Source organism: Methylophilus sp., assembly GCF_052437885.1.
Classification (GTDB): Bacteria; Pseudomonadota; Gammaproteobacteria; order Burkholderiales; family Methylophilaceae; genus Methylophilus.
Map to the genome: position 1 here is coordinate 55760 of NZ_JBQVPB010000008.1, position 57671 is coordinate 113430.

Genomic DNA, 57671 nt, shown 5'->3' on the forward strand with positions numbered 1-57671 from the left:
ACATGTTCGGTCTTCCAACAAGAAAACGAAATGCAGATCCAGCAATTTTTAACTTCCCATGCCGATGCGACCCGGCTGCCAGTGCAGTTTGATGCAGCCCTGTTGCCGTGCATGCAGGCGGCACCCGGGCAATTGCTGCCGGTCGCCGCCCATGACGGATTATTTTATGCGTTGTTGCAAAAGCATTAAATCCTGCTTGCTACTCGGTTTCATGCTTTTGGCTGCCTGGTCAGTGCTGGCCGGCGGTAACCATGCCCATATCAAAGTGGCAGAACTGGTGTTGCGCGATGATCTGTGGACACTGGATGCGGAAATCGATATCCAGCTAGGCCATGCGCTGGAAGAAGCGCTGAGCAAAGGCGTGACCCTGACCTTTTTATACGAGTTCCAGATCGTCAAACCGCTCAAATACTGGTTTGATGATGAAGTGGTCACCGAACGCCGCCAGGTCACCCTCAATTACCATGCGCTGACCAAACAATACATCCTGCATTATCCGCAGCAGCAAAAGGTGTTCGATACCCTGAGTGATGCCAAGCAGGAACTGGCCCTGATCCACGACTGGCGTCTGGCGCCGCATGCAGTGCTCGAAAAGAACCAGTCTTATCACGCGGCATTGAAAATGCACCTGGATACCAGCAAGTTACCCAAAGCCCTGCAGGTGGATGCGATAGGCGAAAGCGACTGGGAACTGGTCACGCCTACTTTTAGCTGGTGGGTGAAAGAAACCGTGCGCTAACTTATGCGTTATGTCCTGATCCTGTCTATCATGCTGGCCGCAGGTCTCTTGTACCTGCTGTCGCTGGCCAGCGCCAATACCGCCATCAGTGGCGACTATTACATCATCCTGCTCTATATCAATGCCGGCCTGGCCGTGCTGCTGCTCGGCGTCATCGGCTATCAGCTACGCCATCTGTACCGCACCACCAAATCCAAACAGGTGGGCAGTAAACTCAATTTCAGGCTATTGGTCACCTTTGCCCTGATGGCGCTGATCCCCGGGATGATCGTCTACCTGGTGTCGGTCAATTTCCTCAGCCGCTCTATCGAATCCTGGTTCAACGTCAAGGTCGAATCGGCGCTGGATGGCGGCCTGAGCCTGGGTCAGCGTGCGCTGGACATCATGCTTTCCGAGCTGAAAGACAAGGCACAGGGCATGACGGTGTCCTTGTCGCTGCAGACCGCTAAATCCAATTATGCGCAACTGAATGACCTGCGCGAGAAAGCCGGTATCCAGGACGCGGCATTGCTGACACCGCAAGGCGCTATTCTGGCAGTGAGCAGTGCAGACCCCAGCAGTTTTCTGCCCGAGTTGCCGTCAGTGCCGCAATTGCGCCAGGCCAGGAGCGGTGTCTACGGCAAGATCGAGCCTATCGTCGGCAAAGGTCTGTACATGCGGGTGCTGGTGCCGGTAGAACCGTTAGGCATCATCGGCGAGGTGCGTATCCTGCAACTGATGCAGCCGGTGCCCAAGGCGCTGTCGAATACGGCCGAGTCTGTGCAGGATGTTTACCGCGAGTACCAGACCCTGTCATACAGCCGGCAGTCGCTGAAAGACATCTTCATGCTGACGCTGACCATGATACTGTTGCTCTCCATGCTGGGGGCGCTGATCATTGCCTTTGCACTGAGCCGGCGCATGGCGCAGCCGCTCACGGTGCTGGCGGAAGGCACGCGCCTGATCGCCAGCGGCGATTACTCGCAACAGTTACCTTCATTCGGCAAAGATGAACTCAGTGTGCTGGTGAAGTCATTCAACAGCATGACGCGCCAGCTGCAGGAAGCCAGGCTGGCTTCCGAACAAAGCCGCCAGCATGTGGAATCGGCGCGCGCTTATCTGGAAGCTATCCTGTCGCACCTGAGCTCGGGCGTGATGACCATCAATGAACGCGCCGAACTGCGGGTCTATAACCTGGCGGCTACCAATATCCTGGGCATCTCGCTGGTCGGCTTTAAAAACAAGATATTCACCGAGATCGCCGCTGAGAATATCTACCTGAGCCCATTTGTAGAAATCGTCATGCGCCATTATGATGAGACATTGCAGCTGGATCACCATGAGCGGCACCTGACCAGCCAGATCGATATCGAGAGCGAGCATGGCAAGCAGATACTGATGTTGCGCGTGACCAGGCTACCTGAAGGGGCAGGGCATGGGCTGGTGGTGGTGTTTGATGATGTGACCGTGATGGCGCAGGCGCAACGGGATGCGGCCTGGGCAGAAGTGGCCAGACGGCTGGCGCACGAGATCAAGAACCCGCTGACGCCTATCCAGCTCTCTGCCGAGCGCTTGCAGTTCAAGTTGCACGACAAGCTGGAAAGCAAGGATGCCGAGATGCTGCTGAAATCGACCGACACCATAGTCAATCAGGTGCAGGCCATGAAAAACATGGTCAATGAATTCAGCGAATACGCCAGGACCCCGGCCGCACTGTTGGTCAAACTGGATTTAAATGCTTTAATCAGGGATGTCAGCCGTTTGTACAACGGGTCTGCGCTAAAGTTGGAGCTGGTATTGCAGCAGCAGCTGCCCGAGGTGCAGGCCGATACCACCATGATGCGGCAGATACTGCATAATCTGCTGCAGAACGCGCAGGATGCCATGAGCCAGGTCGAACAGCCACAGGTGGTCATCATGACCGATAGCGACGGCGAACGTGTAAAATTGTCGGTGACAGACAATGGCGGTGGTTTCCCGACCGAGGTCATGGCCAGGGTATTTGAACCATATATCACGACCAAGGTACACGGCACCGGTTTAGGGTTGGCCATTGTGAAAAAAATGATAGAAGAGCAGCGCGGACAGATTCGTATAGACAATCTGCCACAAGGGGGGGCCAGCGTCACCATACACCTGCCCGTAGATAAACAACAACAGCGTCGGCGCGTAGAGCGCATCGTGTAAGGAAATACGGTACATGGCATCACGTAATATACTGGTGGTTGATGACGAAGTCGGCATACGCGAGTTGTTGAGCGACATCTTGCGCGATGAAGGGCATCAGGTACGCCTGGCAGAAAACGCCCAGCTGGCGCGTGAAGAAAGGCTCAAGCAGCGCCCGGACCTGGTGCTGCTCGATATCTGGATGCCGGATTGTGACGGCATCAGCCTGCTCAAGGAGTGGGCGAATGCCGGTTTGCTGACCATGCCTGTGATCATGATGTCCGGCCATGGCACGATAGATACCGCCATAGAAGCGACCCGCCTGGGTGCCTTCGATTTCCTCGAAAAACCCATCGCACTGCAAAAACTGCTGAAAACAGTGGCCGCCGCCATCAAGCATACCGAACACCTTTCCCACACCGAGATCAACCTTTCCAGTTTTGGTAAAAGTGCCGTCATCCAGGAGCTCAAGCAACGCCTGGAGCAACTTGCCCGCCACAAGAACACTTTGTTCCTGATCGGCAAAAAGGGTGGCAGTGTTGCCCTGTGTGCCAAGTTCCTGCGGCCACCAAATACCCCATGGGTATCGCTCACCGAATATGACAAGCTGGTCTCGGCACCGATGGAGATCCTGGAGCAGGCACGCGAAGGTGTAGTGTTTGTCGACGAAGTCACCCGCCTGGGCAAAACCGAGCAAAAAGGCCTGGGTCTGCTGATCGCCAAATCAGAAAAATACGGTGTGCGTGTCATCTGTGGCAGCGAGTTCGGCTTGCCGCACCTGATTGAAAAAGCCATGCTGGAGCAATCCCTGTTACAGACGCTGGCGGGGGCTGCAGTAAAAGTGCCTTGCCTGGATGAGCACAAGGAAGATATCCCTGACCTGGCCACTGCCATGGCCACCCTGATGGTGGAAGCCAGCAAGATAGATTACAAAGCGTTTGATGTGGCGGCGCTGAATGCATTGCGCAACGCCGATTGGCCCGGTGACCTCGATGAGCTGGAATCAGTAGTGCAGAACCTGCTCATGACCAGCCTGGGTGGCAGTATCACGCAAGAAGACGTACAACGCGTACTCAAGGACTTTCAGGGGCAGGTGGCAGAATCAGCCGAGCAGCATATGCCACTCAACCTCGATCAGCCCTTGCGTGAAGCCAGGGACGAGTTTGAGCGTTTTTACTTTCAGTACCATATGCGGCTGGTCAAAAACAATATGAGCCGCCTGTCTGATATCTCAGGCCTGGAACGTACCCATCTATACCGTAAACTCAAACAACTGGGTATACGCATCAAGGGTTGAGTCTTTACAGCCAATAAAAAAAGCCGGGGTTCAGCCCGGCTTTTTTATTACACAGACATCACTTGTTACGGTTATCCAGGCTGTAACCCGTCTGCGGGTAGAGGCTGAGCAACCACATGCCACCGGCGATGCCCATATAGGCAAAAAACGCATCCAGCGAAGCCTGGCTCAACACGATCGCCATAAAGGCCGCCAGCACAGCCAGCACGCGCGCACTGATCCTGGTTTTAAAACCAAGCAGCAAAGCCGAACCAAACACCAGTTGCACCAGAATCAGCAGCGGCGCGAACACGGCAGGCAGGCCTAACTGGCCGAGCATGGATTGATATTGCAGATAGCCCTCAGGCACAGAGGTAATGGCGATCAACTTCAAGATCACAATGCCAAAGAATACCAGCGCCAGAAGCACCCTGGCTGCAGCAGTTTGTAAAGGACACATCACTTTTCCTCAAATCCTGTTTTTATAAAGCGACTATCATGCCTGCCCGAGGCGGCAATTGCAATATAACTGCTGCGATCCATGTCCGGGGTGCAGTCAATAAAGGGAAATTTTCCTGATCTGGGGCATTAGACGCCGCGAAATTATCTTGATAATATTGGTAAAAAAGCTGTTCTCTATAAACCTCATCGTAAAAAGAAAAATAAACAAAATGATCATTCAATCTGTCCGTCTGCTTAAATTATCCTTTATCGCTTTTGCTGCCATGATGCTGGTGGGTTGTGCCTCCATCTATGTAGACAACGCTACCAAAGAGATCAGTTCCGCTCAATTCAAACTGCCTGAACCCAAGCACCCTGTCATGCTGGTGTTCGAATTCCAGACCAAAGGCGTCGCCAATGCCAAAGCGACTGATTACCTGAAAACGCGGGTGCTGGATCAGGTGAAAGGCAGTGGCATTTTTAGCGAAGTCTCGTTAACGCCTGTGCCTGAAAACCGGGTGCTGAGTATCACCCTCAATAATGTGCCCTTGACCGATGACGCTTTCGCTAAGGGCTTTGTCACCGGCCTGACCTTCGGCCTGGCGGGTTCGACTGCTTCTGACGGCTATATATGTACCGCGCGCTATCTGGGTGGCAATACCCAAGCGGCGATCGAGAAACAGGCGCGACATGCGATCCATGTCACCATGGGGGCCAAAGGCGCACCGGCAAATGCTACAAAAGCTGCGAATGGCGATGAAGCGGTCACCTCAATGACGCGCCAGATAATCAGCAACGTATTGAATGATCTGTCCCACGATGCCAGTTTTCAATAAACCATAACAAGCACGGGGATAAATATGAAACTGTTAAAAACATGCGGCTGGCTATTGCTGGCCTTCACTCTGCAGAGCCTGACTGGCTGTGTGTCAGTCAAAATGTCAGAACCCACACCCAGTATGGCTAACCTGGAAAAACTGCGCGCGGCGAACCTGGCCCCGGTGAAAGCAGGCAGCTTTATATTGGCACCAGGCAAGAATGCCGCCCTGGATCGTGGCGTCAGCGGTTTGCGAGGCTCTTCTGTCACCCCAGCGAATGGCAGCTTTGCACAACAGTTGCGCAGTGAATTGGTGACCGAATTAAAAGCGGCAGGTTTATACGACGAGGCGGCCGATGTAGTCATCAAAGGCGAGCTCACCAACAGCCAGGTAGATGCAGCCATAGGCACAGGCACGGCAAAACTCTCTGCCCGTTTTATTATTCAACGCGCAGAAAAAACAGTGTATGACAAAGAACTCAGCGTCAACTCCAGCTGGGAATCCTCTTTTGTCGGCGCTATCGCTATCCCTGAAGCCATCAATCAATACACCGCGCTGTACAAGCAACTCATAGGCAAACTGTTCGATGACCGTGAGTTCAAGTCTGCGTTAGCCAGGCAGAAATAGCCGGTGGCAAAGCTGGCATGCAGCCTGGTGCTGCATGCCGACATGAAACCTTAAGCATATGGACCTGCGTATACAACAGTTGACTCACCTGCACGCTGCATACGCCGAATGCCGCATGATACGGCAACGCGTGTTTATCGATGAGCAGCAGGTGCCGGTCGAGCTGGAGTGGGATGAAGCGGATAAGACTGCCATCCATCTGTTGGCCAGCGTGGATGGCCAGCCAGCGGCCTGTGCCCGTGTATTAACTGATGGCCATATCGGGCGCATGGCGGTGCTGGCGCAATGGCGGGGTAAAGGGGTTGGCGAAGCATTGCTGCAGCAGGCGGTGCAGATCTGCCGCCAGCTGAAAGTCAGCCATGCGCGCTTGTCGGCGCAAACCCATGCCATCGCTTTTTATGCGCGGGCCGGCTTTGTAGTGTGCAGTGCGCCTTATCTGGATGCGAATATCATGCATGTCGATATGCAGCTTGAACTGGTATAATTGCGGTTTAAGTTTTTCTCTCACTTCCAGACATAAAAGGAATTCTCATGTCAAAGATCGTATTAAAAGCCGGTGAAGCCACCGTATTTTCCGAAGGTAAAGATGTGACCGCGGCAATGCCGGAAATCATCATCGGCGCAGTGGATGGCCCGGTCGGTACTGCATTTGCCAACATGATGGCGCAAACCAAAGGCCATACTGCCATGTTTGCTGTGCGTGACATCAACCAGATGGTGCGCCCTGCGACTATGATGGTGCCTAAAGTCACTTTGAAAGATTCATTGAACATTGAATTGTTCGGTGGTGTGGTACAAGCGGGTGTGGCTGATGGCATCACCGATGCGGTGATCGAAGGCATCATCCCTAAAGAGCTGGTGAATGATCTGTGCATCGTGGCATTGCTGTGGATAGACCCGGGCTGTGCCAAAGAAGCCAACCTGGACAAGGCTGACTTGTACAAGAACAACTACGAAGCGATCAAGCTGGCATTGAAGCGCGCTTTGAATGACGAACCTAGCATAGACGAAATCATTGCCAACCGTCACAAGATCAAACACTGCATGTGGGAAGACAGCTGGGACCAGAAGTAATCCAGCTTTATCCTGTAAAACCCCGCAGTCGCGGGGTTTTTGTTATCCGGAGGGGGAAGTATGAAGTACCTGCTGAAACGCTACCTGGCGGTGGTTTACGAATCACTGTTGATGCTGGCGCTGGCACTGACAGTGACGGCGGTGTATTACCTGCTGCTTGGCGATGCCAGCCATGGCTGGAAAAGATTGGGATTGCAACTGCTGGTCTGGGGCAGCATGGGGGCCTATTTTGTGCGCTGCTGGACCGCCAGCGGGCAGACCCTGGCGAGCCAGACCTGGAAACTGAAAGTGGTGGATCAGCAAGGGCAGTTGCTGGGATGGCAGCAGGCTGCGCTGCGTTATGTGGTGGCCGGCGTGTTACTGTTGCCTGCCGGGCTGACCTTGTGGTGGGCTATGCTGGACCGCGAGCAGCAGTTCTTGCATGACCGCCTGCTAGGTTCGCGTATCGTGCGCGTCTAGTAGCGTCAGCCGCTAACGCCGCTCAACGTAATGCAGCATGCCCAGGCCGGCAAACAAGAACAGCACCGTAGGGCCTATGGCACTGAATAACGGTGACCAGTCGTTCAATACCCCGAGGTGAACGAACACGCGGTTCATGATCTGGTAGACCACGCCTAGCAGGATGCCGGCAAAGATCTTGGCACTGATGCCGCCAGCACGCTGCTGCAAAAAGCCGAACGGCATGGCCAGTACCACCATGACCAGGCAGGCCAGCGGGTAGATCAGCTTGGACCATAAAGCCACCTGGTAGCGGGTGCTTTTCTGGCCGTTTCTATGCAAATGCTGGATAAAGCTGTACAGGTTCCAGGCCGACATTTTTTCTGGTAGCACCAGTAATACATTGAGCAACTCTGGCCTGATCAGTGATTCCCACTGCGCCTGTTTCACAAACTTTGAAGTCACCGAGCTGTTTTGCACCGCACGCTCGTTATTGAACGAGGTTTGCGTGACGTTGAGCAGTTTCCAGTGGTCATCGGCAAAATGGCCTTTTTCGGCGTGGCTGATGCTGCGCAGGCGGAATTGCGGGTCAAAGTCGTAGATATCGATATTCACCAGGCTGCTGTCCGGCAGTACGGTGTTCACATTGACAAAGCTGCTGCCATCCTTGATCCACAAGCCGGACTTGAAGTCTTGTGCCACCACAGAGTCAGTCGCCTGTATGCGTATGCGTTGCGCCATTTTTTCGCTGAGCGGGGCGATGATCTCCCCTATCATAAAGGTGACGACGGCGAACACCAGGCCTATGCTCAGCAATATTTTGGCGATGATTTTCAGTGAGATGCCGCTGGTGCGCATGACGATGAGTTCAGAATTGCCCGCCATCGCACCCAGGGTGTAGACAATGCCCAGCAGCACTGCCACTGGTGCTACTTCATAGATGTGGCCGGGGATGCTCAGTGCGACAAAGGTCAGCATGCTGTTTACGCCGTAGTGCCCGCGCCCCAGGCTATCCAGCTCTTGCAGCAGGTCAAAGAATGAAAACATGGCGAGCAGGCCAAACAGCACCAGCATGATATTAAAGCTGATCTCGCGCCAGAAATAACGGTTGAGTATGGAGAGCTTCATCTTTATGCCGCGGCCTTGGGTCTGCGCTTGAACAGGTCCGGGATCAACGGTTTCAGATGTTTGCGTCTATGGTAGAGATACCAGCCCAGCAGCATAAAGCACAGATGCACAGGCCATAAGCCCACCCATGACGAAATCTTGCCCTGGGTGATCCAGGCCTGGAAGATACTCAGGATATTGTTATAGACGATAAAGATCAGAATGGCGAACATGATATTCAGTGAGCGACCGGCCCTGGGGTCTACAAAGCTGAGCGGGATCGCCAGCAGCACCATGACGATGGTTGAGATGGGGATGGCGAACCGCCAATGCAGTTCTGCCTGGTCAGACAGCGAGGCATCTTTCATCAGGCCCAACGTGGTCTTGCCTTGCGCGGTGCCGGCTTCGGGCGCGCTTTCCTTGGTCTCGATACGGATATCGTAGCGTTCAAACTCGGTGGTGGAAACATCCAGTGTATTCGGGATCACCTCATAGCGCCGCCCATTATGCAGCACCAGGAAATTGTCACCATTGTCGGCCTTGTAACGGCTGCCGCGATTGGCGGTGATGATGCCGGTTTTGCCATGCTGGCGCGATTGCACGAAGATATTCTTGACTTCATAGCCCAGCTTGTCAAAGCTCTCGATAAAGTAAATGCGCTCGCCGCTGCTTGATTCCTTGAACGCGCCGGGGCTGATAGACGAAAGTTCGTCGCGCTTTTTCAACTGCTCGCGGTAACCTTCTGCTTTTTCTGTCGCCCACGGCATGACAAACAGACTCAGCAGGCTGATGATGAGCACGATGGGGAAGATAAAACGCAGGATAGGCACCACCCATTGGCGCAGGCTCAAGCCGGCGTTCATCCAGATCACCATTTCCGAATCGCGGTGCCAGCGTGTCAGCGTGAGCAATACTGCCAGAAAGATCGCCAGTGACAGCATCATGGGCATCAGCTTGACCAGACTGAATGTGAGTATGGTGCCTATGGCGTCATTAGGCAGGATACCCTTGGAAACCTGGCGCACGATGTTGCCGGCGCGCTGTGCGACCACGATACCCAGAATAATCAGGAAAATGGCAGAAGATGAGGACATCAACTCTGCGGACAATGCACGTTTGAATATTTTCAATTTATATGCACCGCTTTGAAATCAGCATAAAACACTAGATAATACAATCATCGCTCAAGAAACTGGCACGAGAACACCAAAGGACAAAGATGGAATTTAGCATAAAAAGCACTGCCCCGGAAAAATTGCGTAGCGATTGTTTGCTGGTAGGCGTTTATGAAGGCCGCAAGCTGACCGATCTGGCCAAATCTGTGGATGAGATCAGTGACAAGGCGATCACGCTGGCACTTAAATCCGGTGATATGGAAGGCAAGTCAGGCAGTACTTTGCTGTTGCGCCAGTTATCCGGCATTGCTGCGAGCAGGGTGCTGCTGGTCGGCCTGGGCAAGTCTGAAGACAGTAGCCTGCGGACTTTGCGCAATGCTTTTCGTGCTGCGCTGAGAGCCTTGCCGCCAGGCGTGGGCTCACTGGCCACGGATTTTGCCAGCCTGCCGGTCAAAAAGACTGACAGTCACGCAAAAGCGGCCGCCCTGGCTGAAGTCGCGCTGGATGCAGGCTACCAGGTCAATGCTGTCAAGGAAAAGAAGGCAGAGCCCAAACCACTGCAACAGATCACCTTGCTGGTGAATAAAGACGCTGCCGATGCGGTGAATGCCGGTTTGCTGCAAGGCCAGAGCGTGGGCAATGGCGTCACGCTGGCCAAAGACCTGGGCAACCTGCCGCCGAATATCTGCACACCCAGCTACCTGGGTAAACAGGCTGAAAAACTGGCGAAAGAACATGGTTTTAAAGTAGAAGTGCTGGAAGAAGCCGAGATTGAAAAGCTGAAAATGGGCTCTTTCCTCGGTGTGACACGCGGCAGCGATGAGCCACCGCGTTTTATCGTATTGCAGCACCTCAAGGGCAAAAAATCACAAAAGCCGGTAGTGCTGGTCGGCAAAGGCATCACCTTTGATACCGGCGGCATCTCGCTGAAGCCAGGTGCCGATATGGATGAGATGAAATATGACATGTGCGGTGCCGCCAGCGTACTGGGCGTGTTTAAAGCCATAGGCGAACTGGATCTGCCACTCAATGTGATCGGCTTGATCCCCACTTGCGAGAACATGCCTAGTGGCCGTGCCACCAAGCCAGGTGATGTGCTGACCAGTATGGCCGGTCTGACCATAGAGGTGTTGAATACCGATGCCGAGGGGCGCCTGATCCTGTGTGATGCGCTGACCTATGCCGAGCGTTTTGAGCCATCTGCCGTGATCGATATTGCCACCCTGACCGGCGCTTGTGTGATCGCACTGGGCCATCACCCTAGCGGCCTGTTCGCCAATAACGATAGCCTGGCCAGAAAACTGCTGGAAGCCGGTGAAAAAGCCAGCGACAGAGCCTGGCAGATGCCGTTATGGGATGAATACCAGGGCCAGCTGGATAGCAATTTTGCCGATATGGGCAATATCGGTGGCCGTGCCGGCGGTAGCATCACCGCGGCTTGTTTCCTGTCGCGCTTTGCCAAGAAATATGACTGGGCGCACCTGGATATCGCAGGCACCGCCTGGAAATCCGGCAAGGAAAAAGGCGCCACTGGCCGCCCGGTGCCCTTGCTGGTGACCTACCTGGTGCAGCAGGCGCAGGAAAAAGCCTGATAGGCTGTCGCTAAAACGCCATGACGCGGGTGCGCTTTTATACCGATATCCCTGACCGAGCCGGCTTGATTCTGCATCTGGTGGAGCAGGCCGTCACCCGACAACGGCAGGTGACCATTTACCTGGCTTCTGCCGAGGCAGCAGAAGAACTGAGCCAGCGTTTGTGGCAGCAGGCTGCATTTATCCCCAATGTACTGGCAGATGCACCGCAGGCCGACTTGACGCCGGTGCTGCTGGCCTGGCTGCCCGAGCATATCAGGCAGGATGATATGCTGTTCAACTGCCAGGCCGAGCTGCCCAAGTTTTTCAGTCGATTCCGCCATCTGTTTGAGTTGATAGGTGCTGCCGAAGACGAGAAAACAGCGGGTCGCCAGCGCTACGCGTTTTACCGCGACCGTGGCTATGAAATTCAGCATATGAAGATGCAGACGCAATAAGCGCCTGTTTAGGGAGGTGGTATGGATATCTCAGAAATTCCGGTATTAACCAAAGTCGTGCAAAAAACCAACCCGGCCAGCGTGGACGTGGATGAGGTGATCGCCCAGGTCAAGCAGGCACTGCTGCCGGAGATCGCCGAGATCGTCGCCAGCCAGTTAGGGCAACGCGCTTTTGAACGCTCTGTGGTCGAGCAACAGGCTTTGTCCGAATATGCAGAATCTATACAGCAGGATTTATCCCGCCATGCGCAGACCCAGGTCGGCGAGAGCCTGCAATCGATAGAACAGGCGTTTCGCGAAGCCATGGGCAACGTCGGCAAGCAGCAACTGCAAACCGTGGAAGAAGATGTGGCCAGGTTGACAGCCACGCAACAGCAACTGCTGGCGACCACTGAGCAAACCATCAGGGAAGTGGCAGAAAACACTGGCAGGCAAAAACTGGAAGAAAAGCTGGCGCAACTGATAGACGACCAGCAGGCGCAGATCGCCGGCAAGGTGCAGGAGATGCAGGCGCAGCTGGAAAAGACCATGGCCGATCACATGCACCAGCTGCAGGAGAGCAGCAAGGAGACGCTGACCAGCGGTCAGGAGGCGATGGAAGCCAGGCTGGTGGAAGAATACAAGCTGACCCTGCAAACCGCTTTTGCCGAATTCACCGAGCAGCAGACAGTAGAGTTCAAACAGAAATTCAATACCGAACTGGCCTCGGTAGAAACCGAGCTGCAGACCAAAGTGCAGGGCATGGTCACCGCGCAGATGCAGGTGATAGAAGGTGAGCTCAACAAACGCCTGAAATCCAGCATTCTGGAAGTTTTGCAGGGCATCAAGTTTGTGATGCCCAGTCTCTAGCGGCTAATCCTCTTCAATTATCAGCCAGCGTCAGCACTACTGGCGTGTGATCGCTGGGGCGTTCCAGTTTGCGTGGCAGTTTGTCTATCTGGCAGCTCAGGCACAACGGTTTCAGCGCGTCACTGACCAGGATATGGTCTATGCGCATCCCCATATTGCGGCGAAAAGCCGCCATGCGGTAATCCCACCAGCTGTAATGCCCGGCTTCATCACTGAATAAACGGAAACTATCTGATAAGCCCAGCGCCAGCAACTTCTGAAAAGCCTCGCGCTCTTGCGGGCTGACCAGTACCTGGCCTTCCCAGGCCACAGGGTCATGGCAGTCGCGGTCATCAGGCGCAATGTTGTAATCCCCCAGCAGTGCCAGCTTCTCGTGCTGCTTTAACTCATCCACCACCCAGTGATGCAGCGCGTTAAACCAGTTGAGCTTGTACTGGAACTTGTCCGAATCCAGCGCCTGGCCGTTCACCACATAAGCACAGATCACCCTGACACCCTGTATGGTCGCCGCAATGATGCGCTTCTGTTCGTCCGCAAAATTGGGCAGGTCCAGCTGCACATCGTTGATCGCATGCGGGGTGATGATAGCCACGCCGTTGTAGGTTCTCTGCCCATTGTGAATAGCGTTAAAGCCGGCTTCTTTTAGCGCGGCATAAGGGAACTTGCTGTCTTCCTGCTTGGTTTCCTGCAGGCACAAGGCGTCGGGCTGGTTGGCGACCAGCCAGTCCAGTACATGCGGCAGGCGTACCGTCAGCGAGTTAACATTCCAGGTGGCCAGTTTCAACAGTGTTCTCCAGTCAGGGGTGGGGTGATGGCAAGCAAAGCTCACCATTGCACCCGCGCATTTTACACCACTCTTTTGTCATTTCCCGCCTCTGTCGCTAGTGCGGCGCATGCGTATCCGACTGGCGTTGTCTGGTTTGCATATCAGACAAATGGCGTATTTTTTAATCAGCCGCCAGCCGCTACAGTTGCTACTGGCTGATTGATCGTTCAGGAGAGCAGGATGAAGCGTGACCTTAACCGCGCAACGGGCAAACGCGCAACGTTTACTAAAGGTGAATGGGGGCTGGTGCTGGCGATCGTACTGGTAGCGATGGCGCTAAGGCCGGGCATAGTCTCCATGGGGCCGGCCTTGCCCGCCATGATAGAGGCATTCCAGCTGAGCCATGCCATGGCCTCGCTGATGACAGCGATCCCCGATCTGCTCATGGGCGCGCTGGCCTTGCCTACGCCATGGCTGGTGCGCAGGTTCGGTGTCAATAAAGTGTTGATGCTGGCACTGGGCTTGCTGAGTCTTTCTCTAGGCATGCGTGCTTATGCTGACAGCCATGTGTCGTTGATCAGCGCTACGCTGGGCGTAGGGGCCGGCATTGCCGTCGCCGGTGCCATGTTTGCCGGCATAGTCAAAGCCAGCTTTGCAGATCGCGCTGCCTTGATGATAGGCATTTATGCGACTGCCTTGTCCCTGGGTAGCACGCTCTCTGCCGGGCTCACCGGCTGGATATTGCAATCTGCCGGCTGGCGGCTGGCCATCGGTATCTGGGCAGTATCAGGCGTGATCGCCCTGTTTGCCTGGTGGCGGGTGATGCCGGCGCCTGTGACCACACGGACTGTGCCGGACACAGCGGCTATGCCAGCAGCCCGTTTGCCACTGCGTACACCAGTGGCGTGGCTGATCGCGCTGTTTTTTGCCTGTGTCAACTTTCTGTTTTACTCCATACTCACCTGGACGGCAGCCATGTACCAGGAGCAGGGCATGCCGACCGCCGAAACGGGTGCCGTGCTCGCCAGTTTCACCTTTTGTTTCATGCTGGCCAACCCGGTAGTGGGCATGCTGAGCAAACGCCTGGACAGGCGTGGCTGGTTGGCTGGCTGTAGCATAGTGTCGACCATAGGCCTGGCCGGCATGGCGACTGCAGGCGCGTGGCCATGGTTGTGGGTGCCGCTGACCGCATTTGGCCTGGGCGGCGCATTCACGCTGGCCATGACCTTGCCGCTAGACCATACCCATACGCCGGATGCAGCGAATCGCTGGAATGCCTTTGTGTTGACCATAGGTTATCTGATCGCCGCCACCGGGCCGTTTATCATGGGCCTGATGCATGACCACAGCGGGCATTTTGCCGGTGGTTTCCAGCTGCTGGTGGGTGTTTCAGCACTGATGCTGTTGTTAGCCACCATGCTCAAACCACCCGCTTAAGCCAGCCACTTCACTCTGGGTCACTGCAGCCAGCTGTGCTGCAGTGACTGTCTCTGCTCAGCGACCATCAATCGCAGCGATACCCGCACAAATCCCCGTCTATTTGGCAAATGTGATAGCCATCACTTGCGGTATAAATCAGGCTGGACTAAATTAACGGCAAGAAACGCCCAACCTGATCGCAGTGATACCCTTGTTCTAATCACCATGAAGCGCAATTCAACCCTCTCTTTATTCAGATGGCTGCTGGCTATTGTCACGCTCGCCACTGCTGCGTCTGCGCTGGCGACAGAAGAGATCACATTGCAGCTGAAATGGCGGCACCAGTTTCAGTTTGCCGGCTATTACGCTGCCCAGCAGCAAGGCTATTACAAGGAAGAAGGCTTAAACGTACATATTATTGAAGGCAGCACAGACCGCTCGCCTTTACAGCAGGTATTATCCGGCCAGGCCGATTACAGCATAGGCGATGCCGAGATCCTGGTATCACGTATCTCCGGCAAGCCAGTAGTGGCACTGGCCGCCATTATGCAACACTCTCCCGGTATTCTGCTCAGCCTGCAGGAGAGCAATATCCGCGAACCGCAAGACCTGATCGGTAAACGCATCATGATGTCGGCTGACGGCCAGGGCGTATTCCAGTTCAAGGCCATGTTGCTCAAGCATCATCTGGATATCAGGCAGATGACCATAGTCCCGCATACCTGGCGTCTGCAGGACCTGATAGAGGGGAAAGTCGATGTGATCTCGGCTTATGCCATGGATGAACCAGGGCAGTTACAGCAAATGGGCTATACGCCTTCCATCATCAGTAACCAGAATTTTGGCGTCGACTTTTATGGCGACGTGCTGTTTACCAGTGAGCGTGAACTGGCCACTCACCCTGAACGGGTAGAGGCGTTCTTGCGTGCGACCAAAAAAGGCTGGTTATATGCATTCAACCATCCCGAAGAGATGGCCGCCAGCATCGCTGGCATGCCTGGCGTCACCAGGCGCGGTATCACCACGGAAACCCTGTTGCGCGAAGCCAGGCTGATGGAACCCTATGTGCTGACCGGGCTGGTACCCTGGGGCCACATGAATGAGGAGCGCTGGCAGAACATCGCGCAAACACTGGCCGACCTAGGCCTGGTGCGCCCGGATTTTAATCTGCAAGGTTTTCTGCGCCAGGACGATATGCGTATCAAACGGCCATACATGGTATGGCTGTCGCGAGGTGTCGCCATTCTGTTAATGATACTGGGCGTCACCTTTCTGTGGAACTTGCAGATCAGGCGCCAGGTGGTGCACCGCACGCAGGCATTGCAAAGCGAGATCGACCGCCGCACCCAGGCTGAATACCTGCTGAAAGTCGCCGGCAGCGTCGCCAGGATAGGTGGCTGGATGATAGATGTAAAAACCGACACCCTGCAATGGTCGGATGAAGTCGCGGCGCTGCATGATATGCCTCCCGGCTATACCCCCACGGTGGAAGAAGGCGTGCGTATGTTTGTGCCTGAGTACCAGGCGCTGATGCAGAATGCGCTTAAAAAATGCATAGAAGAAGGTATCCCCTATGACCTGGAACTGGAAAAGATAACCGCCACTGGCCGTCGCTTCTGGGTGCGGGCCATGGGTCAGCCGGTGCGTGATGCGCAAGGCAATATTTTCAAGCTGCAGGGTTCATTGCAGGATATCACCGTGCAAAAACAGCTGGAAGCCATACGCCAGGGGCAGGCCAGGATACAGGCCATGATGCTGGCAGATGTGTCGCTGCACGAGATCCTCAATACCGTGGCGCAGCTGATAGAGCTGCAATTGCCTGGCGCCAGTTGCGCCATTTTGCTGCTGGACCAGGAAGGCTCGCATTTGCGCCATGCCGCGGTGTCCAGCCTGCCTCAGCCGTATATACAAGCCATGAATGGCATCGCATTGCAGGCCAGCCAGATCGCAGTGCTGACCCAGGGGCGTCAGATCGCCGAAGAGATAGTCAGCTACCCGTTTGGTGGTGAGCACCATACGCTGGCTACCACTTACGGCCTGCAAGCCTGCTGGAGTGCACCCATCCTGTCGCGCAGCTGGCGTGCACTGGGCGTGCTGTTGCTCTATAGAACACACAGGCACACCCCGGCAGAGGCCGAGATCGATTTTGTCGACAGTTATGCGCAGATCCTGGGGCTGGCCATCGAACGCGAACAGTCAGACGAACAGCTCAACCTGTTACGCAGCGGCATCTCACGGCTCAACGATATCGTCATGATCACCGAGGCACCACTGCAGGCGCCCATGCAGCAAAAAATCGTGTTCCTCAATGAGGCTTTCACCAAGATCACCGGCTTCTCGCTGGAACATTTAAGCGGCAGTTCGCCGTTTGATATCTTTAATGTGGCGACGCCAGGGCGTGAGCTTGAACGTATCAAGCATGCTTTTCAGCACATGTTGCCCATCACGGCCGAAGTGATCGCTGTCAACCGCGAGGGTGCAGGCGTCTCACTGGAGATGGATGCTTTACCGCTGCACGACAGAGGCGGGCGCTATACACACTGGGTGCTGGTGTTGCGGGATATCACCGAGCGCAAGCAGGCCGATGCCCAGATCCGCCAACTGGCCTATTACGACACCATGACCGGCTTGCCTAACCGCTTGCTGCTGCAAGAAAAACTGGCCGCACATCTGCGCAAAGCGGTACGCAAGAAAACCAGTGGCGCGCTGCTGTTCATTGATATCGATAACTTTAAAACACTCAATGATACGCATGGGCACGATATAGGCGATGCGCTGCTGGTCGAGGTGGCAAAACGCATCAAACAATCCGTACGCCGCCTGGATACGGTCAGCCGCCTGGGTGGTGATGAGTTCGTGGTCGTGCTTGATGGCCTCAACCGCGATCAGGTGCAAGCCGAAAAACAGGCGCGTCTGGTGTGTGAAAAAATCGTCGCCGCCTTTGAAAACCCGTTCAACCTGAATCATTACCAGCACTACACCTCGCCCAGCATAGGCGTCGCCCTGTTTGATTATGACGCCCCCAGCCTGGCCGAAGAGCTGTTACGGCGCGCCGATATGGCGATGTACAAAGCCAAAGAAGCCGGCAGGAACGGCTACCAGTTCTTTGATACGCTGATGGAAACCGAATTGTTGCAGCGCGTGGCACTGGAGGCGGATTTGCATATCGCGATCGAAGCGCAGCAGTTCCAGCTGCATTTTCAGCCGCAATATAACCAGCAACATGAGATCGTCGGCGCCGAGGCCTTGATACGCTGGCAGCACCCCGAGCGCGGCCTGATCATGCCTAGCCAGTTCATCACCATGGCCGAGAGCTCGGGCCAGATCGTGCAGATCGGCCACTGGGTATTGCAGAAAGCCTGCCAGGTATTGCTGCAGTGGTCTGCCCGGCCGCAACTGCGCTCGCTGGTGCTGTCGGTGAACGTCAGCCCCAAACAGTATCTGCAACCCGATTTCGTGCAGGAAGTGAAGCGCATGGTGACAGAGACCGGCATACACCCGGGCAGGCTCAAACTGGAACTGACCGAAAGTATGCTGGTGGACAATGTTGAAGACATCATCGCCAAAATGACCGCCCTGCGCGAAGTCGGCGTGTGTTTCTCACTCGATGATTTCGGCACCGGCTATTCTTCCCTGTCTTACCTGAAACGCTTGCCGTTCGATCAGCTGAAGATAGACCAGTCCTTTGTGCGCGACATGCTCAATGGCCATGACCACCAAAGCATAGTCAATGCCATCATCTCGCTGGGGCAAAGCCTGCAACTGGAAGTATTGGCGGAAGGGGTGGAAACCGATGCGCAATTACGCTTGCTCACCGAGCTCGGTTGCCAGGCTTTTCAGGGCTATTATTTCACCAGGCCGCTGGCGATAGAACTGTTCGAACAATGGGTGGAGCACAATACGGGCAAAGCGGCAAAAGCCAGAGCGCTGGAACAGATGCTGTAAGTGTTCGGCGCCTGCAGCAAGCAAATCATTTTTTGGAAAAAGCTGATTTTTTCCAGGTATATGTCCCGCAAGTGATCAAATACAGAATGGCAGAAAAGATGTTGAGTACTGGCACCATGCTCCTGAAAGCAAGAAAGAATGCTTTGCCGAGTGCGTGCTTTAAAGTATCAAATTCACAGTTGCGGAATTCGATCAGTGAGCCTATGGCCGAGATAAACAGCGGCACTAAATAAAAAGCAGAAAATATATGAAAGTCCATAAGCAGTTATCCATGCGGGCCGAGTCAGCTTGAATCGCGGTTTCAGGTAACTGTTATTTTAAAGACCATTCAGGTTTTTGTCTCATGTTTGCTTGGCAGACCCCAACATCTGCATGATGTTGGGGCACGATGTTGGAACATGAGCTTCAAGCGAAATCGGTTGAAACCGCCAGCTGACGCCAGTCATCCAGCTCTTTTTCGACAAAGCGATTCTTCTCTATGAGTTTATCCACGGTGTCAGAGCCTAGGGGCAAACGCAACGGCGGGTTTTCACTATCCACCAGCTTGAGGATAGCCTGCGATAACTTTGCCGGGTCACCCGGTTGTGCATGGTTTGCCGAAGCTGCAAAATCACGCATGGCACCGACAGTGTCTGCGTATTCAGGCAGGCTCAGCCTGGTAGACGCCAGCGATGTGCTATCCAGGAAATCAGTCCTGAAGAAACCGGGTTCTACGGTAGTCGCCCTGACGCCCAGCGGTTTCAGCTCGTAGGCGAGTGATTCGGTCAAGGCTTCTACAGCAAACTTGGTGGCGCAATATACCCCCCAGCCAGGGTAGGAGGCGTAGCCGCCTATCGAAGATATATTGATGATGTGGCCGCTGCGTTGCTGGCGCATATAAGGCACCACAGCGCGTATCACATTCAGCAGGCCGAACACATTGGTATTGAACAGGTCTTTGACTTCCTGGTCGCCGGATTCTTCCACTGCGCCCAGCAAACCATAGCCGGCGTTATTGACCAGAATATCTACGCGCGCAAATCGTGCAATCGACTGCCTGGCTGCTTCAAGCGCCGCCTGTTCATTGGTGACATCCAGCGGCAGTGCCAGCAGGTTGGGGTGGTCACCCAAAGCAGCGATCACCGTCTGCGGGTTGCGGGCGGTGGCAACCACCCTGTCACCGCGTGCCAATGCGTCTTTGGCGATCAATGCCCCAAACCCACGTGATGCGCCAGTAATAAACCATACTTTTGATTGTGTACTCATGCTGATCTCCACTCTGTCATGTGCTGCGAAGTGCAGTACGTGCAGGCATCATAGTGAATCTGGATTATTTAAAAAATAAACAATATAATTGTTTTATTATCAACTAAAAGTTGTTTATATGCAGATGATCAGATCATTGACCATGTTTGTTGCGGTAGCGAATGCGATGAGCTTTAGAAAGGCAGCCATCGATCAGGGCGTGTCTCCCCAAGCTGTCAGCAAGGCGGTCAGGCAACTTGAAACGCATCTGGGCCTGAAGTTGTTACATCGGTCTACCCGGCATTTGAGCCTGACAGAAGAGGGCGAGCATCTTTTTCAACATGCCAACCTGGGCATGCAGATGCTGAATGAGGCACTGCTGGGGCTGGAACAAAGCAGGCAGGGCATGGATGGCAAGATCAGGCTGGCGGCGCCACTGGCTTTTGGTAACCGGGTGCTGGTACCGCTGATAGCGCAGTTTCAGGCGCTACACCCGGACATTCATTTTGACCTGCTACTCAGCGATGAATTTGTCGATATTGTCAGCCTGAGGATAGATATCGGTTTCAGGACCGGCCTCTCCCCCGAGCGCAATGTCATCTCGCGCAAGCTGGGGGAGATTGTTTCTGTAGTGTGTGCGGCACCCGCCTATATAGAAAAGTTCGGCATGCCCAGCGATATCTATGATCTGCAAACGCATAGGTGTACCGCCTTTCTGCATCCGCAAACCGGTAAGGAATTGCCGTGGGAGATCCAGGTGAACGACGCGATCGATTATATCCATGTGCCCTCGGTGGCCAGGTTCAATAATATAGAAGCAGAGATAGAAGCGGTCAAACGCGGGCTGGGTATAGGCCAGCTCAGTGAATTCCTAATCGCACAGGAGCTGGCAAGCGGGGCGCTGGTGCCTATGCTGCCTGAAGGCAGGGTGCCCAGGCTGGGGATCTATATGTATTACGCCGAGCGTATGAAGATACCTTTGCGAGTCAGGCGATTTATTGACTTTTGCATGGATAAACAGTTGGCGTAGCTGAGGGTGGCGCACGGCCATGAAGGCCAAAAAAAAGCCTCTGAAACTTGATTCAGGGGCTTTTTTGCTGGGCGTATTTGCTTTTAAAAAATACGTAATCCTTGACGCTGATTACATTGGGTTTATAGAGAGGGATGGTAAATTCATCTGTTGAAAATACGTAATCCTTTGCAGTTTTCAGGTCCATATTACAAAAAGTTGGTTAAAAAATACGTAATCCAAACACTACAGTCAGAACAAGTGTGCTCATTGATTTCCATTCACGAGCGATTGAAATTGAATGTTGGATTACTACAAATTTTCTCCGTGTTGTTGTTTTTGAATATCATCAAATAAGCTTGATACAGTTATAAGCTCTATATCTTGCGGGACTATCCTAGCGATTGCAGCAAGTTGCTCAGAAGTAGGTAATCCATCATCAGGAGGGTATGCAAATCTACAGTCCAAATTATCAGTATTTTTCATTTATCGGATTCCGTATCACATTCTTCCAGAGAATTTGTTAGCCAATCTAAAATCCAAAACTGCTTTAGCTACACCATCTAATCCCCCGAAAAGTTTGCTGGCGTGAATATCAAACGCATTGCATCTGAATAACAATTCGCCCGCTAACCTGGCCGGTAATGTCATTTTGAAAAGTGTCGCACGCTTATTATCTTGGAAAGCCTTATCGATTAATCCCTCGAGATCATCAGCATTGAACTTGAAGTCTCTTGTATAGTGGGTATGCCCTCTATTCAAAACGAAAACACCCTTTTGGGCAGCCATGTTGAGACTATAATTTCCTGGTAACTTTACAACCTCAATATGGTCGTCTAAACAGTTCAATGCTTCCTCATCAAAAATCCAAACAGCTAGCTTACCTTTCTCTTTAAACTCTTCTGCATTCGGCATGTTAATTACTTGATTCGCTGCAAAATAGGCTGCTATAAACGAAGAGCGAGTCCAATCAAGTAGTCTTGTGGGTATTCCATGATGTTGTGCCAAGGCAAGTAATGGAATGAATTCTTGCGTCGGCCAGTCATTTGCAGAGATACCAAACCTATCAGTAAAGGCATCGAAATTCATTGCATTTCTAAAGGTAACCGATTCCGAAGGTACAGGATATCCGACTTCATCAATAAAATGAAGAAAGTCACTGAGTAGGAAATACTCAAATAATACAACCATATCTATCTGGTTGGAGTAATGAGAATTGCCTCGATATTTAGCCACGGTCGAAGCTCGTTGAGAATTGGGTGTGAGTCGCCAATTAGCGTCTCCTTGACCGCGAAGAATTGGCCTCTTAATCGACTTAAGAAAAACCCCAATCGGGTTTAAATATTCCCAGAATTCATCAAGCGTATAGGTATCAATGACTTCTAATGCCATTATTGTCTTTTCATGAGTGCAAAGTTAACTAAGCCATTTTATTATAGTGCGATAAAGTGATGCATAAGATAATTCTTCATTCTTGAGTTTCGGTTAATAAATTTAAATACCCTCAGTTCGATGATGCATCAATTCTTAAGGAAATGCGGATGCAATTGCTTTCATGGTCACAAAATGAGTGTAATGACATGGGTTAATTATGCTGAACTTTGCTATTTCCTTGAGTATCGTCGGTACTTTTTTGTAATAGGATCATCCATGTTTAGCCTATAAAATTCATCAAGCGAGAAATAAGAATTTAAACCGGGATTGCATTAAGTAATACCTCATCACGGAAACCACTGGGAAAGGTATATAGACTTTCCTTGGTAAGGATAAGCATTTTGCAAGAAATTAAATAGCCTAAATCATAGTAAAATGTAGTCGTGCGAAAACTCTTTCTTTTCTTTATCGTATGGATTCTTCCATTGCATCCATTATTTGCAGCTGATGCAGACTTTGCACATCTTATAAAAAAAAGAAGTGCTGAAGAAAGAGTCTTGGCACATTTTATTGAACACATTAATCATGTGGCATTAAACGAATGTGATCATGAGCACTCGCACAAAAATGATTCTTTAAACCCAATACTGCATCTGGTAGATTTCGATCATGGATTGAATTTTTCCATGATACCTCCCTCCGAGTCGAACAATTTGAAGAGCAAATTTGCCGATCAACTACCTGTCTTCATACCACCTGGCTATACCAGCCTTCTATCTTCACCTCCGATAAAACCGCCTTACTTGAGCCTGACTGCTGAGGATTAGTCCGTCTGGACAATCTACATTTATGTTCTAGTAAGTACAGCAACGCTTTCAGATTTGATTAACTTCGTTATCCTAATCCGTGATAATTCACACGTGTATCCCATAGCCTTGTTGTACTGAAATTATTTCAAGGAGATTTGTTTTGAAAGAAATTTTGCTATTAGCTTTTGGTGGAGCGTTGGGTACAGTAAGTCGTTACAAGTTATCAAGCATTGCATCCTCATCTTTTCCAACTTGGAAATTCCCAATTGGTACGTTCATAGTTAATTTGACTGGCTGCTTAATCCTAGGCTTGCTCTTAGGGTATGTCGAGCGTACCAATCATCTATTGACAGTTGATCAACGTTTATTTTTCATCACTGGCATCATTGGTGGATTTACAACTTTCTCAGCATTTGGCCTTGAAACAGCGACGCTCCTCCGCCGTAGTGAATATTTGCTGGCATCTACATATGTTTGCTCAAGCCTAATCATAGGTTTTGGCTTACTCTGGGTCGGCTATACCTGCCTGGCCACAGGTAAAACCCTATAACACTCCTCGAATTCACCACCACCGATGATTATCGGTGCAGGCAACCTATTGGGTTTTCATATGTATATTCAAACTATTATTCGATTTACTAGACACATTGATTCATTTTTATTGGCTTGTATTCTTTTCACACTTTTTTTTAGCCTAGCAGTGTTGTACAGCGCTTCTGGGCACAGTATCGGCAGAGTATATAGTCAGCTTATCAACATAACGATTGCGTTAACCGCTATGTTTGTCATAGCAAATATCTCTCCTAATCGATTAGAGACCATCTCGTTCCCGTTGTACTTGGGTGGAGTAGTTTTGTTACTAGGAGTGTTTCTTTTTGGGGATATCAGTCATGGTGCAAGAAGGTGGCTAAACATTGGGATCATGAAAATTCAGCCGTCTGAAATTATGAAATTGGGTGTGCCAATGGCATTAGCCTGGTTTTTCTCTCGGCAACAAAATACCCTGAACAATTGGGATTTTTTTAGAGGCTCTTTACTGTTAGCTGTTCCAGTCTGTTTGATATTAAAACAACCCGACTTGGGCACTTCTCTACTAATTGTTGCGTCAGGATTTTATGTGATCTTTTTAGCAGGTTTAAGCTGGAAAATTATTGCCGGCGGAGCGGCATTAGCCGGTGCCTCATTACCAGTCATATGGTCAATGATGCATGACTACCAAAGAAGAAGAGTGGAAATTCTTTTAGATCCTTTCCAAGATCCACTGGGCGATGGATATCATGCGATACAAGCATCAATTGCACTGGGATCAGGAGGCATGAATGGTAAAGGTTGGCTGAATGGCACACAAACACAACTAGAGTATTTGCCTGAGCGAACTACCGACTTCATATTTGCGGTGATTGGAGAAGAGTTTGGTTTTGTGGGCTGCTTGGTACTTTTATTTATATTTAGCTTAATCATCGGAAGAGGCCTATACATATCTTACCGTGCCTCAAATACATATTCACGGTTGCTGGCTGGTAGTATTACTCTAACATTCTTCACTTATGCATTTGTTAATGTCGGTATGGTTAGTGGAATACTGCCGATTGTTGGGGTTCCGTTACCTTTAATCAGTTATGGTGGGACATCGTTGGTAACGCTCCTAGTAGGTTTTGGCATTTTAATGAGCATACACTCAAACAAGATGCTTGTTTCCACATAATTCACTTTGCTCATTGACCGCTAACTACAACATTATTCCTGTTTTCTCATAGCAAATCATTTAGAAAGAACTTGTTCAATGAACACAATTGATTCTGAAAATAAGAACCACCAAGACATAAACTATGCCCCCTGGGAAAAGGTTTTCCGAAAGGTGATTACCCCATTTGAACAATTTATTCATCATCAAACTGCCAGCGGTATTTTGCTAATGTTAGTAGCGGTGGCTGCATTGATTGTTGCCAATAGCCCTTTAGCAGAAACCTATCAACATCTTTTGCATATCCCTGTCAGTGTCATGTTTGGTGATTGGCAAATGCATATGAGCCTGCACCATTTTGTGAACGATGGCTTGATGGCGCTTTTCTTTTTTGTGGTTGGTCTAGAGTTAAAACGTGAATTTCTTGTAGGCGAACTCTCTGATCTTAGCCAGGCAGCTCTTCCTATCATTGCAGCGATTGGTGGCATGTTAATGCCCGCGCTCATATACGCAAGCTTTAATTATGGTAGCGATGCGATGCCTGGGTGGGGTGTGCCTATGGCAACAGATATCGCGTTTGCAGTAGGCGTATTAGTGCTACTTTCTTTCAGAGTGCCCAAAGCACTCATCACTTTTTTAGTCGCACTGGCGATTGCCGATGATTTGGGGGCAGTGCTAGTTATTGCTATCTTTTATACCCAACAGTTGAATTTGTCATGGCTCCTGTCCGCTCTAAGCCTAGTGATCGTATTGATGGTCTTAAATTTCGCAGGTGTACGCAAAGTGATTCCTTATTTTATTGTCGCTGTACTACTCTGGTATGCACTTTATCAATCTGGCGTTCATGCAACACTTGCCGGTGTATTAGGGGCTTTCACTGTCCCAGCCAGATCAAGGTATAACACAGCAAAATTCGTCTCAAAAATTCAGGATTTGATTACGAAGTTCCACGAAGAAAGAGTGGTCAATGATAATGTACTGACCAATCAGCGCCTGAATGTCATCACTGAAGATGTTGAGAAAACAGCCAGAAGTGTGCAAACACCTCTACAACGCCTGGAACATGCATGGCATATTCCGGTTGCCTTCCTAATAATTCCACTCTTTGCCATTACCAATGCAGGTATTCCTATTGAACTATCATCAATACGAGCAACGGTTACACACCCTGTGTTTCTAGGTGTATTTTTCGGGTTAACACTGGGTAAGTTCTTTGGAATCACAGGAGCATGCTGGTTAGCATTGCGTTTTAAGTTAGGTCAATTACCTGCTGGCGCCAGCTTTAGGCAATTGGCTGCAGTATCAGTGTTAGGGGGAATTGGGTTTACGATGTCAATATTTATTGCTGAGTTGGCTTTTTCAAGTAGCACCGATTATTTGCTGATGTCGAAAACTGGAGTCTTGGCTGCCTCACTGATTTCAGGAGTGGTTGGGTTTGGTGCACTACGATTTCTTGGACGTAATATGAACCCGGAATGATAATTTAAAGCCCTGAATTTCTTCAGGGCAGGGTTTTACGCTAGCTTGTCATCAGAAACTTTATATTTAGGATCTTCCAACAAATTTACCTCAATCAAGGCTTTTGCGTTTTCCAAAAGCTCCTGACAATCCTTGCTCAAATGTTTTAAATGCAATTGTTTACCCGCTGCGCGATACTTGGTAGCAAGACTGTCTATGGCCATCAAGGCAGAATGGTCTACCACACGAGCATTTTTAAAATCTATGACTACGTGCTGGGGATCATCAGTGATGTTAAAGAGCGCCTGAAAATTAGCAATCGATGCAAAAAACAATGTGCCATTTAATGTATAAACTTTACGGCCATTCAGATCAGTCTCAATCTGGACAGTGATATGTTTGGCATGCTCCCAGGCGAATACTAGTGCAGACACAATCACACCAGCAATCACCGCTATCGCCAAGTCTGCAATGATAGTCACGCCACCAACTAATAAACCAACAAAAACATCCTGCCTTGGCACTTTTCCAAAAAGTTTAAGCGTACCCCATTCGAAAGTTTTCTCGGCAACTACGAACATAACTCCAATAAGGGCAGCCAATGGAATCATTTCAATCCACTTTGATGCAAACAGGATGAACGAGAGTAAAAATAATGAAGTCGCAATGCCTGAAAGCCGCTTTAACGCCCCATTGTTTATATTGATCATACTCTGACCAATCATTGCACAACCGCCCATGCCACCGAAGAAAGCGGTAATCACATTTGCCGCGCCCTGAGCCATTGACTCTCGATTAGGACGACCCCTCGTATCCGTCATTTCGTCAATCAAATTAAGTGTTAGTAGGGTTTCAATCAGGCCTACTGCAGCAAGAATCAATGCATAGGGCAGAATAATGTAAAGAGTTTCAAGATTCCAAGGGACTTCTGGGATATGAAAGCTAGGCAAGCCACCGGCAATTGAACCCAGATCACCAACAGTTTTGGTGTCCAGTCCGAAATAGATAACGCCTAACGTCACTGTAATGATTGCCGCCAAGGTAGAAGGAATGGCTTTTGTAAGCTTGGGCAACAAATAAATAATTGCGATGGTGACAACGATCAAACCTACCATTAGGTACAACGGTTGACCTGACAACCAGGTTACCGATCCATCAGGATTGGTTGTTTTGAAATGCCCAAACTGTGCCAGGAAAATGACAATCGCTAAGCCATTCACGAAACCCAGCATGACGGGGTATGGAACCATGCGGATAAACTTACCCAGTTTGAAGACAGCAAATAATATCTGCAGCAACCCCATCAACACGATAGTGGCAAACAAATATTGCACGCCATGCTGAACAACCAAGGCCACCATGACCACTGCTAATGCTCCTGTAGCCCCTGAAATCATGCCAGGGCGACCGCCAAATGCTGAGGTGATGAAAGAGACAATGACTGCTGCGTATAGACCTGTTAATGGTGAAACGTGTGCGATTAATGCAAACGCAATGGCTTCAGGCACCATCGCCAGTGCAACGGTTAAACCGCTAAGTAAATTTGTTTTGATTTCATCGAATGATGAATGGGATATTTTAGACGTAGACATTTATTCTCCAAAATCATAGTTTCTACATGCGAATTAAGCGTGTAGTGTTAACTATGAATTACAAATAAAAAGCGCTTGCCATAGCTATGGCAAGTAAGGTGTAAGAGCTCCTCATCAGAGTGCAATTACTAATTTGTGATTTGGGAGATGAGCTACATTGGTCTACAACAGAGTTAAGCTTAAATTATATACCAGGCCTCAAAAGCCATTCAACTACAAATCCCGGCCAACCATCATCCTGGTCACATCTATGCCAAGTGATTAAGAAAACCTTGATATATTTCTATATTTATGGAAATATAGAATCTATGGACACTAAAACAGCAGTCACACATCTATCAGCCATTGCTCAAGAGGCGCGCCTAGAGATATTCAGATTACTTGTTCAGGCAGGTGCTGAAGGTCTCCCAGCAGGTGTTATTGGGGACAAGCTCAAAATTCCTCCAAGTACGTTGTCATTCCATTTGAAAGAACTAAGCCACGCTGGTCTCGTTAGCTCAAGACAAGTCAGCCGCTTTATTTACTACTCAGCTAACTATGACGCGATGAATGAACTACTGGCTTATCTCACTGAGAATTGCTGTGCAGGACAAGCTGTCTGCTGTCCTGACTTAAAGTGTGAACCTACAAAGGAGAATCAATCATGAAACGTATGCACCTGCATGTTGCTGTTGATGACATACAGCAAAGCGTTCAATTCTATTCAGCCCTGTTTGGTGCTTCCCCAACAGTGGAAAAGCCAGATTATGCAAAGTGGATGCTAGAAAGTCCGCATGTCAATTTTGCAATCAGCTCAAGAGGCGCTAAAGCTGGTTTGGACCACGTTGGCATCCAAGTAGAAACCGAAGAAGAACTAAACGAAATCAAAGAAAGATTAGAGCAGGCTGAGATGTCTTTGCTTACTCAGGACGGTACTACCTGCTGTTACGCCAAGTCAGACAAGCATTGGGTACAAGACCCATCAGGCATTGCTTGGGAAAGCTATAGAACATTGGACACTGCCCCAACATTTAATAATGCAGAGACAACTCAGGGCGCGTGCTGTACCCCTGTGATGCAATCCATACAGATCACCCCACAAAAGTCCAAGGAAAACCATGGCTGCTGCTAACCCGTCTGCTATTAGTAGTTTCGAGCGCAACCTGACATGGTGGGTGCTTGGCTGCATTATTGTTGGCATTGGATTAGGTCAAGCCTTCCCCGGCTTCTTTCAGGCTGTGGGTGACATGAAAGTCGCGGAAGTAAACCTGCCGGTAGCTGTCTTGATCTGGTTAATGATTATCCCGATGCTGCTTAAAATCGACTTCAAGACCATGGGAGATGTCCTGGCTCACAGCAAAGGCATAGGCGTGACTTTGTTCATCAACTGGATTGTGAAGCCGTTCTCCATGGCTTTGCTCGCATGGGTGTTCATTCGTCACCTGTTTGGTGACTTACTGCCTGCAGACCAAATCGACAGCTATATCGCAGGCCTGATCCTGCTAGGCGCGGCGCCTTGCACGGCAATGGTGTTTGTCTGGAGTGGCCTTTGTGGTGGTGAGCCTAAATTCACCCTGTCACAGGTTGCATTGAATGATGCCATCATGCTGTTTGCTTTCGCACCGCTGGTGGCATTGTTATTAGGTCTTTCCAGCATTGCCGTGCCATGGGATACGCTGTTCTTATCGTTGGTGTTATTCATTGTCGTGCCTGTGATCATCAGCCAGTTTATACGCGAGGTCATCCTTGCTGGCCGACCACACTTCCTTGAAGCATTGCTTAAACGCATCCAGCCATTTTCCCTGTCAGCATTGCTTGCAACGCTAGTGTTACTGTTTGGTTTCCAGGGCCACCAGATTCTTGCTCAGCCATTCGTCATTGTATTGCTGGCTATCCCTATCATCATCCAGGTCTACTTCAACGCCATGCTGGCTTACTGGCTGAATAAAAAGCTCAAGGTAGCGCACAGTGTCGCCGCCCCATCTGCCTTGATAGGCGCCTCCAACTTCTTTGAGCTGGCAGTCGCCACTGCCATCGCGCTATTCGGGTTTAACTCAGGTGCAGCGCTAGCCACGGTGGTCGGTGTGCTGGTAGAAGTGCCTGTCATGCTATCAGTGGTTTCTATCGTCAATCTTAGCCGTACTTGGTACGAGACTCACTAAATATCTGAAAGTGAACTATGAATATTTTATTTCTATGCACCGGCAACTCCTGCCGCTCGATTCTGGCAGAAGCAACATTCAATCATTTGGCCCCCGCTGGAATGCGCGCAATGAGCGCAGGCAGCCAGCCCACAGGTGAAGTTCATCCGCGTTCCATCGCTTTGCTTGAGCGTGAAGGTATAGCGACTGAAAGCTATTACAGCAAGTCATGGGATAACCTGCCTATCACGCCAGATATTGTGATCACCGTTTGTAGTAATGCAGCAGGTGAGACATGTCCGGCGTATCTTGGCAATGTTCTTAGAGCACATTGGGGAGTAGATGATCCGGCCAAAGCAATTGGAACTAGCGCTGTGATTGACGCGGCTTTTATTGAAATTTATAAGATTCTTAGAAAAAGAATAGAGGCATTTCTAGCCTTACCGCCAGCGACTATGGCAGTTAAAGAACTCCTCCAGAACCAATTGAATTTAATTGGAAAAATTAAATAGATGGAAAAAATGTCAACTTGCCATACGTTGAACATAGGCTGTTTGCTGCAAAGCAGTAGTTTTTTCCAAGGCTTAGTCAATTCATTATTTCCCGATGGTTTTCAAACATACAATTTAAATCGCATAATCCCTCAGATTCATGTCCGGGTCCAATGCAGCGATGACCAGCAAATAATTGAAAATATCGATATAGTTGTATTCTCTGGTTAGATAGCATCGCATATATGTACTGCCAATAAAGTAATTTTCCCTATTTCGCCAGTAATAAAAGTATTTACATAACCAATCCATTGGGTAGGTTTTAGTTAAATATTCGTTTAATTCAATACGCCCATTTCTTTTTGTAGTGTTGATTCTAAGTTCTTTAGCAAGCGCTCTCAAATGTGCAGTCAGCGTGTCTCGGTTCAAATAGATTTCGTTAGTCTGAAAGTCTTCACATAACTCGAAAAATCTTAGCGCGGCAGAGCACTTTAATATTCGGGCATCAACGGTTACAGCTGAGATGTAATCATCCGAACTGATCACATGCGGCATGGTTCTGAAATACCGATCCCGGCGCACTTGTATTAAAAGCTCCCTATGCTTTAGACAAAACTCTAAACCATGTAGCTGATGTGTCACTCTCCAATAGCTGTATCCATGGTATTCAATATCTTCTTTACAACAGGATCTACAAAAGTAATTGCTTTCCTTGAAAAAGATCGGAGTATTAAAGTATATGTACCCTAATTTCGTAGGTTTCTTTAATTGATTCTTATGCCTTAAGAGATGAATTAGGCTATGGTGTTTCAGTAGATACGTCTGAGGCATACAGACTATTTTTGAAATCACATCATTGAAGCCAGAGGGTTCCTGGTTATTTTTTGAAGCCTTCCTCTGATTATTAACATAAAGTAGAAAGTCACTAATTTTTAAACCATTGATTGAGCTCAGTCTCATCAAGTAACCATGCATGAGTTCATCGGGCAGAATGGCAGGAACAATCATGCGCTGGCTCCTACTCTCAAGTTGAACTGTTCAATTGAGGTGGTTTGCATCATCGCTAGTTTTTCTGAAACCCACTTTTTTGACAGTGGTAGCCTCTCCAGTCTCGGCGTGAAAGTCAGGGTTGGAAGGCGTCGAAGAAAGATGTTGGGCGTCTGGCGTTCCCAGCTATCTGGGACAAATTCATCTAGTTTCATCAAGGCGGAGAGGCATATCTGATCACGCTTAACCCAATCAATACGGTCTTTGCTTTGACTTTTGCATCTAACAAACCTGCTTTTTGGGAGTAGCGCTAGTTGTGACTTTAACCATGACAAGTCATGTTTAAGTAGCCATTTGTATAAGGTGGCGATTTCACCCCGGATTTCATTGGCACTGTATTCGGGGTATTGCTTTCTTACTTCACAAAACCGCTGTCTCCTTAATTCAAGCGAGTTCTTAAATTTGCTTTCCTGCCAAGCAGTTTTAATGTCGGGTTGGCTGTTTAAAAGCCTGTCGATAGAGGATTTTGAGAGTTGTGTGAGGGACTGCACCTCGACCAATGGTTTGCCTGCTTCGAGTAGCCTTAACACCTCATCTACCTTCGTACTGTTCAGCACTTTGGGTCGTTTTTTGATTTGGGCCAAGCCGGATTTTTCTAACAACCTCATCAGTGTTTGAATGTCATAGCTATATTGACTGGCTAGGCTTCTAAGCGATGCTCCCTTGTTGTATTGCTGGGCGATGGCAATCAGCTTGTCATCGACTGCATGCAATGAATGTTCTTCTACACCGCGTACACGAAGATCCAGTTGAAACTGGCTTTCCCAAGCATATGTGGCACTGAAGAGTTCCCAATTACCGAACAGAAATTCAATTAGGAGAATATGCGCTATCGTTAAATGATGACCTCTTGGTTTCCTAATGAGTTTTAGGAAGTGAGGGATGTTGTCGGCAAGTAACAAGCGCTGATAAGGGTGGACCTGTTTTAGCGGCCTGAAATGCTGTTCAAACCTTTCTGAAAAATCGTCCACCCTGATGCGGCCAGCATTGGTGATTAAACCCTGTTCCCTCAATCCATGTTGATATGTGAAATGCAGTTGGAAAGCATCAAAACCTCCGGGTAACTGATCAACCAACACATGGTTTGAGATGTCTGTGATTGCTTCTATTGTACTGGACTTATTCAATGGAGGGATGGCTTGTTTGATCACCTCATTAGACGGCACAATGAGGGCATTTTTCTGGAGTCCGACAGACCTGAATGGAATCGTCCAAAGTCCAGCAGAATGTTTGTGGCATAGTTGCGCGCTAGGCAACTGATGTGCTCGATGCCAGTACGAATAGCCCAGGGTGTCCATATCTTCTTCCCTGCACGCCGGGCAGAACTTCAGATCTGAAGAGTCCCTGTAATGGGCTGGCGTAATCCCTAGTTTGAATTTAAGGGTTTCAACGGAATCACCCTGCATAACCTGAATACATTCTCCAGAAAGAGACTGTCGGCGGAAAGCAAGAAAGTATGGCAGGATGGTATGTCCTAGCGCGATATCCTCTGGATGACCAAAAGCATAAGCCGTTGAACGGCAAAATGCATCGAGGTGTGAAGGGAAATCCACGCGACTGCCAGCAGAGCCGTTTTGCATCAGTACCTGACTAAGCCTGTATCCAGACATCGCTCCATTGAGTATCTGCGTTGTGCCCATCCACGAGAAGAAAGTCATGTCTTTATGGAGGCTGGGAAACATCAATGAATTCGATTTCACGATTCTGCTGCATCCTTGAGTTTCATCAGCTCGTTCAGGTTATTCTGGACATACCCTCCAAGCCGCATATCATCAGGCGATAGGGTACCCTTCAAATGTGCTGTACGGGCCTTGGTCGTCTTCTTACGGGTCTCCTGACTCTTGAATTTAGATTGTTCACTAAGGGTTCTAGGCGGCTTCTTTTTAGTCGTTGGGGGTTCAGCTGCTGCTGTCGTATCTACGGGCGAGTCTGATGGCATCCGGATCGGTTGCCAGTAACGCCTGTAAAAATTAGCGTCTACATCAGGATACGTCACTAACAGATCAGCATTCTTGAAATGGAAGCCATTGACGAAGTTTCTGATAGCGTCGTATTGAATGCTGTTGAAGATCGCCTCTATATCCTCTGGTCCTACCATTGGCTTTTCCGTCATCAAGCACTGCGATTGGGCTTGGGTCCAGATTGAGTGCGCAAGTCGGGCCACACCACCACTGCAACGATAGAGCATTTCAGAGCAAGCAGCAGGATTTTCTACCGGTTCTTCCAGAAGATAGAACCTCATGACACCCCGGTCACACATTGCGTTCCAGTCAGCTTCCCAGCCAGGTTCGTCTAACGCGCCTATCGGATGCGCATGTATCGGGTTGGTTATCAATAACCTAGTGATGTCCTGCGAGTAAGTAACCCAATCCATGGCGCGTTCATTTCCAGTGAGCACTATCGGAATTCCGCTATTGATTAATGACAGCAAGAAGGTTTGCATCAAATCAGCGCCACTGTTTTTAACCAGGTTTCTTAGCTGAATTTCATCGATGAAAATAATTCCGGTAAAGTGTGCGAGTAGCCGTTGTATGGTGGCGACTGCAAGCGTTTCGACAGTTTTGTGTGCGCGTGGAAGCGTGGTGCCATAGTCTGTACCAAGCAGGCTATCCAGTTTCATCAATATGGCCGTAAGGAAACCTTTTCTACTGCCGTCATGAGACATATCAACATGAAAATACACCAGTTGCTTGAGACTTACCCAACCCGCCGCATCATTTCTGCCATGTTCAATGACCTGCTGGAAACAATTGGAAAAATGTTGATAGGTGACGGTCTTTCCTGTGCCGGCAGGCCCCTTGAACACATTGGCTGAAATACCATTTGGAAGAGGCTTTTCGAATGGCTTGTTTCTGTTAGGGTCTGCATTGAGCGCTTGCCAGTACAGTAGGCGATTTTCTACTCGCAATGGGTTACGGCTCGTCAGACTACCTACCATCATTGAATACCAAGTCAGGGCTGCCATCAGGGTTTGCGTGGTAGGTTTGAGCATGACTTGAGGCGTTGCCAGGAGTATCTTTTTTTGCATGAAATTTAATTTGGAAACATCCACATCCTTCAATGGATTATGGGTCAGTGCCGCATGGAAATCTTTCGGTTCATTGAACATGGGCACAAAGTCCAATAGCGGATTAGGTTCACCAAACATTAATCATCCTCCGCAATAATGGCAGTCAGGAGGTTGCGCATCTTATGAGCGGAAAAATTGGTACCCAAACGCTGTGACGGATTCAACACAGGTGGTGCCAGAACAATCACAGGTGGTTGATTAGCAATCACCTCTGGCAAAGGCGTTGCTTCCGGAGCAGTTTCTGTCAGTGCTTCGACTGGGATCACTATGCCATGCTTCAGCAATGGCCTTTCCTTTTGTCGATTTTCTTTCCTGTCCTTGGTGATCTGTGATTTCGATAAATGGGGATTCACCGCTATCTCCGCTTTGTAAGCTTTCTTGGCATTGTTGCCGGTTACCTCAATACGATGATCCAACACAGCGACCAGTTGCTCATTGTCCTCGTCTTCAAAGTGATGTCGCACTGCGTCCTGATTTTGAATGTCCAAGTGGTCATCCAGCGTGTATTCCCTGAAGTCTTCCTCCCAAGCGACCTGATGCAGCGCGTATGTCTTACCCGTGTGTACATCCAGGTAAAAAATCTTGTCCAGACAATAAGGGTTGTGAAAGAAGGTGGCGTCGAAGTTTTCGGGGGCACCTTTCCTATTCGTTTTGGCATGCGTGAATTTATCCACCATGGCCGGGTCATTAGACACAAAACGTAAAGATTTAATAAACTCTCTTTTCTTGGCCTTGGGATGATGAAGTTTTACGCCTCTGGCAGTGAAGGTGCCTGTAATCGGCATTGAAAACTTGATCACGAAGTCATCGAAGTGGATACCATTACTATTAAGCTTACCTTTTCGCATAGCTAGGCGTGTCAGGTTCAACCGGTTCAGCGGCAATCTCTCTTCCAGTATTTCCTTCCTCATCTCCATAGTTGGGGTGATGGTCAACGATTTGGTGTTATGGAAATGTATTGCACGAGCAATATCCCTGATCCCCTCAATGATGGTAATGCGTGCTTCTAATTCAGGCTTTATGTCCCCTCGATCCGTTTTTTTGCCACGTGTGGTACCTGGTTGTTTGTGGTCTACTGACCTGTGTAATGAGTGATGTGCAGTCTCAACCATAGAATTTAAGTCGGATCTTGCCACTGGGACATATCTCATACCGCCATTAAGGGCGGTGATTGAGTCCATAATCTCCCTGGTTCTGGCCTCTGTGTTATCTGCATTGAAGGTATCAAATTTCAGTGCTAGCCAATCTTCAGCAGGAATTTCATCTTCCAGTCCCAGCCACTTCAGCCAGTCTGACTTCTCAGAACCGGCATGTAAAATGGCAAGTTTGACAGTCTCAGTGCTTGAAGCCTCAGTCCCCATATAGAAGCCTGCTATGTAGCCGTACAAACTGTCTACAACGAGTACCCTGTTCATCAAACCAATCCGTTGCTGTCGATTCAACATAGATACAAAATGCACATCCGTGGATGTCGAATCGATGGAGCCAACTTGTCCGACAGCGATGATGCCATCTTGAGCGTTACCGAGTATGGCTCGATCAAATCGAGCCTTTTGTTGTGAATTCAAATGTCTGGTCATTAAGTTCAGGCCACTATATTGTTGCCCCCATCTTCTAAACTGGGACATCGATGGCCGTTGGGATTTCAGAAAGATTTCAGGCTCCACCTTTCCATTGGGTAACTGGACTGGGATGGCATAGAAGTGACGCCACATATTACTCAACGCCTGGGTTAAAGGGGTCTTGCCATTGGCGAAGTGTCTCATGCTATAGCCACAAAGCTCCTTGTCTCTTTGCGTCATGACGAAGCCTTCAACACCTTTGATGCCATTTTTTGTTGGGGCATTGCGTGCGCCGGATTTCTTGGTTTGCTTTTTCTCCTTACCTCTACCGCCTCTTTCACTAAAGTAGGGTGTCAGGGCATTGGGTGTACTGCCCTCTGCAAAAAATTGGTAAATGAGCTGAACAATGGCAGCTTTCGCTTGCTTCAAATCTTGAGTTTTGCCTTGCTCGGAGAGGTAATTGGCAACATTTTCATTTCTCAGTTGAGGGTCCAGCAAAACAGAGTAGTCACCCCCTTCAGGAATTAATGCATTGAGAATATGCAGTCTCTCACGTCTGGTAACGACCGCAGGGCATGGACTACTACGATATTTCTTATCCAGCTCGTCATCAGACAAAAGAACATCGGTCCGGCTTTTAATTCCATGGGGGTGAAGTGAAAGTGTGTGCTGGGCAATTCCACGCTCTATCGCTGCTAGTTCAATTACTTGAGGGCACAAGTAGTACTTACGTCCTTGCTTGTGCTGTGGCTCAGCCCGTATGCAAAGCACTTGCCCTACTTCGAGGTTAACCTTGAGGATACGCATCAGCCCTCTAATCAATGGACAGGACTGATTGACGGGGCTGATCCCCATGCCAGGGTAGATATTGTATTTATTGTTCACTTGAATGGCCCTCCAGAATTCTGCGAATCTTGGCTCTCAATTCCCTGCCACCAACTTTAGGTTTGCGTTTGTAGATTAGGGTTTCCGCAAGATTGGCGTCGATGATTTGATGCCAGAGAAGATGATTTTGGATCAGAACGCTGGTAGTTAGATCGCAGTTGTAGTCTTGCTGGAGCACGAGTAGTGTGAATTCTATGGCCTCATCCTGTAGCTTGTGAGAATGCTTATCAAGAAATGACTGCATGATTCTATTGGCGGGATGATGAACAGGAATTACTGCACTGCCACGACAATTATCTAGGTTGGCGAATAAAGCTTTGGGAAAAGCGTCATCGTCGCCCCAGATATAATGCATGCCAATGACTTTGCAGTAATTGCGCTCAATTTCCAGTTTTTCATTCACTCTACTTAATGAAATCCCCTGATCTGTGCGGACCTGACTGACAGGTTTAACAGAGATCATTGCACTCGACTTGAGCGGATCTTTCACCCAGGGCAGATGTAGGCACATGTCCATACTCCAGATGAAGGGGATGTTTGTCCCCGGATACACGCCGGGAGTGATCCCTATCACTTCGCAGATATTGTTTGTGCCCATGGCATGGGGAAGAAAGCGGTCTACAGCAATGTTTCGACCACACTCTGGATGCGGATGGTCCCACGGCCAAATTGGAAATTGCTCACGTATTTCCGCGCCAGCCCATGCAAATACAAGCGCCAAATTATATTCATTCAAGCTTAGAAAATGCGATGCTCTTGAGAATGGCGGAATGGACTTGGTGCACTGCGTAGATACTTTCGAAGTATTCCATCGCTCCAGTGTGATCCATGGCCGGTAATCATTACCAAAGCCTGTTCCGTCCTTGTCCGTAATTTTCTTCGCCAAATATTCCCATTTGATTTTTGGTCTAGGCATAGCGCTCCCCAGGTATCTCTGTCAAAGCATTTGAAAACTTTTGCAGAGTGAACAAAGAGAAGCAGTGGGCTTCAATATTCATCATCGTCAAATCTCGGCCAAGGCGCATCGCTCCTGGCATTACAGGTTAGTTATTGTTTTTATGAAGATAGAAATGCTGGCAAAACTTAACCATCAGACGTGTAAAAACGGCTGTTCTATCGATTGGTGAGTGTGGGATGGGCTTGACGGCTGATCGGAAAACTAAGATACTGGCTTTGCACGGCGACAGTTATCTGTTCCCAAAAAGGCGGGCCTCCCAAGGGTTCGCCTTTTTACATTTTTGACTCCTCTGCAATTAACAACAACTGCGTGATGATCTTGGCGTAACTGCGGGATATGGTTGGGAGTCGTTTGCTCAGAACAACACACATCTCCCTGACTGCCTCATCTGTATTATGTGGCACTTTAATTGTGCTCAATTGAAACTCTGCTGCCTCTCGAAGCGTGAGCGCTATTTCTTCAGTAATCTCCATTTTCTCAATCATGAGATTTAGCTTTTCAGATTTAGGAGGCTCCTTGTTCCCTCGCTCCAGTGCACTTAAGTAACTTGGTTCGCAACCCAGGACTTTTGCAAATTGATATTGCTTGAGCCCTTTTGCTTCTCGCACCTGGATTAATGTCTCTGAAAATTTAGTCCTCATGAGAAAAATGGTAAATCAATTGTGAATATTTAACCAGTCATTTTTTATGTAAGTTATTGATTTAAATGGATTAATAAGCATGTTAAATTTTCATGAAATTTACAATTCATGTTAAGTAGGTTAATTATCATTAATGCTGATTTGCTAAATGACTGATTGCCTTGAAATATGTATTGCAAGATTTTGTTAAATTACAATTTTTTTATCCTTTTTCTTAACAATCTCTTGGTGAAAAAATTTATTTTTTTCTAAAATTCGAATCAGACTAATTCTAAAAAAATTAAAATTTCTAATGAACTGAGTAACTGAGTACACTCAAGGTTAAGAACACTGTGTAGATGAGGGGTTGGTTAATAAATATAAATGAGAGTTTTTTAGATGAAACTCAGCATCAAGATGTGCCTGCTCTTATTGAAATGATTGCGAAGTGTGATTTATCTATAGATCGCCATTCTGATCTAATGTTGTCCTAGCAAATTTATGTTTTTCCTACAGGAATCGCCTATACTACGCTGAAATAACTATTCATCACTTTATGGCTTCCACAGAATATAAGATCGAATTAGATCTGATTTCTAAACTCAAAGATCTTAAATACACCCACCGAGTTGATATTCGTGATAAAGCTTCACTTGAGGAGAATTTTAGGGAAAAGTTTGAGGCGTTAAACCGCGTCCATCTTACAGACACTGAATTCTCTCGACTACGCGATGAAATCATCAACCCAGATGTATTCAATGCTGCACAGATCTTGCGCGAAAAAGGTAAATTTACCCGCGAAGATGGTACCCCGTTGGAATATACGCTAGTCAATCTCCGTGATTGGTGCAAAAACGACTTTGAAATTATCAACCAGCTCCGCATCAACACTGACAATAGCCACCACCGCTATGACGTTATTCTGCTTATAAATGGTCTGCCACTAGTCCAAATCGAATTAAAAACGCTGCAAGTTAGGCCGCGTCGTGCCATGGAGCAGATCGTTAATTACAAAAACGATCTTGGTAGTGGCTACACCAATACGCTACTTTGCTTCATGCAATTGTTTATCGTCAGCAACGGTAACGACACACGCTATTTTGCCAACAATCGAAATCAGCATTTCAGCTTCAACGCTGACGAACGCTTTTTGCCCATCTACCAGCTTGCCGATAAAGACAATAACAAAATCGCCCACCTACACGATTTTGCCGATGCTTTTTTGGAGAAATGCACACTAGGTCAGCTAATTAGCCGTTACATGGTATTGGTGCAAAGCGAACAAAAAATTCTCGTTATGCGGCCTTATCAAATCTATGCAGTCAAAACCATTGTGGATTGCATTCGTGAGAATCGCGGAAACGGCTATATCTGGCACACTACTGGTAGTGGCAAAACCCTCACGTCTTTCAAGACATCCACATTGTTAAAAGATAATCCTGATATTGAGAAGTGTCTATTCGTGGTAGATCGTAAAGATCTGGATCGCCAAACCCGCGAAGAATTCAATAAATTTCAGCAAGGGTGTGTCGAGCACAACACCAATACTGAGAGCCTAGTAGGCCGTATGCTCTCAGAAGACTATGCCGATAAAGTTATCGTTACCACTATCCAGAAACTCGGTTTGGCGCTAGACGAAAACAGTAAGCGTAACAAGAAAAAGCAAAAAGACGGTGAACCAACCTACAAAGAACGACTAGAGCCATTGCGCGATAAGCGGGTGGTGTTCATCTTCGACGAATGCCACCGCTCACAGTTTGGAGAGAACCACAAAACTATCAAGGAGTTCTTTCCCAAGGCGCAACTGTTCGGCTTTACCGGCACGCCCATTTTTGAAGAGAATGCGACTTATCAGCAAATTGATGGCAATGTTGGCTCCTACAAAACCACCGAGGATATCTTTGAAAAAGAACTGCACGCCTACACCATCACCCACGCCATTGATGACAAAAACGTCCTGAGCTTCCACATTGATTATTTTGGCAAGGATGGCGACAAAAAGCCAAAGAAAGGTCAAACCTATCCACCGGAAGCGGTTGTCAACGCCGTTTTGGATAAACACGATAGTGCCACCGATCACCGCCGTTTCAACGCCATTTTGGCAACCGCCTCCATTAATCACGCTATTGAATACTACGAACTATTCAAATCCATACAAGCGAAAAAGAGGAGTCAGGATGAAAGCTTCGAGCCGCTGAATATTGCCTGCGTGTTCTCACCACCGGCAGACGGCGACAAAGACGTGCAGCAGTTGCAAGAAGACTTGGTGCAGGAAAAAGAAGACAACAAGAAAGACCCTGAGCAAAAGAAAGCTGCGCTCAAAACCATTATTGCCGATTACAACCAGCAATACGGCACCAACCATAGCCTTAACGAGTTTGATCTCTACTATCAGGATGTCCAACAACGTATCAAGGATCAGAAATACAGTAACGCCGACTATGCGCGCAAAAACAAAATCGACATCATAATCGTGGTCGATATGCTGCTCACCGGCTTCGACTCCAAGTACCTTAACACCTTGTACGTCGATAAAAATCTCAAGCACCACGGCCTGATTCAAGCACTCTCACGCACTAACCGCGTGCTCAACGACACCAAGCCCTGGGGCAATATTCTCGATTTCCGTTATCAGGAAGATGACGTAGATGCCGCTATAGCCCTGTTTTCTGGAGCGGCTATCGATAAGGCTCGCGAAATCTGGCTGGTAGACCCTGCACCGATGGTAGTGGAGAAATTTACCGCTGCCGTGGGCGAGCTAGAGAAATTCATGGCTGTTAAAGGGCTGGCTTGCGAGCCCTCTCAAGTGGTCAATCTCAAGGGGGACACCGCTAAGGCAGAGTTCATCAATTGCTTTAAAGGAGTACAAAAGCTCAAGACCCAACTGGAGCAATACACCGACCTCGACGAAACCAGCAAACAAACCGTCGAGCAAAAACTGCCCACCGATGCCTTGCGCGGCTTCAAAGCCATGTACCTCGATACCGCACAAGAACTCAAACGCAAGCAAGGTAAAGGTGATGACACAGCACCAGAGGTAGAACAGCTCGAATTCGACCTGGTGCTATTCGCCTCCAGCCTGATAGATTACGACTACATCATGGGCTTAATCGCCAAGTCCACACAAAAAGCGGGCAAACAGAAAATGACCCGCGCACAATTGATTGAGTTGATCGGCGCCAACGCCAATCTGATTGAGGAGCGCGAAGACATTATTGCCTATATTGGCAACTTGCCCGCTGGTGAGGTGTTAAATGAGCAAGAGATTCGCAGCGGTTATCAGGCCTTTAAGGCCCAAAAAGCGGTTGATGCACTGAGCCAAATTGCCATTAAGCACGGCCTTCAAACCACCATACTGAAAGCCTTTGTGGATGCAGTAATAAGCCGCATGATTTTCGATGGTGAACAGCTCACCGACTTGCTCGCGCCACTGGAACTTGGCTGGAAGCAACGCCGTACAGCCGAACTGTCACTCATGGAAGAACTAGCGCCTTACCTTAATAAGCTTGCAGGTGGTCGCGAAATTTCGGGGTTAAATGTGTATGAGTAAGCAAGAGAGTAAAGGGCTGGTGCCAGCGCTACGCTTTCCTGAGTTTCAGGACAAGGTGAATTGGGAGCTTACATCCCTGAAAAAGTTAGCCTTTAAACAAACTGAGAGAAATAATGATGGCAAGTTGGTACGCGTACTTACCAACTCGGCTGAGCATGGCGTCGTTGATCAACGGGATTATTTTGATAAAGATATTGCCACACAAGGTAATCTTGAAAACTATTTCATCGTTGATCGGGGAGATTTTGTTTATAACCCTAGAATATCCACCTTTGCACCAGTAGGCCCAATCTCAAGAAACAATGTTGCCAAAGGCGTTATGTCGCCCTTGTATACGGTTTTTCGTTTCAATAATTCTAATATAGATTTTTACGCGTACTACTTCAAAACATCTGTTTGGCATTCGTACATGCGGCAGATAGGTAGCACAGGAGCGCGGCATGACAGGATGGCTATCTCAAATAATGATTTTTTTGCCATGCCGCTTTTCGATCCCTCGCCAAAAGAGCAACAAAAAATCGTCGATTGCCTCGCCTCCATCGACGAACTCATAACCGCTGAAACCCAAAAGCTAGCTGCCCTCAAAACCCATAAAAAAGGCCTGATGCAGCAACTCTTTCCCGCTGAAGGCGAAACCGTGTCCAAACTCCGCTTTCCTGAGTTTGAAGATACGGTGGAGTGGGAAGAAAAAACTATTGGTCAAGTTGCGGAATATGAAAATGGGAAAGCGCACGAACAAGATATATCTGAAGTTGGGCAATACATTGTTGTGAATTCAAAGCTTATCTCCACAGACGGAGAAGTAAAAAAATTTACAAACTCAGGAAACTGCTTGGCGAATAAAAATGACATTTTGATGGTTCTTAGCGATGTGCCTAATGGAAGAGCTCTCGCAAAGTGTTTAATCGTTGATGCTGACAATAAGTATACTGTTAACCAACGAATTTGCAGACTTACCCCGACAAAAGTACAAAGTAAAATTCTGTTTTATTCCATAAACAGAAACCAATATTTTCTAAATTTTGATGATGGTGTAAAACAAACCAATCTTAAAAATGATGATGTTTTAAACTGTCCAATCGTGTTACCAAAGAACCCGCTTGAACAACAAAAAATAGCCGATTTCCTCACTTCCATCGACGACCTAGTAACTGCTCAAACCCAAAAACTCGAAGCCCTCAAAACCCATAAAAAAGGGCTGATGCAGCAACTTTTCCCTGCCATGGATGAGGTTGATGAATGAGCAACGGATTAACTGCCTTTCCCGACCTTAACGCCGTCGCCACTCACTTGCGCGACAAGCTGACAGAGAAAAATTACATACTGCTGTTTGCCTATAATGGCACTGGTAAAACGAGGCTATCGATGGAATTCAGGGGCATAGGTAAGAATGGAGAAGAGCGGGATACCCTCTACTTCAACGCATACACTGAAGACTTATTCCACTGGGATAACGATCTTGAAAACGACGCTCGGCGCGTGTTGCGCTTGAACCGTAACTCGCGTTTTTTCGGTGGCTTGCAAGAGCTGGAAATGGAGAGCCGTATCGGCCCGCTGTTGGCGCGATATGCAGACTTTAATTTCCTCATCGATTACGCTGAATGGGAAGTCACGTTTTTCCGAGACTATGATGAAAGCGGTGACCCTGTGCCGATTAAGGTATCTCGCGGCGAGGAGAATATCTTTGTTTGGTGTTTTTTTCTGGCGGTGGCGCAACTGGCGATAGATGGACAGGAGGCTTATGCGTGGGTTAAATACATTTATTCCGATGACCCAATCTCTTCATTGGATGACAATAATGCCATTGCTGTGGCGGCACACTTGGCCGGCCTGCTGAAAGAAGCTAACGGTAAAATCAAGACTGTGATTTCGACTCACCATGCACTGTTTTTCAATGTAATGTGGAATGCACTCAGTGAAAGAGGTAAGAATAATCCGCTTCAGCCTTATTTCTTGAGCTGCGACAAAGGTGTTGGCGACTACACAATGCGGTATAACGGCGAGACGCCTTTTTTTCATCATGTGGCTTTACTCAAGCAATTACACGATGCAGTAGAGGCTGATCAACTCTATACCTACCATTTTAATGTCCTGCGCAGCATTCTGGAAAAGACGGCTACCTTTCACGGTTTCCCCAACTTTTCCGCGTGCATCAAGCAGGACAGTGATGATGAAGATGGTGTTTTGCATGCGCGGTTAATCAATGTGCTGAGCCACGGCAACTATTCGCTGTTTGAACCTCGCGAAATGTTGGAAGAGAATAAACAGTATTTCAGAAAAATTTTAACCGATTTTATGGCGAACTATCGATTCAATCCTGAACTGTTCCCTGAAATGAATCAAGAGGCATCTGCATGACCAAAGAAGAACTGAACCAACTTGGTAAAACCTTATGGGCCATTGCAAATGACCTGCGCGGTGCAATGAATCCTGACGATTTCCGTGACTATATGCTGTCGTTTTTGTTTTTGCGCTATCTGTCAGACAACTACGAAGCATCGGCCAAGAAGGAGTTGGGCAAGGATTATCCTACGCCTGAGAAAGGCGACCGTCGTGCACCGTTGGCGATTTGGTATGCAGCTAACCCCGAAGATACTGCGGACTTTGAGAAGCAAATGCGCCTCAAGGTGCACTATGTGATTGAGCCGCAATACCTCTGGAGCAGCGTGGCTGAAATGGCCCGTACGCAACACCCCGATTTGCTGGATACCTTATGGAGGGGATTTAAATACATTGAGGATAAATCGTTTGGGAGCAACTTTCAGGGCTTGTTTTCCGAAATCAATTTGCACTCTGAAAAGCTGGCTAAAACACCCAAGCTGCGTAACGATATGCTTTGCGCGATTATTCAGAAAGTTTCAGAAGGCATCGCCCAGTTCAGCACGGACACTGATATTTTGGGCGATGCTTATGAGTACCTGATTGGGGAATTTGCTGCTGGCTCCGGCAAAAAGGCAGGCGAGTTTTATACGCCACAACAGATCTCCACCATTTTGTCTGAAATTGTTACGCTGGATAGTCAGGAGCCAGCAAACGGCAAAAAGCAAAAGCTTAGCCAAGTGCTGGATTTTGCCTGCGGCTCTGGGTCTCTGCTGCTAAATGTACGTAAGCAGCTGGGTGCGCAAGGTATCGGCAAAATTTACGGGCAGGAAAAAAACATCACCACTTACAACCTAGCGCGTATGAATATGCTGCTGCACGGTGTGAAAGACACCGAGTTCGAGATTCACCATGGCGATTCACTGCTGAACGATTGGGATATTCTAAATGAGATGAACCCAGCCAAAAAAATGCAATTTGATGCCATCGTTGCTAATCCACCATTCAGTTATCGCTGGGAGCCGAGCGAGGCGCTGGGTGAAGATTTTCGCTTTAAGAGTTATGGCCTAGCGCCGAAATCAGCTGCTGACTTTGCTTTTCTACTGCATGGCTTTCATTTTTTGAGTGATAGCGGGGTGATGGCGATTATTCTGCCACATGGCGTGCTGTTCCGTGGCGGGGCAGAAGAACGTATTCGCACAAAGTTGTTGAAAGATGGTCATATAGACACCGTTATAGGCTTGCCTGCCAATCTGTTTTTCTCGACCGGCATCCCTGTTTGTATCCTAGTGTTAAAACGTTGTAAAAAGTCGGATGATGTGCTGTTCATTAATGCCGCCGAACATTCCGAAAAAGGAAAACGACAAAATCGATTACTGCCTAAACATATCGAAAACATTGTGAGCACCTATCAGCATCGTGATGAAAAATCAGGCTTCTCTCGACGCGTGTCTATGGAAGAGATCGAGAAAAACGAATTCAATTTGAATATTTCTCGCTATGTGAGCACTGCAAAAGCTGATGAGGATATAGATCTAGTAGCAGTAAACCAAAAATTGATTGATTTGCAAAAACAAATTATTAGGGCAACTGATATACATAATGACTTTCTAAACCAGCTAGGATTACCTCAACTTCCAAAATTTGATTGAATTCAATGGTAGATCTAATAAAAATAGGCGTTAACAGCTGCGGAGATTTTAAATGTGGGCAAGTCCGAAATCTTTCTTTAACTTTCTATCAACAGTTTTTACTGAGTAAGTTTGGTAAAACCCTCTGATCTGGAGATTACTTTTAAAGCTTCGGCTAATGCAGCAGGGTCATTTTCTTCGAGTGTCACCTTCAAATAAAGTATTACGTCTTCCGCATTGTTGATATATTCGGCAGGATCAAATTCTTTTAGTTCTGTAACCTTTACAGGTTTACCTAACTTCGAGCTGTCATTTTCTGAAATGTCCCACGCTGAAATATCCATATCCAGCTCGTCTTGACCAGCCGCAGCAATTGACTTGCTTGCCTCAGCCCAGCCTTCACGTACTAGTTTCGGTTCATTATTTAGAATTTCCATTCCCACAGGTTTTCCAAAACCAATTAACTCATGCTTGTTTTCCTCAGTTACCCTGGACATTAGCTCTTCAAGTTTTGGCACACCTGATTCGCTTACTGAATGAGTGTCTGAAGGGTTTTCTGCTAACTGTTTAGCATGGTAGTTATCTATAAAGCCCTGCATATGTTCCAGGCCTTTGGGAGATAGCATGGCATAGAACATATCCCAGTTTATAAAACTGAGTTGATTTACCACATACTCTTCTCCACGTTCATGTTTGCGCAAATCTTCTAATATACCTTCCTGTATTTCTTCAATCGTGGCACCAACGTTAATTGGGATAGTAAAAGTCATGATTGCACCTTTTGGGGCAAATATCTGGCCTGGAGCGGATATGCGATTCGTGTACTTGTAGGTATTAATCCGGTTTCAGCTGCAAGATTGCGCAATAACAGATGAATCAAACTCTCTAAAGACTCTGATTCCAAGATTTCTACGAGTTTGTGGGCGGTCTCTGGACTTACAGATACTAGAGTATCTGTTTCAAGACGTATCAATGTTTCTTTGATTAAACTTTGACTCAATTGATTACCCCATTAATGGACTGAGTTTTGATTTTACCCTTATACATTGGCTTATTTGAGTCCAATTTTTATGCTATTTCAAGTCAAAGATGAATACATAAAAAAAGCCTCGAAAAATCGAGGCTTAGGATTACGTATTTTTTAAAACAGTGTGTTTAAAAGATTACGTATTTTTTATTCGGATTACGTATTTTTTATCACTAAATAGGGCGGGTATTACCCTGCGAAGTTCTTGGCCGCGAATTCCCAGTTAGCCAGGCTGGCTAAAAAGGTCTCTACGAATTTTGGACGTGCATTGCGGTAGTCGATGTAGTAAGCATGTTCCCACACGTCTATGGTCAGCAGGGCGGTTTCACCAGTGGTCAACGGGGTACCGGCTGCGCCTGTGTTGAGGATGTCGACTGTGCCATCAGCTTTTTTCACCAGCCAGGTCCAGCCTGAACCGAAGTTACCTACGGCAGAAGCCTGGAAGGCTTTTTTGAATTCTTCAAAAGAACCCCATTTGGCATTGATGGCATCGGCCAATGGCCCTGAAGGTTCGCCGCCACCGTTAGGAGACAGGCTGTTCCAGAAGAATGTGTGGTTCCAAACCTGCGCTGAGTTGTTATAGATGCCGCCGGAAGATTTTTTGATGATCTCTTCCAGGCTGGCATTTTCAAACTCGGTGCCTTTGATCAGGTTGTTGAGGTTGGTCACATACGTCTGGTGGTGTTTGCTGTAGTGATAGTCAAACGTTTCTGCTGAAATGTGTGGTGCTAATGCATCTTTGGCAAATGGTAATGGTGGTAAGGTATGTTCCATGGTGTTTCCTTTTTTATGGTGTGTTGATATTGAAGTGGTATTGAAAAAGCATTGTTAAAACGTTGGTATTTTTATATATGCGGCATGCAGGTGATATTTAGAACCACGTGGATGGCAAAAGGTTTAGCTGACTAATAGCTTATTTTGCCATAGTTTGCGGTGCAGTGACATGTAGCCTGGGGATATCTTGTGGGCGAAAACGCTTATTTTTTGCGTGCACGCGGGTGTGCCGCATCGTAAATCTTGCTCAGGTGCTGAAAATCGAGGTGGGTATATACCTGCGTGGTGCTGATGTTGGCGTGGCCCAGCATTTCCTGCACTGCACGCAGATCACCGCTACTTTGCAATACATGGCTGGCAAAGCTGTGGCGTAACATGTGCGGGTGCACGTGGTTATGCAGGCCTTGTTTGACCGCCCAGTCGTTCACACGCATTTGTATGCTGCGCCCGCTGATGCGCCGGCCTTGCTGGCTGATAAACACCGCGGTTTCGGCCGGGCGCTTGCTCAACCACAGCGGGCGTACGCTCAGCCATGCCTGCATGGCAGAAATGGCTTTGCTACCCAGCGGCACCATACGGGTCTTGTTGCCCTTGCCGATCACGGTGACTATGCCTTGCTGCAGATCCAGCCGCTCCAGGTCCAGGCCTACCACTTCACTGAGCCGCAGGCCGGAGGAGTAGAACAGCTCCAGCATGGCCCGGTCACGCACCACCATGGGGCCATCGCCCTCCAGTTCGACCAGTTTATTGGTTTGCTCTATAGAGAGTGCATGCGGCAGGGTCTTGGGTGACTTGGGCGCGCGCAAGCCTATCACCGGGTTGCTGGGGAATTGGTGGTGCAGTACCAGATAGTGGAAGAACCCGCGCCAGCTGGAGAGGATGCGGGCGATGCTGCGGCCACTCAGGCCCTGGCTGTGCAAACTGGCGATATTGCGCCGTATCTGTTGCGCAGTCAGCGTTTTCAGTGTCTGCGCGTGCTGTTTTAACAGCAGGCTGATATCGCGCTGGTAGTTGTTGCGGGTATGTTCACTCAGTCCACGTTCAAAGTGCAGAAAGTCGAGGTAATCATCCAGCAGCTCATGCATGGCGCTTACCCCGGGTGTGATGTTCTACGCTGACAATTGCCGCAAGAATATGCCTCTTGGCGGAAACCTCAGCGGGGGCTTTCATATGATGTATCTGGCGAGCGAGGCGCTGACCAGCTCGCCTATCCTGTTTAAAAACAAGGTACCCATGCCGGCATAGAAGCGGCTGCGTTGTTCGCTGGGGATAGCCAGCAGGCCAAAGGTCACTTCCTGGTAGCGCATGGGGATCACTGCCAGCGAAGCCGGTGACTCGGTGAACCAGCCTGCGATATCCATGGTAGGCAAGGTGCCACAGTAGGGCTGGCTTAAATCCTTGGCCCAGTTCTTCAGTGACTCTTCAGCGTCTATGAAAATGTCGTCAGCGGCATGGATCTCATTGGTCCACAGCCTGAGTCTGGCATGCGGCAACTGAAAGTGCGTAGCCAGGAATTCCACCAGATGCGCATGTAATGCCGGCACATCTTTGGCAAACAGCAAACCCAGCGTTAATTCATGCACCTTGTTGGCGGTGGCTTCATTTTCTTCTGCCGTCAGTATCAGCTCGGTGAAGCGTGATTCCAGCACGCGTATCTTGTCGCGCTGGGCGATCTGCTGGCGTTCAGCCAGCGAGATGGTGCCTTTGCCATGCGGGCTGGGCAGGAACAACTCGGCCAACAAGTGCGCATGGCTTTCAAAAAAGTCCGGGTGCGCTTTCAGGTAATGCTTAATATCGTTTTCGTTAATGCTGTCTTCCATCATGCTTCTATCATCTGCTTAAATTTCAATGTCGCCTTCAAAGACGATGTCTGCCGGACCTGTCATCATGACCGGGCTATCGTTACCGTTCCAGCTGATGGTCAATATGCCACCACGTGTATGCACTTTGACCGGGCTTTGCAAAGTGCCCAGCTGAATGCCGCTGACTGCGGCGGCACAGGCGCCGGTACCGCAGGCCAGGGTCTCACCGCTGCCACGTTCGTAAACGCGCAGGTTGATCTCATGTTCGTTCAGCACCTGCATGAACCCGGCATTCACGCGTTGCGGAAAGCGCGGGTGCGATTCTATCTGTGGGCCCAGGCTGGCCACCTCGGCAGTATGCACATTATCTACCAGCATCACCGCATGCGGGTTGCCCATAGACACGGCGCTGATAGTCACCACCTCATCCTGCAGCGGCAGTTCGTAGGCGGTCGCTTGGTCGGCAGCCTCAAACGGGATCTGTGCCGGGGCGAATCTTGGTGCGCCCATATTCACCGTGACCTGGCCGTCATCCTGCAAGGTCAGGGTCAGGTTGCCGCTGGCCGTTTCAACCTTGATCTCGCGTTTGGTTGTCAGGCCTTTGTCGACCACAAAACGCACAAAGCAACGGGCACCGTTACCGCATTGCTCCACTTCGCTGCCATCGGCATTGAAGATGCGGTAGCGGAAGTCTATCCCGGGTGTGTCTGTGGTTTCGACCATGAGCAACTGGTCACAACCGACACCGAAATAGCGGTTCGCAATGTGCTGTATCTGCGTGTGGGACAACTGGACAGGCGCTTGCGTCGCATCAATAACCACAAAGTCATTGCCGGCGCCCTGCATTTTGGTGAATCTGAGTTTCATGGCTTGAAATGATACTCTAACAACCTCTGCAATGGCAGCTTGCGCATAACATTTATTCCGACAGGCAGGCAAACTCGGGTAGAATCTTGCTTCCTTTAAGGTGCCGGCTTTAGCCTTTAGTCGGCGTCATTGATCAACCATTTTTACTTTTCAAGGCGTCAAACATGAGTGAATATCTTTTTACTTCGGAATCGGTTTCCGAAGGCCATCCCGATAAACTGGCTGATCAGGTGTCTGACAGCATTCTGGATGCAATCCTTGCCCAGGACCCCACTGCCCGCGTCGCTGCCGAAACGCTGGCCAATACCGGCCTGATCGTACTGGCTGGTGAGATCACCACCACTGCCAATGTCGATTACATCAAAGTGGCGCGCGATGCGGTGAAACGCATAGGCTATGACAATACCGATTACGGCATCGATTACAAAGGCTGCGCGGTATTGGTGGCCTATGACAAGCAATCGCCTGACATCGCCCAGGGCGTGGATAACGCCAATGATGATCCGCTGGATCAGGGTGCTGGCGACCAGGGCCTGATGTTTGGTTATGCGGTGAACGAGACCCCGCAACTGATGCCGTTGCCTATCTGGTTGAGCCACCGTGTGATGGAACGCCAGGCACAACTGCGTAAAGATGGCCGTTTGCCCTGGCTGCGCCCGGATGCCAAGTCGCAAGTCACTGTGCAATATATCGATGGCAAACCGCACAAGATAGACACCGTGCTGGTATCTACACAACACGCGCCAGAGATGACGCTGGAAGCGATTCGTGAAGCGGTGATCGAAGAGATCATCAAACCTACCTTGCCTGCCGAGCTGATCAAGGGCGAGATCAAGTTCCTGGTCAACCCGACTGGCCGTTTCGTGATCGGTGGCCCGCAAGGTGATTGTGGCCTGACCGGCCGCAAGATCATCGTTGACACCTACGGTGGCGCAGCCCCGCACGGTGGCGGTGCTTTCTCCGGTAAAGACCCTTCAAAAGTGGACCGTTCTGCCGCTTATGCCGGCCGTTATGTGGCCAAGAATATCGTGGCAGCTGGCCTGGCAGACAAATGCCTGGTGCAAGTCAGTTACGCCATCGGCGTGGCGCAGCCGACCTCTATCATGGTAGAGACCTACGGCACCGGCAAAATCTCTGATGATAAATTGACACAGCTGGTGCGTGAGCACTTTGACCTGCGCCCTAAAGGCATAGTCAAAATGCTGGACCTGCTGCGCCCGATTTACACCAAAACCGCAGCCTATGGCCATTTTGGCCGTGACGAGCCGGAATTCACCTGGGAAGCGACCGATAAAGCGGCTGAACTGCGCGCGGCGGCCGGGTTGTAATATCGCCAAAAAAACATTGATACACAAGTAATTTTGAAGAGGGCTTTTAGCCCTCTTTTTTTTCGATTTGTTGACGATATCAAGCGTAAGATGATGCGTATTCATTAATAAGAGCAAACACATTCGCTGGCAGTATGTTAAAAACAATCGCCGTCAACCAGGTAAGAATCGGGATGTATATCCATGAGCTGAAAGGCCCATGGATGGATCATCCCTTTTGGCGCACCAAGTTCATCCTCAAAGATGAGATGGACCTGCTCAAACTCAGGGGCAGTGCACTCAAGGAAGTGGTGATCGATAACCAGCGCGGGCTGGATGTGCTGCCAGAGCCTGAGCCGGTGGCAGAGACACTGACCGCCAAAGAACTGGCGCTGCTGGAGCTGGATAGCGTCGCTGAAGATGTGGTGCCTGAGGTGAAGCAGGTGCCGCTGGATGCCGAGCATCGCAAAGCGGCCAAGATCATCCAGTCCTCGCGCCGCGAGATCATGTCCATGTTTAAAGATCTGCGCATGGGCAAAGTGATAGAAGCGGCCAATGTGATGCCGCTGGTGGAGGAGATCTCTGCCTCCGTCACCCGCAATACCCACGCATTGATCAGCCTGGTACGCTTGAAAACCGCAGATGATTACACCTATATGCACTCGATCGCAGTCAGTGCATTAATGACCAACCTGGCCAGAGAACTTAAATTGTCAGAAGCGGAAGTCCGGCAGGCCGGCCTGGCCGGACTCATGCATGACATGGGCAAAGCCGAAGTGCCGGTGCAGATACTGAACAAGCCTGGTTCACTGACCGACAATGAATTCGATGTTATAAGACTACATCCGCAGAAAGGCTATGACATGCTGCTCAAAGCCAATATCACCGACCCGGTGACGCTGGATGTGTGTCTGCATCATCATGAAAAAATAGATGGCAGCGGCTATCCTGGCCATCTGGCGGGCGACAATATCAGCATTTATGCCCGCATGGGCGCGATCTGCGATGTCTATGACGCCCTCACTTCCACCCGCGCTTACAAGCCTGGCTGGGAGCCAGGCATCGCCCTCAAGCGTATGGCTTCCTGGAGTGGCCATTTTGACCCTAAAGTGCTGGAAGCTTTTGTGAAGAGCATGGGCATCTACCCGATAGGCACGGTGGTGATGCTCAAGTCCGGCCGTCTGGCCGTTGTGGTGCGCCAAACCCCGGACAATCTGTTAACGCCAGTGGTGAAAGCGTTTTTCTCCACCAAGTCACTGGTGCATATCCCGGTTGAAGAGATCGATCTCTCCAGACAGGGCGCCGATGAGATCGTCAGCAATGAATCTGCCATGAGCTGGGGCATAGGCAATATCGAACATTTATGGGCTGCACAATAAGCCCGGGTTCAGCCTGTGCATGCCAATAAAAAAGGAGCCTGAGGCTCCTTTTTTATTGCTCATATAGCAATTGGCAATATTACTCTGCTGCTTTCTTCGTCCGCTTGGCTGCTGCCGGTTTTGCCGCTGGTGCTTTCTTGGGGGCGGCTGTGGCTGCTTTGCTTGCAGGCGCTTTTTTAACCGTGGTTTTTTTTACCTCGGCTTTTTTAGCAGGTGCTTTTTTAGCCGGTGCTTTTTTCGCGGCTGTTCTTCTGCCTGTGGTTTTACCGCCGCCTTTGGCCGCTTTCTCGGTCAGTAATTCCAGCGCCTGTTCCAGGGTCAGCTCTTCCGGCGTCACGCTTTTTGGCAGCGTCGCACGTATGCCTGCATGTTGCACATAAGGGCCAAAGCGGCCGGAGAATACTTCTACCCGGCCTTCGCCAGACGGGTGCGCGCCGAGATCGGCCAATACCGCCGGGCCGCTAGCTGCCGCCAGCAGGGTCACGGCACCAGCCAGGTCTATACCAAACACACTTTCAGTTTTGGGAATGGACTTGAACTTGCCGTCATGATTCACATACGGCCCGAAACGGCCGATGTTGGCAATGATCTTCTTGCCGGTTTCCGGGTGGTTGCCGAGGTCGCGTGGCAAACTCAACAGCATGTGCGCGGTATCAATATTTACCTGGCTGAGCGGGATCTCTTTCGGGATGCTGACGCGCTTGGGTTTTTTCTTTTCGCCTTCGACCGGCAGGCCGACTTGCAGATAAGGGCCATATGGGCCATTCATCAGGTAGATGTCTTTGCTGGTTTCAGCATCCAGGCCTATGACTACCGGCTCGCTGGCGGCATTGGCTTCGCCATCGAGGTTGCGTTTGTAATCACATTTTGGGGTGGCATTGTAGCCGGTACAGCCAATAAAGCTGCCATAGCGGCTAAGCTGCTTCTGCAACTGGCGGCCACATTTAGGGCATAGTTCGTCTATCAGTTCATTGCCCGGGCGTTCAACATCGGCCTTGCCTATGATCTGCTGGTTAAAGCCCTGCCAGAACTTGTCCATGACTGGTATCCAGTCCAGGTTACCTTCGGCGATCTCATCCAGCTCGTTTTCCAGCTTGGCCGTGAAGTCGTAATCAACGTACTGGGTAAAGTGTTCGGTGAGGAACTTGTTTACCACGCGGCCGACATCGGTAGGCGTAAAGCGTTTTTTATCGAGGATGACGTATTCGCGGTCTTGCAGGGTGGAGATGATGCTGGCATAGGTAGAAGGGCGGCCTATACCGTATTCTTCCAGTGCTTTTACCAGGCTGGCTTCAGAATAGCGTGGTGGTGGTTCGGTAAAGTGTTGTTCGCCAAAGATCTTTTCTACCGTCAGTACTTCACCAGTTTCCAGATGCGGCAATTTTGCCTCTGCATCTTCGTCTTCCTTGTCGTCATCCTTGCCTTCCATATACACGGCAATAAAACCGGGGAAGACCAGGGTCTGGCCGCTGGCGCGGAACAGTGTCGCATCGCTGCCCACAGCCAGGTCTACACTGACGGCGTCGTATTTGGCCTGGGTCATCTGGCAGGCCAGAGTACGTTTCCAGATCATTTCATACAGTTTGAACTGCTCGTCGTTGAGGTACTGGCGCACACTGGCAGGCGTGCGGGTGATGTCGGTCGGGCGGATCGCCTCGTGCGCTTCCTGCGCATTTTTGGCTTTGGTTTTGTACATGATGGGCGATTTTGGCAGGTAGTCTGCATCAAAATGCTTTTTCACGTAATCACGTATCTGCATGACTGCTTCCGCGGCCAGGCTGAAAGAGTCGGTACGCATATAGGTGATCAGACCGACGGTGCCGCTGCCTACGTCCATACCTTCGTACAGTTGCTGCGCCACGCGCATGGCGCGGCTGGTGGTAAAGCCCAGTTTACGCACCGCTTCCTGTTGCAGGGTAGAGGTGGTGAACGGCGCGGCCGGGCTGCGGTTGCGCTGTTTCTTCTCGACGCGGGTGACCGTGGTCTTGCCGGCCGATGCCAGCAACAGTTTGCCTACGATATCTGCCTGCTGGTCGTGCTGGGTGACGGTGAACTGCTCCACCTTTTGGCCATTGAGCTGTACCAGTTTGGCATCGAATCCGTGCGCATGCTTGAGCGCACTCATATGGATGCTCCAGTATTCCTGGCTGGTGAAGGCTTCGATCTGCAGTTCGCGTTCTACGATCAGACGCAAGGCCGGGCTCTGCACGCGGCCTGCGGATAAGCCGCGACGGATCTTTTTCCACAGCAGTGGTGATAAATTAAAGCCGACCAGGTAATCGAGGGCCCGGCGCGCCTGCTGCGCATTGACCAGGTCCATAGAGATATCGCGCGGATGGTCTATGGCATGTTTGACCGCGGTTTGCGTGATCTCGTTGAATTCCACACGTTTGATCAGCTTGTTTTTAATCAGTTTTTTTTCTGCCAGGATCTCGGCGATATGCCATGAGATGGCTTCCCCTTCGCGGTCCGGGTCGGTCGCCAGGTAGATGCTGTCTGCATTTTTAACTGCTTTGGCGATCGCATCCACATGTTTGCTGTTGCGATCGATAATGTCGTACTTCATCGCAAACTGCTGGGTGGGGTCCACCGCACCGTTCTTGGGGATCAGATCGCGTACGTGTCCGTATGAAGCCAGGACTTCAAAATCGCCACCCAGATACTTTTTCAGGGTCTTGGCTTTTGAGGGGGATTCAACGATAAGCAGTTTAGACATTAGGTGGCGTATATAAGAGTTGGCTAGATAATAGCAAGCGTTCTAACGAATAGACAACCTATCCGTGCTGAAAGTCCATATTTTTTAAGTCTTTCCGGCATCAATGGTTATTTATTCTTCCGTCGCCACTGAAACCGGGAAAGGTTTGCGCGCAAACTCTATGCGTTTGTCATCCTGCGAGGCGATAGTCAGCGCCATGTCGCCAGGCGCGAATTTTTCATGATCGAACATGGGGTCTTCATCTTCTTCCTTGGCCTGGCTCAGGTGCTTGAAGTCATACAGGTCAAAGTCAGCCAGATGCGAAGGCTCTACGTTGCCTATGGCGCGGAAGATATTGTTGATACGCCCTGGTTGTTCGCGTTCCCAGTTGTTGAGCATATCCTTGATTTTTTGCCGTTGCAGGTTTTCCTGGCCGCCACATAAGTCGCACGGAATGATAGGGAACTGCATGGCGCGTGCATACGCCGCAATGTCTTTCTCGGCACAATACGCCAGCGGGCGTATGACCATGAACTCGCCGCGGTTGGTGGCCAGCTTGGGTGGCATGGCTTTCATCTTGGCGCCATAAAACATGTTCAGGAACAGGGTCTGCACGATGTCATCCCGGTGGTGGCCAAGCGCGATCTTGGTCGCCCCCAGCTGCTGTGCCGTGGTGTAGATGATGCCGCGACGCAGGCGAGAACACAGGCTGCAAGTGGTCTTGCCTTCGGGGATCTTTTCTTTGACGATGGAATAGGTATCCGCCTCGACAATGCGGTATTCCACGCCCAGTTGCTCCAGGTAGCGTGGCAGCACATCGGCAGGAAAGCCTGGCTGCTTCTGGTCCAGGTTCATCGCGATCAATTTAAAATTGATAGGCGCGCGCTCTTGCAAGGCCAGCAAAATCATCAGCATGGCATGGCTGTCTTTACCGCCGCTCATGCACACCAGCACGGTATCGCCTTCTTCTATCATGTTGTAATCGCCGATGGCTTTGCCCGTTGCGCTGATCAACTGATTGCGCAGTTTCAGGAAGTTTTGGCTAACATCGTCTGGGTAGTGTTTGGTCTTCATAGGCGCGCATTATAGCGGAAAGCGATCTAAAGTCACGCTAAGTCTTTGATTATCCTAGTTGATTTAAGTCTGCCTGCCCGAGTGCCGCCTAAGCTTGATGACAAGGCCGCTGGTGGCAGCCGGCTGCTGTGCGAGCTGGCTTAAATGCTCAGGTGGCGGCCACCGTCCACAGCCAGCACATGCCCGGTCACAAACGGCGCGTCCTCGATCAGAAACTTCACCGCTTTGGCAATATCCGCCGGTTCACCCGTGCGTTTGAGCAGGGTCTGGTTAATGACCTGCTGGCGATAGGCTTCATCAAACTCCTGATTGTCATCCGGCCACAACACCGGCCCCGGTGCCACCGCGTTGACCCGCACTCTGGGGGCGAGCTCCTGTGCCAGTGATTTGGTCAGGCTGACCAGCCCGGCTTTCGCCGCACTATAAATAATGTAATGTTTTTTCGGCCGCTCTATATGCATATCGGTGATATTGACTATGCAGCCCTCACTGGCCTGCAGCGCATCGGCCGCCGCCTGACTGAGGAACAACGGCGCTTTCAGGTTGCTGCCCATC

Annotated in this window: 50 protein-coding genes (2 of these 50 running past the window's edge); 28 read left to right on the forward strand and 22 right to left on the reverse strand. The window is 49.5% G+C overall.

Annotated elements, in window-relative coordinates; genetic code table 11:
* The 4 genes in view from rsmB to ACT6RZ_RS09750 are tightly spaced (at most 22 nt apart) and all read left to right on the forward strand, a layout consistent with a single transcriptional unit that may run on beyond the window.
* Nucleotides 1-189, forward strand: the end of a protein-coding gene (gene rsmB, locus ACT6RZ_RS09735) for a 16S rRNA (cytosine(967)-C(5))-methyltransferase RsmB (protein WP_444701921.1). It extends 1101 nt beyond the left edge of the window; 189 of the gene's 1290 nt are visible here — the last part of the coding sequence; its start codon lies beyond the left edge, outside the window; it ends in the stop codon at nt 187-189.
* Between the two features lie 22 nt (nt 190-211).
* Nucleotides 212-739, forward strand: coding sequence for a DUF4390 domain-containing protein (locus ACT6RZ_RS09740; RefSeq protein ID WP_444702003.1), 528 nt, complete (start codon nt 212-214; stop codon nt 737-739).
* 3 nt (nt 740-742) lie between these two features.
* Nucleotides 743-2905, forward strand: a complete 2163-nt coding sequence (locus tag ACT6RZ_RS09745; protein WP_444701922.1) for an ATP-binding protein — start codon at nt 743-745, stop codon at nt 2903-2905.
* Between the two features lie 13 nt (nt 2906-2918).
* Nucleotides 2919-4181, forward strand: a complete 1263-nt coding sequence (locus tag ACT6RZ_RS09750; protein ID WP_444701923.1) for a sigma-54-dependent transcriptional regulator — start codon at nt 2919-2921, stop codon at nt 4179-4181.
* Nucleotides 4182-4239: 58 nt separating this feature from the next.
* On the opposite strand, the gene ACT6RZ_RS09755 is transcribed toward ACT6RZ_RS09750, so the two are convergent.
* Nucleotides 4240-4620: a DoxX family protein gene (locus ACT6RZ_RS09755; protein WP_444701924.1), complete on the reverse strand. Its 381-nt coding sequence runs from the start codon at nt 4618-4620 to the stop codon at nt 4240-4242.
* A 211-nt stretch (nt 4621-4831) separates the two neighbouring features.
* Here ACT6RZ_RS09755 and ACT6RZ_RS09760 point away from each other — a divergent pair, with 211 nt between their 5' ends.
* Genes ACT6RZ_RS09760 through ACT6RZ_RS09780 form a run of 5 tightly spaced genes read left to right on the forward strand, consistent with a single transcriptional unit; the run spans nt 4832 to nt 7579 of the window.
* The gene (locus ACT6RZ_RS09760; protein WP_444701925.1) at nt 4832-5437 is read left to right on the forward strand and encodes a hypothetical protein; all 606 of its coding nucleotides are present in this window, start codon (nt 4832-4834) and stop codon (nt 5435-5437) included.
* A 24-nt stretch (nt 5438-5461) separates the two neighbouring features.
* Nucleotides 5462-6046 carry a hypothetical protein gene (locus ACT6RZ_RS09765; RefSeq protein ID WP_444701926.1) on the forward strand — a complete coding sequence of 195 codons (585 nt, stop codon included), beginning with the start codon at nt 5462-5464 and terminating at the stop codon, nt 6044-6046.
* 58 nt (nt 6047-6104) lie between these two features.
* Nucleotides 6105-6530, forward strand: a complete 426-nt coding sequence (locus tag ACT6RZ_RS09770) for a GNAT family N-acetyltransferase (RefSeq protein ID WP_444701927.1) — start codon at nt 6105-6107, stop codon at nt 6528-6530.
* A 47-nt stretch (nt 6531-6577) separates the two neighbouring features.
* Nucleotides 6578-7120: a formaldehyde-activating enzyme gene (fae, locus tag ACT6RZ_RS09775; protein WP_444701928.1), complete on the forward strand. Its 543-nt coding sequence runs from the start codon at nt 6578-6580 to the stop codon at nt 7118-7120.
* Between the two features lie 60 nt (nt 7121-7180).
* Complete coding sequence (locus ACT6RZ_RS09780; RefSeq protein WP_444701929.1) at nt 7181-7579, forward strand: RDD family protein; 399 nt, start codon at nt 7181-7183, stop codon at nt 7577-7579.
* 12 nt (nt 7580-7591) lie between these two features.
* On the opposite strand, the gene lptG is transcribed toward ACT6RZ_RS09780, so the two are convergent.
* Nucleotides 7592-8686, reverse strand: coding sequence for an LPS export ABC transporter permease LptG (lptG, locus tag ACT6RZ_RS09785; RefSeq protein WP_444701930.1), 1095 nt, complete (start codon nt 8684-8686; stop codon nt 7592-7594).
* Between the two features lie 2 nt (nt 8687-8688).
* Entirely contained in the window at nt 8689-9795 is a 1107-nt protein-coding gene (gene lptF, locus ACT6RZ_RS09790) for an LPS export ABC transporter permease LptF (protein WP_444701931.1), read from the reverse strand.
* Between the two features lie 89 nt (nt 9796-9884).
* Between lptF and ACT6RZ_RS09795 the strand changes: the two genes are divergently transcribed.
* From ACT6RZ_RS09795 to ACT6RZ_RS09805, 3 genes are read left to right on the forward strand one after another with little or no spacing between them, the layout of a single operon-like run.
* On the forward strand, nt 9885-11372 hold the full coding sequence (locus ACT6RZ_RS09795) for a leucyl aminopeptidase (protein ID WP_444701932.1): 1488 nt from the start codon (nt 9885-9887) through the stop codon (nt 11370-11372).
* 20 nt (nt 11373-11392) lie between these two features.
* The gene (locus ACT6RZ_RS09800; RefSeq protein WP_444701933.1) at nt 11393-11809 is read left to right on the forward strand and encodes a DNA polymerase III subunit chi; all 417 of its coding nucleotides are present in this window, start codon (nt 11393-11395) and stop codon (nt 11807-11809) included.
* A 21-nt stretch (nt 11810-11830) separates the two neighbouring features.
* Entirely contained in the window at nt 11831-12658 is an 828-nt protein-coding gene (locus ACT6RZ_RS09805; protein ID WP_444701934.1) for a hypothetical protein, read from the forward strand.
* Nucleotides 12659-12671: 13 nt separating this feature from the next.
* Here ACT6RZ_RS09805 and xth read toward each other — a convergent pair whose 3' ends face one another.
* Nucleotides 12672-13442: an exodeoxyribonuclease III gene (gene xth, locus ACT6RZ_RS09810; RefSeq protein ID WP_444701935.1), complete on the reverse strand. Its 771-nt coding sequence runs from the start codon at nt 13440-13442 to the stop codon at nt 12672-12674.
* 222 nt (nt 13443-13664) lie between these two features.
* Here xth and ACT6RZ_RS09815 point away from each other — a divergent pair, with 222 nt between their 5' ends.
* Together ACT6RZ_RS09815 and ACT6RZ_RS09820 are read left to right on the forward strand one after the other, a co-directional pair.
* The gene (locus tag ACT6RZ_RS09815; RefSeq protein WP_444701936.1) at nt 13665-14861 is read left to right on the forward strand and encodes an MFS transporter; all 1197 of its coding nucleotides are present in this window, start codon (nt 13665-13667) and stop codon (nt 14859-14861) included.
* A 207-nt stretch (nt 14862-15068) separates the two neighbouring features.
* Complete coding sequence (locus tag ACT6RZ_RS09820) at nt 15069-18788, forward strand: EAL domain-containing protein (protein ID WP_444701937.1); 3720 nt, start codon at nt 15069-15071, stop codon at nt 18786-18788.
* 405 nt (nt 18789-19193) lie between these two features.
* Here ACT6RZ_RS09820 and ACT6RZ_RS09825 read toward each other — a convergent pair whose 3' ends face one another.
* Nucleotides 19194-20033, reverse strand: coding sequence for an oxidoreductase (locus tag ACT6RZ_RS09825; protein ID WP_444701938.1), 840 nt, complete (start codon nt 20031-20033; stop codon nt 19194-19196).
* A gap of 118 nt (nt 20034-20151) precedes the next feature.
* Between ACT6RZ_RS09825 and ACT6RZ_RS09830 the strand changes: the two genes are divergently transcribed.
* Nucleotides 20152-21042 (forward strand): LysR family transcriptional regulator, encoded by an 891-nt coding sequence (locus ACT6RZ_RS09830; protein ID WP_444701939.1) that lies wholly within the window; start codon nt 20152-20154, stop codon nt 21040-21042.
* Between the two features lie 291 nt (nt 21043-21333).
* On the opposite strand, the gene ACT6RZ_RS09835 is transcribed toward ACT6RZ_RS09830, so the two are convergent.
* Nucleotides 21334-21507, reverse strand: a complete 174-nt coding sequence (locus ACT6RZ_RS09835; protein ID WP_444701940.1) for a hypothetical protein — start codon at nt 21505-21507, stop codon at nt 21334-21336.
* A gap of 15 nt (nt 21508-21522) precedes the next feature.
* Nucleotides 21523-22413 (reverse strand): FRG domain-containing protein, encoded by an 891-nt coding sequence (locus ACT6RZ_RS09840; RefSeq protein ID WP_444701941.1) that lies wholly within the window; start codon nt 22411-22413, stop codon nt 21523-21525.
* A gap of 951 nt (nt 22414-23364) precedes the next feature.
* Between ACT6RZ_RS09840 and crcB the strand changes: the two genes are divergently transcribed.
* From crcB to nhaA, 3 genes are all read left to right on the forward strand, one after another.
* The gene (gene crcB, locus ACT6RZ_RS09845; protein WP_444701942.1) at nt 23365-23754 is read left to right on the forward strand and encodes a fluoride efflux transporter CrcB; all 390 of its coding nucleotides are present in this window, start codon (nt 23365-23367) and stop codon (nt 23752-23754) included.
* Nucleotides 23755-23814: 60 nt separating this feature from the next.
* On the forward strand, nt 23815-24909 hold the full coding sequence (gene rodA / locus ACT6RZ_RS09850) for a rod shape-determining protein RodA (protein WP_444701943.1): 1095 nt from the start codon (nt 23815-23817) through the stop codon (nt 24907-24909).
* Between the two features lie 78 nt (nt 24910-24987).
* Nucleotides 24988-26367: a Na+/H+ antiporter NhaA gene (gene nhaA, locus ACT6RZ_RS09855; RefSeq protein WP_444701944.1), complete on the forward strand. Its 1380-nt coding sequence runs from the start codon at nt 24988-24990 to the stop codon at nt 26365-26367.
* Nucleotides 26368-26402: 35 nt separating this feature from the next.
* On the opposite strand, the gene ACT6RZ_RS09860 is transcribed toward nhaA, so the two are convergent.
* Nucleotides 26403-27938 carry a SulP family inorganic anion transporter gene (locus ACT6RZ_RS09860; RefSeq protein ID WP_444701945.1) on the reverse strand — a complete coding sequence of 512 codons (1536 nt, stop codon included), beginning with the start codon at nt 27936-27938 and terminating at the stop codon, nt 26403-26405.
* Nucleotides 27939-28246: 308 nt separating this feature from the next.
* Between ACT6RZ_RS09860 and ACT6RZ_RS09865 the strand changes: the two genes are divergently transcribed.
* Genes ACT6RZ_RS09865 through ACT6RZ_RS09880 form a run of 4 tightly spaced genes read left to right on the forward strand, consistent with a single transcriptional unit; the run spans nt 28247 to nt 30570 of the window.
* The gene (locus tag ACT6RZ_RS09865) at nt 28247-28585 is read left to right on the forward strand and encodes an ArsR/SmtB family transcription factor (protein WP_444701946.1); all 339 of its coding nucleotides are present in this window, start codon (nt 28247-28249) and stop codon (nt 28583-28585) included.
* Entirely contained in the window at nt 28582-29049 is a 468-nt protein-coding gene (locus ACT6RZ_RS09870) for an ArsI/CadI family heavy metal resistance metalloenzyme (protein WP_444701947.1), read from the forward strand. Before ACT6RZ_RS09865 ends, ACT6RZ_RS09870 begins: the two co-directional genes overlap by 4 nt.
* A complete protein-coding gene (gene arsB / locus ACT6RZ_RS09875; RefSeq protein WP_444701948.1) occupies nt 29036-30079 on the forward strand; it encodes an ACR3 family arsenite efflux transporter in 1044 nt (347 codons plus the stop codon). Before ACT6RZ_RS09870 ends, arsB begins: the two co-directional genes overlap by 14 nt.
* A gap of 17 nt (nt 30080-30096) precedes the next feature.
* The gene (locus ACT6RZ_RS09880) at nt 30097-30570 is read left to right on the forward strand and encodes an arsenate reductase ArsC (RefSeq protein WP_444701949.1); all 474 of its coding nucleotides are present in this window, start codon (nt 30097-30099) and stop codon (nt 30568-30570) included.
* Between the two features lie 114 nt (nt 30571-30684).
* Here ACT6RZ_RS09880 and ACT6RZ_RS09885 read toward each other — a convergent pair whose 3' ends face one another.
* The 6 genes from ACT6RZ_RS09885 to ACT6RZ_RS09910 form a co-directional block, all read right to left on the reverse strand.
* A complete protein-coding gene (locus ACT6RZ_RS09885) occupies nt 30685-31557 on the reverse strand; it encodes a TniQ family protein (RefSeq protein WP_444701950.1) in 873 nt (290 codons plus the stop codon).
* Nucleotides 31554-33296 carry a TnsD family Tn7-like transposition protein gene (locus tag ACT6RZ_RS09890; RefSeq protein WP_444701951.1) on the reverse strand — a complete coding sequence of 581 codons (1743 nt, stop codon included), beginning with the start codon at nt 33294-33296 and terminating at the stop codon, nt 31554-31556. Before ACT6RZ_RS09890 ends, ACT6RZ_RS09885 begins: the two co-directional genes overlap by 4 nt.
* Entirely contained in the window at nt 33293-34744 is a 1452-nt protein-coding gene (locus ACT6RZ_RS09895; protein WP_444701952.1) for an ATP-binding protein, read from the reverse strand. Before ACT6RZ_RS09895 ends, ACT6RZ_RS09890 begins: the two co-directional genes overlap by 4 nt.
* The gene (locus ACT6RZ_RS09900; protein ID WP_444701953.1) at nt 34744-37113 is read right to left on the reverse strand and encodes a hypothetical protein; all 2370 of its coding nucleotides are present in this window, start codon (nt 37111-37113) and stop codon (nt 34744-34746) included. Before ACT6RZ_RS09900 ends, ACT6RZ_RS09895 begins: the two co-directional genes overlap by 1 nt.
* A complete protein-coding gene (locus tag ACT6RZ_RS09905) occupies nt 37103-38029 on the reverse strand; it encodes a hypothetical protein (RefSeq protein WP_444701954.1) in 927 nt (308 codons plus the stop codon). The genes ACT6RZ_RS09900 and ACT6RZ_RS09905 overlap by 11 nt, the downstream gene beginning before the upstream one ends.
* A gap of 314 nt (nt 38030-38343) precedes the next feature.
* The gene (locus tag ACT6RZ_RS09910; protein ID WP_444701955.1) at nt 38344-38712 is read right to left on the reverse strand and encodes a helix-turn-helix transcriptional regulator; all 369 of its coding nucleotides are present in this window, start codon (nt 38710-38712) and stop codon (nt 38344-38346) included.
* 535 nt (nt 38713-39247) lie between these two features.
* On the opposite strand from ACT6RZ_RS09910, the gene ACT6RZ_RS09915 reads away from it, so the two are divergent.
* From ACT6RZ_RS09915 to ACT6RZ_RS09930, 4 genes are read left to right on the forward strand one after another with little or no spacing between them, the layout of a single operon-like run.
* Nucleotides 39248-42241 (forward strand): type I restriction endonuclease subunit R, encoded by a 2994-nt coding sequence (locus ACT6RZ_RS09915; protein ID WP_444701956.1) that lies wholly within the window; start codon nt 39248-39250, stop codon nt 42239-42241.
* On the forward strand, nt 42234-43484 hold the full coding sequence (locus ACT6RZ_RS09920) for a restriction endonuclease subunit S (RefSeq protein ID WP_444701957.1): 1251 nt from the start codon (nt 42234-42236) through the stop codon (nt 43482-43484). The genes ACT6RZ_RS09915 and ACT6RZ_RS09920 overlap by 8 nt, the downstream gene beginning before the upstream one ends.
* Nucleotides 43481-44599 carry an AAA family ATPase gene (locus ACT6RZ_RS09925; protein WP_444701958.1) on the forward strand — a complete coding sequence of 373 codons (1119 nt, stop codon included), beginning with the start codon at nt 43481-43483 and terminating at the stop codon, nt 44597-44599. The genes ACT6RZ_RS09920 and ACT6RZ_RS09925 overlap by 4 nt, the downstream gene beginning before the upstream one ends.
* Nucleotides 44596-46212 carry a type I restriction-modification system subunit M gene (locus ACT6RZ_RS09930; protein ID WP_444701959.1) on the forward strand — a complete coding sequence of 539 codons (1617 nt, stop codon included), beginning with the start codon at nt 44596-44598 and terminating at the stop codon, nt 46210-46212. Before ACT6RZ_RS09925 ends, ACT6RZ_RS09930 begins: the two co-directional genes overlap by 4 nt.
* Before the next feature lie 98 nt (nt 46213-46310).
* Here the strand turns inward: ACT6RZ_RS09930 and ACT6RZ_RS09935 are convergent, their stop codons facing one another.
* The 5 genes from ACT6RZ_RS09935 to dapF all read right to left on the reverse strand — a co-directional run bounded on the left by ACT6RZ_RS09935 (nt 46311) and on the right by dapF (nt 50661).
* Complete coding sequence (locus tag ACT6RZ_RS09935) at nt 46311-46961, reverse strand: helix-turn-helix domain-containing transcriptional regulator (protein WP_444701960.1); 651 nt, start codon at nt 46959-46961, stop codon at nt 46311-46313.
* 446 nt (nt 46962-47407) lie between these two features.
* Nucleotides 47408-47992, reverse strand: coding sequence for a superoxide dismutase (locus tag ACT6RZ_RS09940; RefSeq protein ID WP_444701961.1), 585 nt, complete (start codon nt 47990-47992; stop codon nt 47408-47410).
* A 203-nt stretch (nt 47993-48195) separates the two neighbouring features.
* Nucleotides 48196-49077, reverse strand: a complete 882-nt coding sequence (gene xerC, locus ACT6RZ_RS09945) for a tyrosine recombinase XerC (protein WP_444701962.1) — start codon at nt 49075-49077, stop codon at nt 48196-48198.
* Nucleotides 49078-49158: 81 nt separating this feature from the next.
* Nucleotides 49159-49812 (reverse strand): DUF484 family protein, encoded by a 654-nt coding sequence (locus ACT6RZ_RS09950; RefSeq protein WP_444701963.1) that lies wholly within the window; start codon nt 49810-49812, stop codon nt 49159-49161.
* An 18-nt stretch (nt 49813-49830) separates the two neighbouring features.
* Nucleotides 49831-50661: a diaminopimelate epimerase gene (gene dapF, locus ACT6RZ_RS09955; RefSeq protein ID WP_444701964.1), complete on the reverse strand. Its 831-nt coding sequence runs from the start codon at nt 50659-50661 to the stop codon at nt 49831-49833.
* A 164-nt stretch (nt 50662-50825) separates the two neighbouring features.
* Here dapF and metK point away from each other — a divergent pair, with 164 nt between their 5' ends.
* Both metK and ACT6RZ_RS09965 read left to right on the forward strand, forming a co-directional pair.
* A complete protein-coding gene (metK, locus tag ACT6RZ_RS09960; RefSeq protein ID WP_444701965.1) occupies nt 50826-51989 on the forward strand; it encodes a methionine adenosyltransferase in 1164 nt (387 codons plus the stop codon).
* 134 nt (nt 51990-52123) lie between these two features.
* The gene (locus tag ACT6RZ_RS09965) at nt 52124-53347 is read left to right on the forward strand and encodes an HD-GYP domain-containing protein (RefSeq protein ID WP_444701966.1); all 1224 of its coding nucleotides are present in this window, start codon (nt 52124-52126) and stop codon (nt 53345-53347) included.
* Between the two features lie 79 nt (nt 53348-53426).
* Here the strand turns inward: ACT6RZ_RS09965 and topA are convergent, their stop codons facing one another.
* From topA to ACT6RZ_RS09980, 3 genes are all read right to left on the reverse strand, one after another.
* Nucleotides 53427-56063, reverse strand: coding sequence for a type I DNA topoisomerase (gene topA, locus ACT6RZ_RS09970; protein ID WP_444701967.1), 2637 nt, complete (start codon nt 56061-56063; stop codon nt 53427-53429).
* 111 nt (nt 56064-56174) lie between these two features.
* A complete protein-coding gene (gene ttcA / locus ACT6RZ_RS09975) occupies nt 56175-57116 on the reverse strand; it encodes a tRNA 2-thiocytidine(32) synthetase TtcA (protein WP_444701968.1) in 942 nt (313 codons plus the stop codon).
* A 140-nt stretch (nt 57117-57256) separates the two neighbouring features.
* Nucleotides 57257-57671, reverse strand: the 3' portion of a protein-coding gene (locus tag ACT6RZ_RS09980; RefSeq protein WP_444702004.1) for a pteridine reductase. 329 nt of this gene lie beyond the right edge of the window; only the last 415 of its 744 coding nucleotides appear in the window; the start codon falls outside the window, past its right edge — the gene reads right to left on this strand; its stop codon occupies nt 57257-57259.

Bases quoted from the DNA above. Each gene is read 5' to 3' on its own strand.
- ACT6RZ_RS09740 (WP_444702003.1), top strand. From the start codon at position 212: ATGCTTTTGGCTGCCTGGTCAGTGCTGGCCGGCGGTAACCATGCCCAT.
- ACT6RZ_RS09745 (WP_444701922.1), top strand. From the start codon at position 743: ATGCGTTATGTCCTGATCCTGTCTATCATGCTGGCCGCAGGTCTCTTG.
- ACT6RZ_RS09750 (WP_444701923.1), top strand. From the start codon at position 2,919: ATGGCATCACGTAATATACTGGTGGTTGATGACGAAGTCGGCATACGC.
- ACT6RZ_RS09755 (WP_444701924.1), bottom strand. From the start codon at position 4,620: ATGTGTCCTTTACAAACTGCTGCAGCCAGGGTGCTTCTGGCGCTGGTA.
- ACT6RZ_RS09760 (WP_444701925.1), top strand. From the start codon at position 4,832: ATGATCATTCAATCTGTCCGTCTGCTTAAATTATCCTTTATCGCTTTT.
- ACT6RZ_RS09765 (WP_444701926.1), top strand. From the start codon at position 5,462: ATGAAACTGTTAAAAACATGCGGCTGGCTATTGCTGGCCTTCACTCTG.
- ACT6RZ_RS09770 (WP_444701927.1), top strand. From the start codon at position 6,105: ATGGACCTGCGTATACAACAGTTGACTCACCTGCACGCTGCATACGCC.
- fae (WP_444701928.1), top strand. From the start codon at position 6,578: ATGTCAAAGATCGTATTAAAAGCCGGTGAAGCCACCGTATTTTCCGAA.
- ACT6RZ_RS09780 (WP_444701929.1), top strand. From the start codon at position 7,181: ATGAAGTACCTGCTGAAACGCTACCTGGCGGTGGTTTACGAATCACTG.
- lptG (WP_444701930.1), bottom strand. From the start codon at position 8,686: ATGAAGCTCTCCATACTCAACCGTTATTTCTGGCGCGAGATCAGCTTT.
- ACT6RZ_RS09795 (WP_444701932.1), top strand. From the start codon at position 9,885: ATGGAATTTAGCATAAAAAGCACTGCCCCGGAAAAATTGCGTAGCGAT.
- ACT6RZ_RS09800 (WP_444701933.1), top strand. From the start codon at position 11,393: ATGACGCGGGTGCGCTTTTATACCGATATCCCTGACCGAGCCGGCTTG.
- ACT6RZ_RS09805 (WP_444701934.1), top strand. From the start codon at position 11,831: ATGGATATCTCAGAAATTCCGGTATTAACCAAAGTCGTGCAAAAAACC.
- ACT6RZ_RS09815 (WP_444701936.1), top strand. From the start codon at position 13,665: ATGAAGCGTGACCTTAACCGCGCAACGGGCAAACGCGCAACGTTTACT.
- ACT6RZ_RS09820 (WP_444701937.1), top strand. From the start codon at position 15,069: ATGAAGCGCAATTCAACCCTCTCTTTATTCAGATGGCTGCTGGCTATT.
- ACT6RZ_RS09825 (WP_444701938.1), bottom strand. From the start codon at position 20,033: ATGAGTACACAATCAAAAGTATGGTTTATTACTGGCGCATCACGTGGG.
- ACT6RZ_RS09830 (WP_444701939.1), top strand. From the start codon at position 20,152: ATGCAGATGATCAGATCATTGACCATGTTTGTTGCGGTAGCGAATGCG.
- ACT6RZ_RS09835 (WP_444701940.1), bottom strand. From the start codon at position 21,507: ATGAAAAATACTGATAATTTGGACTGTAGATTTGCATACCCTCCTGAT.
- ACT6RZ_RS09840 (WP_444701941.1), bottom strand. From the start codon at position 22,413: ATGGCATTAGAAGTCATTGATACCTATACGCTTGATGAATTCTGGGAA.
- rodA (WP_444701943.1), top strand. From the start codon at position 23,815: ATGTATATTCAAACTATTATTCGATTTACTAGACACATTGATTCATTT.
- nhaA (WP_444701944.1), top strand. From the start codon at position 24,988: ATGAACACAATTGATTCTGAAAATAAGAACCACCAAGACATAAACTAT.
- ACT6RZ_RS09860 (WP_444701945.1), bottom strand. From the start codon at position 27,938: ATGTCTACGTCTAAAATATCCCATTCATCATTCGATGAAATCAAAACA.
- ACT6RZ_RS09865 (WP_444701946.1), top strand. From the start codon at position 28,247: ATGGACACTAAAACAGCAGTCACACATCTATCAGCCATTGCTCAAGAG.
- ACT6RZ_RS09870 (WP_444701947.1), top strand. From the start codon at position 28,582: ATGAAACGTATGCACCTGCATGTTGCTGTTGATGACATACAGCAAAGC.
- arsB (WP_444701948.1), top strand. From the start codon at position 29,036: ATGGCTGCTGCTAACCCGTCTGCTATTAGTAGTTTCGAGCGCAACCTG.
- ACT6RZ_RS09880 (WP_444701949.1), top strand. From the start codon at position 30,097: ATGAATATTTTATTTCTATGCACCGGCAACTCCTGCCGCTCGATTCTG.
- ACT6RZ_RS09885 (WP_444701950.1), bottom strand. From the start codon at position 31,557: ATGATTGTTCCTGCCATTCTGCCCGATGAACTCATGCATGGTTACTTG.
- ACT6RZ_RS09895 (WP_444701952.1), bottom strand. From the start codon at position 34,744: ATGTTTGGTGAACCTAATCCGCTATTGGACTTTGTGCCCATGTTCAAT.
- ACT6RZ_RS09905 (WP_444701954.1), bottom strand. From the start codon at position 38,029: ATGCCTAGACCAAAAATCAAATGGGAATATTTGGCGAAGAAAATTACG.
- ACT6RZ_RS09910 (WP_444701955.1), bottom strand. From the start codon at position 38,712: ATGAGGACTAAATTTTCAGAGACATTAATCCAGGTGCGAGAAGCAAAA.
- ACT6RZ_RS09915 (WP_444701956.1), top strand. From the start codon at position 39,248: ATGGCTTCCACAGAATATAAGATCGAATTAGATCTGATTTCTAAACTC.
- ACT6RZ_RS09920 (WP_444701957.1), top strand. From the start codon at position 42,234: ATGAGTAAGCAAGAGAGTAAAGGGCTGGTGCCAGCGCTACGCTTTCCT.
- ACT6RZ_RS09925 (WP_444701958.1), top strand. From the start codon at position 43,481: ATGAGCAACGGATTAACTGCCTTTCCCGACCTTAACGCCGTCGCCACT.
- ACT6RZ_RS09930 (WP_444701959.1), top strand. From the start codon at position 44,596: ATGACCAAAGAAGAACTGAACCAACTTGGTAAAACCTTATGGGCCATT.
- ACT6RZ_RS09935 (WP_444701960.1), bottom strand. From the start codon at position 46,961: ATGACTTTTACTATCCCAATTAACGTTGGTGCCACGATTGAAGAAATA.
- ACT6RZ_RS09940 (WP_444701961.1), bottom strand. From the start codon at position 47,992: ATGGAACATACCTTACCACCATTACCATTTGCCAAAGATGCATTAGCA.
- xerC (WP_444701962.1), bottom strand. From the start codon at position 49,077: ATGCATGAGCTGCTGGATGATTACCTCGACTTTCTGCACTTTGAACGT.
- ACT6RZ_RS09950 (WP_444701963.1), bottom strand. From the start codon at position 49,812: ATGGAAGACAGCATTAACGAAAACGATATTAAGCATTACCTGAAAGCG.
- dapF (WP_444701964.1), bottom strand. From the start codon at position 50,661: ATGAAACTCAGATTCACCAAAATGCAGGGCGCCGGCAATGACTTTGTG.
- metK (WP_444701965.1), top strand. From the start codon at position 50,826: ATGAGTGAATATCTTTTTACTTCGGAATCGGTTTCCGAAGGCCATCCC.
- ACT6RZ_RS09965 (WP_444701966.1), top strand. From the start codon at position 52,124: ATGTTAAAAACAATCGCCGTCAACCAGGTAAGAATCGGGATGTATATC.
- topA (WP_444701967.1), bottom strand. From the start codon at position 56,063: ATGTCTAAACTGCTTATCGTTGAATCCCCCTCAAAAGCCAAGACCCTG.
- ttcA (WP_444701968.1), bottom strand. From the start codon at position 57,116: ATGAAGACCAAACACTACCCAGACGATGTTAGCCAAAACTTCCTGAAA.